This window comes from Rhizobium sp. BK312, from assembly GCF_014193605.1.
GTDB lineage: Bacteria > Pseudomonadota > Alphaproteobacteria > Rhizobiales > Rhizobiaceae > Rhizobium.
In genome coordinates, this window is the sequence record NZ_JACHZP010000009.1 from 227,408 (window position 1) to 285,078 (window position 57,671).

The 57,671-nt window shown below is 58.2% G+C and carries 46 protein-coding genes, 1 tRNA gene and 2 pseudogenes (2 of these 49 running past the window's edge); 18 read left to right on the forward strand and 31 right to left on the reverse strand.

What is annotated here, in order from left to right:
* Both FHT85_RS24260 and ilvA read right to left on the reverse strand, forming a co-directional pair.
* Window positions 1-335, reverse strand: the 5' portion of a protein-coding gene (locus FHT85_RS24260; RefSeq protein ID WP_015339645.1) for an HlyU family transcriptional regulator. It extends 4 nt beyond the left edge of the window; only the first 335 of its 339 coding nucleotides appear in the window; it begins with the start codon at window positions 333-335; its stop codon lies off the left edge, out of view.
* Window positions 336-372: 37 nt separating this feature from the next.
* Entirely contained in the window at window positions 373-1,623 is a 1,251-nt protein-coding gene (ilvA, locus tag FHT85_RS24265) for a threonine ammonia-lyase IlvA (protein ID WP_112412079.1), read from the reverse strand.
* Window positions 1,624-1,977: 354 nt separating this feature from the next.
* On the opposite strand from ilvA, the gene FHT85_RS24270 reads away from it, so the two are divergent.
* Together FHT85_RS24270 and FHT85_RS24275 are read left to right on the forward strand one after the other, a co-directional pair.
* Window positions 1,978-2,319: a hypothetical protein gene (locus tag FHT85_RS24270; RefSeq protein ID WP_112412078.1), complete on the forward strand. Its 342-nt coding sequence runs from the start codon at window positions 1,978-1,980 to the stop codon at window positions 2,317-2,319.
* A gap of 87 nt (window positions 2,320-2,406) precedes the next feature.
* A tRNA-Leu gene (locus FHT85_RS24275) sits at window positions 2,407-2,492 on the forward strand.
* 78 nt (window positions 2,493-2,570) lie between these two features.
* Here FHT85_RS24275 and wrbA read toward each other — a convergent pair.
* Entirely contained in the window at window positions 2,571-3,170 is a 600-nt protein-coding gene (gene wrbA / locus FHT85_RS24280; RefSeq protein ID WP_112412077.1) for an NAD(P)H:quinone oxidoreductase type IV, read from the reverse strand.
* Window positions 3,171-3,410: 240 nt separating this feature from the next.
* On the opposite strand from wrbA, the gene FHT85_RS24285 reads away from it, so the two are divergent.
* From FHT85_RS24285 to FHT85_RS24310, 6 genes are all read left to right on the forward strand, one after another.
* A complete protein-coding gene (locus tag FHT85_RS24285; protein ID WP_112399781.1) occupies window positions 3,411-4,184 on the forward strand; it encodes a competence/damage-inducible protein A in 774 nt (257 codons plus the stop codon).
* A 114-nt stretch (window positions 4,185-4,298) separates the two neighbouring features.
* A complete protein-coding gene (locus FHT85_RS24290; protein WP_112412076.1) occupies window positions 4,299-5,144 on the forward strand; it encodes a universal stress protein in 846 nt (281 codons plus the stop codon).
* 315 nt (window positions 5,145-5,459) lie between these two features.
* Entirely contained in the window at window positions 5,460-5,957 is a 498-nt protein-coding gene (gene gpt / locus FHT85_RS24295) for a xanthine phosphoribosyltransferase (RefSeq protein ID WP_015339639.1), read from the forward strand.
* A gap of 775 nt (window positions 5,958-6,732) precedes the next feature.
* A complete protein-coding gene (locus FHT85_RS24300) occupies window positions 6,733-10,530 on the forward strand; it encodes a vitamin B12-dependent ribonucleotide reductase (protein WP_112412075.1) in 3,798 nt (1,265 codons plus the stop codon).
* A gap of 167 nt (window positions 10,531-10,697) precedes the next feature.
* Window positions 10,698-13,805, forward strand: a complete 3,108-nt coding sequence (locus FHT85_RS24305; protein ID WP_112412074.1) for a DEAD/DEAH box helicase — start codon at window positions 10,698-10,700, stop codon at window positions 13,803-13,805.
* A gap of 8 nt (window positions 13,806-13,813) precedes the next feature.
* A complete protein-coding gene (locus FHT85_RS24310; protein ID WP_112412073.1) occupies window positions 13,814-14,464 on the forward strand; it encodes a hypothetical protein in 651 nt (216 codons plus the stop codon).
* Between the two features lie 450 nt (window positions 14,465-14,914).
* Here the strand turns inward: FHT85_RS24310 and FHT85_RS24315 are convergent, their stop codons facing one another.
* Together FHT85_RS24315 and FHT85_RS24320 are read right to left on the reverse strand one after the other, a co-directional pair.
* The gene (locus FHT85_RS24315) at window positions 14,915-16,852 is read right to left on the reverse strand and encodes a caspase family protein (protein WP_162709737.1); all 1,938 of its coding nucleotides are present in this window, start codon (window positions 16,850-16,852) and stop codon (window positions 14,915-14,917) included.
* Entirely contained in the window at window positions 16,849-17,337 is a 489-nt protein-coding gene (locus FHT85_RS24320) for a hypothetical protein (protein ID WP_162709735.1), read from the reverse strand. The genes FHT85_RS24315 and FHT85_RS24320 overlap by 4 nt, the downstream gene beginning before the upstream one ends.
* A 972-nt stretch (window positions 17,338-18,309) precedes the next feature.
* Here FHT85_RS24320 and FHT85_RS24325 point away from each other — a divergent pair.
* Window positions 18,310-19,590, forward strand: a complete 1,281-nt coding sequence (locus tag FHT85_RS24325; RefSeq protein ID WP_112412069.1) for a Shedu anti-phage system protein SduA domain-containing protein — start codon at window positions 18,310-18,312, stop codon at window positions 19,588-19,590.
* Between the two features lie 44 nt (window positions 19,591-19,634).
* On the opposite strand, the pseudogene FHT85_RS30605 reads toward FHT85_RS24325, so the two are convergent.
* The 9 genes and pseudogenes from FHT85_RS30605 to FHT85_RS24365 all read right to left on the reverse strand — a co-directional run.
* Window positions 19,635-19,781, reverse strand: a pseudogene (locus tag FHT85_RS30605) (LysR family transcriptional regulator); the annotation flags it as partial.
* Between the two features lie 344 nt (window positions 19,782-20,125).
* Window positions 20,126-22,414, reverse strand: coding sequence for an AAA family ATPase (locus FHT85_RS24330; protein ID WP_112412068.1), 2,289 nt, complete (start codon window positions 22,412-22,414; stop codon window positions 20,126-20,128).
* Between the two features lie 176 nt (window positions 22,415-22,590).
* Complete coding sequence (locus FHT85_RS24335) at window positions 22,591-28,161, reverse strand: DUF3320 domain-containing protein (protein ID WP_112412067.1); 5,571 nt, start codon at window positions 28,159-28,161, stop codon at window positions 22,591-22,593.
* A 416-nt stretch (window positions 28,162-28,577) separates the two neighbouring features.
* Window positions 28,578-29,810, reverse strand: a complete 1,233-nt coding sequence (locus FHT85_RS24340) for a hypothetical protein (RefSeq protein WP_112412066.1) — start codon at window positions 29,808-29,810, stop codon at window positions 28,578-28,580.
* Window positions 29,807-30,295, reverse strand: coding sequence for a hypothetical protein (locus FHT85_RS24345; RefSeq protein ID WP_112412065.1), 489 nt, complete (start codon window positions 30,293-30,295; stop codon window positions 29,807-29,809). The genes FHT85_RS24340 and FHT85_RS24345 overlap by 4 nt, the downstream gene beginning before the upstream one ends.
* A 19-nt stretch (window positions 30,296-30,314) precedes the next feature.
* Window positions 30,315-31,604, reverse strand: coding sequence for a trypsin-like peptidase domain-containing protein (locus FHT85_RS24350; protein ID WP_112412064.1), 1,290 nt, complete (start codon window positions 31,602-31,604; stop codon window positions 30,315-30,317).
* Between the two features lie 341 nt (window positions 31,605-31,945).
* Window positions 31,946-34,294, reverse strand: a complete 2,349-nt coding sequence (locus tag FHT85_RS24355) for a hypothetical protein (RefSeq protein ID WP_112412063.1) — start codon at window positions 34,292-34,294, stop codon at window positions 31,946-31,948.
* A 327-nt stretch (window positions 34,295-34,621) separates the two neighbouring features.
* Window positions 34,622-35,818 carry a serine hydrolase domain-containing protein gene (locus tag FHT85_RS24360; protein ID WP_112412062.1) on the reverse strand — a complete coding sequence of 399 codons (1,197 nt, stop codon included), beginning with the start codon at window positions 35,816-35,818 and terminating at the stop codon, window positions 34,622-34,624.
* A 66-nt stretch (window positions 35,819-35,884) separates the two neighbouring features.
* Entirely contained in the window at window positions 35,885-36,754 is an 870-nt protein-coding gene (locus FHT85_RS24365; RefSeq protein WP_112412061.1) for a hypothetical protein, read from the reverse strand.
* 989 nt (window positions 36,755-37,743) lie between these two features.
* Between FHT85_RS24365 and FHT85_RS24370 the strand changes: the two genes are divergently transcribed.
* The gene (locus tag FHT85_RS24370; RefSeq protein ID WP_112412060.1) at window positions 37,744-38,226 is read left to right on the forward strand and encodes a hypothetical protein; all 483 of its coding nucleotides are present in this window, start codon (window positions 37,744-37,746) and stop codon (window positions 38,224-38,226) included.
* Here FHT85_RS24370 and FHT85_RS24375 read toward each other — a convergent pair.
* Window positions 38,201-38,710 (reverse strand): ribonuclease H, encoded by a 510-nt coding sequence (locus FHT85_RS24375; RefSeq protein ID WP_112412059.1) that lies wholly within the window; start codon window positions 38,708-38,710, stop codon window positions 38,201-38,203. The two genes, FHT85_RS24370 and FHT85_RS24375, sit on opposite strands and share 26 nt — an antisense overlap.
* On the opposite strand from FHT85_RS24375, the gene FHT85_RS24380 reads away from it, so the two are divergent.
* Window positions 38,630-39,292, forward strand: a complete 663-nt coding sequence (locus FHT85_RS24380) for an alpha/beta family hydrolase (RefSeq protein WP_409527350.1) — start codon at window positions 38,630-38,632, stop codon at window positions 39,290-39,292. The two genes, FHT85_RS24375 and FHT85_RS24380, sit on opposite strands and share 81 nt — an antisense overlap.
* 38 nt (window positions 39,293-39,330) lie before the next feature.
* On the opposite strand, the gene FHT85_RS24385 is transcribed toward FHT85_RS24380, so the two are convergent.
* The 9 genes from FHT85_RS24385 to FHT85_RS24420 form a co-directional block, all read right to left on the reverse strand.
* The gene (locus FHT85_RS24385) at window positions 39,331-40,086 is read right to left on the reverse strand and encodes an SDR family NAD(P)-dependent oxidoreductase (protein ID WP_112412057.1); all 756 of its coding nucleotides are present in this window, start codon (window positions 40,084-40,086) and stop codon (window positions 39,331-39,333) included.
* Between the two features lie 115 nt (window positions 40,087-40,201).
* Entirely contained in the window at window positions 40,202-40,465 is a 264-nt protein-coding gene (locus tag FHT85_RS24390) for a hypothetical protein (RefSeq protein ID WP_112412056.1), read from the reverse strand.
* A gap of 149 nt (window positions 40,466-40,614) precedes the next feature.
* The gene (locus tag FHT85_RS24395) at window positions 40,615-41,361 is read right to left on the reverse strand and encodes a hypothetical protein (protein ID WP_281412979.1); all 747 of its coding nucleotides are present in this window, start codon (window positions 41,359-41,361) and stop codon (window positions 40,615-40,617) included.
* A 33-nt stretch (window positions 41,362-41,394) separates the two neighbouring features.
* Window positions 41,395-41,697: a DUF1330 domain-containing protein gene (locus FHT85_RS31020; RefSeq protein ID WP_112412054.1), complete on the reverse strand. Its 303-nt coding sequence runs from the start codon at window positions 41,695-41,697 to the stop codon at window positions 41,395-41,397.
* 135 nt (window positions 41,698-41,832) lie between these two features.
* Window positions 41,833-42,534: a helix-turn-helix transcriptional regulator gene (locus FHT85_RS24405; protein WP_112412053.1), complete on the reverse strand. Its 702-nt coding sequence runs from the start codon at window positions 42,532-42,534 to the stop codon at window positions 41,833-41,835.
* A 61-nt stretch (window positions 42,535-42,595) separates the two neighbouring features.
* Window positions 42,596-43,528 carry an NAD(P)-dependent alcohol dehydrogenase gene (locus tag FHT85_RS24410; RefSeq protein WP_112412052.1) on the reverse strand — a complete coding sequence of 311 codons (933 nt, stop codon included), beginning with the start codon at window positions 43,526-43,528 and terminating at the stop codon, window positions 42,596-42,598.
* The gene (locus FHT85_RS30610) at window positions 43,525-44,010 is read right to left on the reverse strand and encodes a hypothetical protein (protein ID WP_246780076.1); all 486 of its coding nucleotides are present in this window, start codon (window positions 44,008-44,010) and stop codon (window positions 43,525-43,527) included. Before FHT85_RS30610 ends, FHT85_RS24410 begins: the two co-directional genes overlap by 4 nt.
* 75 nt (window positions 44,011-44,085) lie before the next feature.
* On the reverse strand, window positions 44,086-44,400 hold the full coding sequence (locus tag FHT85_RS30615; RefSeq protein WP_246780077.1) for an NAD(P)H-binding protein: 315 nt from the start codon (window positions 44,398-44,400) through the stop codon (window positions 44,086-44,088).
* A 23-nt stretch (window positions 44,401-44,423) separates the two neighbouring features.
* Window positions 44,424-44,801 carry a nuclear transport factor 2 family protein gene (locus tag FHT85_RS24420; RefSeq protein WP_112412051.1) on the reverse strand — a complete coding sequence of 126 codons (378 nt, stop codon included), beginning with the start codon at window positions 44,799-44,801 and terminating at the stop codon, window positions 44,424-44,426.
* A gap of 620 nt (window positions 44,802-45,421) precedes the next feature.
* Here FHT85_RS24420 and FHT85_RS24430 point away from each other — a divergent pair.
* The gene (locus FHT85_RS24430) at window positions 45,422-46,771 is read left to right on the forward strand and encodes a hypothetical protein (RefSeq protein ID WP_162709729.1); all 1,350 of its coding nucleotides are present in this window, start codon (window positions 45,422-45,424) and stop codon (window positions 46,769-46,771) included.
* A gap of 142 nt (window positions 46,772-46,913) precedes the next feature.
* A complete protein-coding gene (locus tag FHT85_RS24435; protein ID WP_162709727.1) occupies window positions 46,914-48,038 on the forward strand; it encodes a hypothetical protein in 1,125 nt (374 codons plus the stop codon).
* Window positions 48,039-48,163: 125 nt separating this feature from the next.
* Here FHT85_RS24435 and FHT85_RS24440 read toward each other — a convergent pair.
* The 6 genes and pseudogenes from FHT85_RS24440 to FHT85_RS24465 all read right to left on the reverse strand — a co-directional run.
* A pseudogene (locus FHT85_RS24440) lies at window positions 48,164-48,337 on the reverse strand (IS3 family transposase); the annotation flags it as partial.
* A gap of 30 nt (window positions 48,338-48,367) precedes the next feature.
* Entirely contained in the window at window positions 48,368-48,559 is a 192-nt protein-coding gene (locus FHT85_RS24445; protein ID WP_112412048.1) for a hypothetical protein, read from the reverse strand.
* Between the two features lie 324 nt (window positions 48,560-48,883).
* Window positions 48,884-50,782 carry an AAA family ATPase gene (locus tag FHT85_RS24450; protein WP_112412047.1) on the reverse strand — a complete coding sequence of 633 codons (1,899 nt, stop codon included), beginning with the start codon at window positions 50,780-50,782 and terminating at the stop codon, window positions 48,884-48,886.
* A gap of 59 nt (window positions 50,783-50,841) precedes the next feature.
* On the reverse strand, window positions 50,842-51,099 hold the full coding sequence (locus FHT85_RS24455; RefSeq protein ID WP_112412046.1) for a hypothetical protein: 258 nt from the start codon (window positions 51,097-51,099) through the stop codon (window positions 50,842-50,844).
* A 9-nt stretch (window positions 51,100-51,108) separates the two neighbouring features.
* A complete protein-coding gene (locus tag FHT85_RS24460) occupies window positions 51,109-51,726 on the reverse strand; it encodes a hypothetical protein (RefSeq protein WP_112412045.1) in 618 nt (205 codons plus the stop codon).
* A gap of 346 nt (window positions 51,727-52,072) precedes the next feature.
* Window positions 52,073-52,273 carry a hypothetical protein gene (locus FHT85_RS24465; protein ID WP_112412044.1) on the reverse strand — a complete coding sequence of 67 codons (201 nt, stop codon included), beginning with the start codon at window positions 52,271-52,273 and terminating at the stop codon, window positions 52,073-52,075.
* Between the two features lie 291 nt (window positions 52,274-52,564).
* Between FHT85_RS24465 and FHT85_RS24470 the strand changes: the two genes are divergently transcribed.
* Window positions 52,565-52,996 carry a hypothetical protein gene (locus FHT85_RS24470; RefSeq protein ID WP_246780078.1) on the forward strand — a complete coding sequence of 144 codons (432 nt, stop codon included), beginning with the start codon at window positions 52,565-52,567 and terminating at the stop codon, window positions 52,994-52,996.
* 74 nt (window positions 52,997-53,070) lie between these two features.
* Window positions 53,071-55,209: a DNA cytosine methyltransferase gene (locus FHT85_RS24475; RefSeq protein WP_112412042.1), complete on the forward strand. Its 2,139-nt coding sequence runs from the start codon at window positions 53,071-53,073 to the stop codon at window positions 55,207-55,209.
* On the opposite strand, the gene FHT85_RS24480 is transcribed toward FHT85_RS24475, so the two are convergent.
* Window positions 55,202-55,876, reverse strand: coding sequence for a hypothetical protein (locus FHT85_RS24480; RefSeq protein ID WP_112412041.1), 675 nt, complete (start codon window positions 55,874-55,876; stop codon window positions 55,202-55,204). The two genes, FHT85_RS24475 and FHT85_RS24480, sit on opposite strands and share 8 nt — an antisense overlap.
* Before the next feature lie 724 nt (window positions 55,877-56,600).
* Here FHT85_RS24480 and FHT85_RS24485 point away from each other — a divergent pair.
* The 3 genes from FHT85_RS24485 to FHT85_RS24495 all read left to right on the forward strand — a co-directional run.
* Window positions 56,601-56,945 (forward strand): hypothetical protein, encoded by a 345-nt coding sequence (locus FHT85_RS24485; RefSeq protein WP_112412040.1) that lies wholly within the window; start codon window positions 56,601-56,603, stop codon window positions 56,943-56,945.
* Between the two features lie 67 nt (window positions 56,946-57,012).
* Entirely contained in the window at window positions 57,013-57,399 is a 387-nt protein-coding gene (locus tag FHT85_RS24490) for a hypothetical protein (protein ID WP_112412039.1), read from the forward strand.
* A 27-nt stretch (window positions 57,400-57,426) separates the two neighbouring features.
* Window positions 57,427-57,671 carry the 5' portion of a hypothetical protein gene (locus FHT85_RS24495; RefSeq protein WP_112412038.1) on the forward strand. The gene runs 70 nt beyond the window's last position, so only the first 245 of its 315 coding nucleotides appear in the window; its start codon is at window positions 57,427-57,429; its stop codon lies off the right edge, out of view.

Genomic DNA, 57,671 nt, shown 5'->3' on the forward strand with positions numbered 1-57,671 from the left:
ACTTGGCGAACCTTTTCGCCATCGCCGAAGAGCCCGGCACCGTTTTGATCGATGATCTGTTGGCCCTTGCGGAAGGTCGATTCCACAGCATCATCCGAGGATGTAAAAACATCGGCGCGGATAAAATTGCGCACCAGGATCTCGCCGTTCACATCCTTCTCAATCCGGCCCATAAGGCGGAACTGATTGCCCTCGCGCTGCGGCGTCGCATAGATCGTGCAGCCGGCATGCACCTGGGGTTCGACGCTGACTGTCGAGCCGCCGGACTTTTCAGTGCCCGCCTGCGATGCGCCACCGGTGAAAATCGAAAGGATATTTGAAAAGAACGAAGCCATGGATCGCCTTTAGCATGAAGGTTGCAGGGTCGCAAAGTCAAATGATCAGGTTTGCCAGGATCTCGTTTTCGGTGATGTCCTCGTAGCCCATGCCGGAACTTTCAAAGTTCGCGATAAGCTGTTTGAAATTATCCGGATTCTTCGTCTCGATGCCGATCAGGATGGAGCCGAAATTGCGGGCGCTCTTCTTCAGATATTCGAAGCGGGCGATATCGTCTTCCGGCCCGAGCATATTGAGGAAATCGCGAAGCGCGCCGGGACGCTGCGCGAGCCGCAGGATGAAGTATTTCTTCAAGCCCGCATAGCGCATGGCGCGTTCCTTGACGTCAGGCAGGCGCTCGAAGTCGAAATTGCCACCGGAGACCACGGCGACGATGGTCTTGCCGCGGATGCTGTCGCGATCGAGCTTTTCCAGCGCCGTGATCGCCAGCGCACCTGCCGGTTCCAATACGACGCCTTCGACATTCAGCATATCGGTGATGGTGACGCAGATGGCGTTTTCCTCGATGAGCTTGACCTGCTCAGCCGCGAAACCCTTCAGCGCAGCGAAGTTCAGCTCGCCGATACGGCCGACGGCAGCGCCATCCACGAAATTGTCGACCTTGGCGAGCGTAACCACCTGCCCCGCCTCGATACTGCGGCGCAGGCTCGGCGCGCCGGCGGGTTCGGCGAAGGTGAAGGCGTCACGGGGAAGCGTATCGGCAAAGTAACCAGTGATCCCGGCTGCAAGGCCTCCACCGCCGACGGGAAGCAGAACGTGGTCGGGGATAACGCCCTCAGGCAGCTGCTCGGCGATCTCGGCTGCGACCGTCGCCTGCCCTTCGATGATATCAGCGTGATCGAAAGGCGGCACCATGACACCATCGATCTTTTCGACGTATTCGTGCGCGGCCTGATAGCACTGGTCGAAGAAATCGCCGAAGAGCTTGATGGTGATGAACTCGCCGCCGAAGATGCGGGTCTTGTCGATTTTCTGTTGCGGGGTCGTCACGGGCATATAGACCACACCAGGTACGCCGAAATGGCGGCAGACGAAGGCAAAGCCCTGAGCGTGATTGCCGGCGGATGCGCAGACGAATGTCTTTCCCGTACCGCCCTCGGCAATCACCTTGCGGAAGAAATTGAAGGCGCCGCGGATCTTGTAGGAGCGGACCGGCGTCAGATCTTCGCGCTTCAGCCAGATATCGGCGCCATAGCGGGCAGAAAGATGCTCGTTCAGCTGCAGCGGCGTTGCAGGAAAGAGGCCACGCATGGCCTCTGTAGCTTCGAGAACAGTCTGTTGGTCCACGGTCTATCCGTCCTTATTCAATCCGCATCCGCTATGGCACAGGAAAGATGAGCAAAGAAAGCCTGTTTATCGCGCTTTCAGTTCTGTCATAGCGGTATTCGCCGCACTGACGAGTCATTAACTATTTATGCCCCTGACTGCGGAAACTCCTAAATCTGCGAGTTGACAGCCAAGCTCCCCCCGCGTCCAATATGACACAGCCATCATGATGATGGTTAGAGGCCCGCCCTAAAACCGATCCGTCGGCTCCGGCGGGCTTCGCCTATCCCTAGGCACTAACTTATACTTGCGCCCGGGATTGAGAATCGCGTGAAGGATGCTTATCCCAGTTTCATTCGAGGGGAGAACATCGTCATGCGCCTTATGCGCCCAGCTATAATCGCTTTCACTCTTGCAGTGCTTGCTTCCTGCGCCTCGCAGGAAAAAAGCTTCGAGAAGAACATCCCCATTATGAAGGAAAGCCCGACGGCACGAGCGCAGGTCATCGACAAGTGTATGTCGCAGCGCCTGCCACCGGAAACGCTCGATGAAATCGCATTCTACGTCAAATCCCAAAGGGGCGAAGCAAAGCGGCTCTTTTGTCAGCGGTTGATGAATGGTGTGGTCGCTGGAAAGATCAGCTATGCCGATTTCAAGGCCATGTTCCAGCAAAAGAAAGTAACGCCAGCGCTCGTCAGCGTTCTCAAGGGGCACTGAGCCACACACCACGCCGGCACCTATCGATCTCTTTCCTGCAAAACATTTCCTTGACTGAATCGCTCAAGTGCTTGATGGGAAAGGCACGCGGACGTGGCGAAACTGGTAGACGCAAGGGACTTAAAATCCCTCGGCCTTTGGCTGTACGGGTTCGACCCCCGTCGTCCGCACCAAGATCAAACTTTATCAAAGTCCAAACGAAAAAGGCGCAGCTTTTGCCGCGCCTCTTCGACGTTTGCAAAGCTTTCAAATCAAGCCGTGAGCTTGGCAGCAATCTTGGCGACGTGTGCGCCCTGATACTTTGCGGCTTCCAGTTCGATTTCGGAGGGCTGGCGCGAGCCGTCACCGTTGGTGATGGTGGAGGCGCCGTAGGGCGAGCCGCCCTTGACTTCTTCCGTGCCCATCTGGCCCTGGAAGGCATAAGGAAGACCGACGACGGCCATGCCGTGGTGGAGGAGCGTCGGGATGAAGCCGAGGATGGTGGACTCCTGGCCGCCGTGCTGCGTTGCCGACGAGGTGAAGACCGAGCCGACTTTGCCGACGAGCTTGCCGCCGAACCAGAGGCCGCCAGTCTGATCCCAGAAATTGCGCATCTGCGAGGCGACCGTGCCGAAGCGGGTGCCGGCGCCGACGATGATGGCGTCGTATTCTGCCAGTTCGTCCGGGGTTGCGATCGGGGCTTCCTGATCGAGCTTGAAGTACGAGGCCTTGGCGACCTCTTCAGGAACGAGTTCCGGCACGCGCTTGACGGTGACTTCGGCACCGGCCGACTTTGCGCCTTCTGCGACGGCATAGGCCATCTTCTCGATGTGACCGTAAGCGGAATAATAGAGAACCAGAACCTTAGCCATGAGTACGTCTCCCGTTTGTTGGACGCGTTGAATGTCGAGGAATGTTGTATCAGCGATGCGACAGGGGCGCAGCCCCCACGCTCAGAACGCAGTGTTCATCCTGTATAGACAGAAATTCACTTGCAACGTCTTGTGATGACCAGCGGCCCAGCAAAAGGAGCGTTTGCATTCGCTGCAAACAGCGCTACCTATCTCGGACCTTTTTGAACGCGCCGACTGCGCATTGTCCTGGATATCTTCATGTCGAACGAAACCATTGTCACAGCCGCCATGCTCGCCATCGGCGATGAATTGCTCTCCGGCCGGACCAAGGACAAGAATATCGGCCATCTTGCCGATGTGCTATTGATGGCCGGCATCGACCTCAAGGAAGTCCGCATCGTCGCTGACGATGAAGATGCCATCGTATCGGCGCTGAACGCCCTGCGCGGCCAATATGATTACGTCTTCACGTCAGGCGGCATCGGCCCGACCCATGACGACATCACCGCCGATGCCATCGCCAAGGCCTTCGGCGTGCCCTGCGAGCATGACGCCGAAGCCATGCGGATCATGGGTGAAATGTATGCCCGGCGCGAGATGGAATTCACCGAGGCTCGCCAGCGCATGGCACGCATGCCCGTGGGATCGAAGCATATCGCCAATCCGGTCTCGACCGCTCCCGGCTTCAACATCGGCAATGTCTATGTCATGGCCGGCGTGCCGCAGGTTTTCCAGGCGATGCTCGACAATGTCATCCCGACGCTGAAGACCGGCGCAAAGGTGCTATCAACAGCGATTTCCTGCCCCTATGGCGAGGGCGAGATCGGCACGCCGCTCGGCCTCATCCAGAAGGCGCATCCGGATACCAGCATCGGCTCCTACCCGCGCTATGTCGGCCAATTCTTTTCGACCGAGATCGTCGTGCGCGGGCGTTCCGCCGAACTAGTTGAAAGCGTCGCAGCCGAAGTGCGCGCGATGATCGAGGCCATCGGGCAATCGAAAGCCAAGGAAAATCAGTCGGCTGAAGCCTGAATCTCAACGAGGACGTGTACTTCCGGGGAACCCTGAGGCCATTCAGAGCATTATCTTGTAGCGGAATGCTGATATCATGATCCGATCCAACCCTTCCGCATGGGAGATCTCTTCATGTCCTACAAAACGATAGTGACCGTTCTCGACAATCCCGACAATACGCGCATCGCTGCCGCATTTTCCGCGGCGCTCGCGAAGGAGCACGGCGCCCATGTCGTCGGGCTTCATGCGGAAATCGTCTCGACCGTGCCGCTGGTGGCTCCGATGGAGATTCCAGATCCTGTTGCGGTTCAGGCGCTTCAGGACGTCGCCCATAATCAGGCGGTCGAAATCGAACGGGTGTTCCGCTCGAAGATGGAGGCCGCAGGCCTCGATTACGAGTGGCACAGCTTTGCCAGCTCGGTCGGCTACGGCACCGAACCGCTGATCGAAAGCGCGCGCAGCGCCGATCTTCTGGTGGCCGTGCAGCCCGACCCGTCGAAATATGCCGATACTCAGGTCGATGTCGAAACCTTCCTGTTCGACAGCGGTCGGCCGGTCCTGTTGATTCCCTACATTCTCAAGGAGCCGAAGCCCGTCCGCCGCGTGCTGATCGCCTGGAACGGCTCCAAGGAAGTGGCCCGCGCCATCTTTGATGCGCTGCCTTTCCTCAAGGCTGCGGATTCGGTCGAGATCCTTTCCGTCAGCACATCGGAAAAGGACCCGCATCCGTCCAAGGAAACCGGTGTGCGGATAGCCGCGGCGCTGACGCGCCATGGCGTGCGCGCCAAGTTCGAGACGGCAGCCTGCACCGGCAAATCGACGCCATCGCAGGTCATCGAAAACCGGCTGGCCGACGACAGTATCGACCTGTTGGTCATGGGCGCCTATACGCATTCCTGGCTGTGGCAGATGATCTTCGGCGGCACGACGCGCACGCTGCTGCAATCGATGACGGCGATGACGCTGCTGGCCCGCTGAATGGCTGAAAACTCAATTCCTGTGGCAGCCGGTGTGAATGTGCACCGGTTGCGCCCCCTGCAGCTATTGCCTTTTGCCAGCAAATCCAGCAGAAAGCAGCGACCGATGACAGAATTCCCGCCAGGGAACCGTTCGCGCGGTCTAAGGGGCATGATCCCGAAAAGCCCAGGCTTTTCCCGGATGAGATCCTGTTCAAGCAGATAGCAAGCGAATCGCGTTCCGGATTTGGTTCTTGGTCTGCGCCCAGCGCGGGGTCTGCTCAGGGTCGCCGGCGCTGCCGGTGCGTCACTATTCCATGCCCCGGAGCTTTCTGCCATGTCCCTGCCCGATAAAGCCTTTCCCGTATCCTGGGATCAGTTCCATCGCGATGCGCGCGCCCTTGCCTGGCGGCTTGCCGGCCTCAACCGTGAATTCAAGGCAATCGTCTGCATCACCCGCGGTGGCCTCGTGCCGGCCGCCATCATCTCTCGCGAGCTCAATATCCGGCTGATCGAGACGGTCTGTGTCGCCTCCTATCACGACTATTCCAGCCAGGGCGAAATGAACCTGCTCAAAGGCATCGCACCAGAGCTGTCGGTCAACGGCGGCGAAGGCGTCCTCGTCATCGACGATCTCACCGATACCGGCAAAACGGCCCTCGAAGTTCGCGCCCTGCTGCCGAAGGCGCATTTCGCCTGCGTCTACGCCAAGCCGACCGGCGTTCCCACGATCGACACCTTCATCACAGAGGTCAGCCAGGATACCTGGATCTACTTCCCCTGGGACATGGGCTTCACCTACCAGGAACCGATCGCCAAGGGTCATCGCGGCTGAGCTACCGGCTGCCGGCAGCGCGAATCAGGCCCGATCTGATCGCGATGCCGAAATATGATTCGAATAACGGTAATAGAGGTGGGCGCTGCGGCGCCCACTAGATTTAGTGGACGTCGCTTTGATGGGAATGCGTGGGATTCAAGGGTTTCCACGCGAATCATGATGCTCTACGGCATGATTTTGCCGTGCTGCCAATGGCATCCAGGTCACGGTCACAATTTTGTCGCTTTCGACACCGGCGGTGATAATAGTTGTAGCGCCAACGGCCGCACGAAGGGCGAGCATCCCCCCTCAAGTTCTTGAATCTCTTGCTCTACTGGCGTTTCCCCAGTTTCCACAGGCAAGCCCACAAGATATTGTGGTTAGCAATCCATTACAAACCACCCCTTGACGGAATCGGGTCTTTCAAAGTTAATGGACGACGTTGCGGCGGCGACTGGACCAGGCGGGGTTACGAGGACTGGTTCTCAATTCGAAATCGGATTTGGATTCAAGGCGTTTCACCTATGCAGGTGGCCCGCCGTGAGGGTTTTTGTGCCGGTATCGAGGCTGCCGAAAAAATATATGCGGGGACTGGCGGCAACAAGCTGTTAATACTATATTTAGTGTTTGCAGCCACCATCACCACAAGATACAGGGAAGACATCTCCGGGTGACACCTCCTGTCAAAGAGCGGATCGGAAGCTGGCTGCGCGTTGAATTCGCGATGCTGGAATGAGAATTTTTGCGCCCTGTTTTCATGCAGGCGCACACCAACGAATGAAGGATTGGGACCATGCGCATCGAACGTCGTTTTACGAAGGCCGGCCAGTCACCCTATGCGGACATCGAATTCCGCAAGGCGACGAGCGAGATCAAGAATCCTGACGGTTCGATCGTGTTCCGCCTAGAAAACATCGATGTACCCGCGCAGTTCTCGCAGGTCGCCGCCGACATTCTCGCGCAGAAGTATTTCCGCAAGGCCGGCGTGCCCGCCAAGTTGAAGAAGGTCGAGGAAAACGACGTTCCTTCCTTCCTGTGGCGTTCCGTGCCTGACGATGCCGCCATGAAGGATCTGCCCAAGGATCAGCAGAACGGCTCGGAAACCGATGCGCGCCAGGTTTTCGATCGCCTCGCCGGCACCTGGACCTATTGGGGCTGGAAGGGCGGCTACTTCTCGTCGGAGGAAGACGCCTCTGCGTTCCAGGACGAGCTCGCCTATATGCTCGCCACGCAGCGCGTCGCACCGAACTCGCCGCAGTGGTTCAACACCGGCATGCACTGGGCCTATGGCATCGATGGCCCCGGCCAGGGCCACTATTATGTCGACCCCTTCACCGGCAAGCTCACCAAGTCCAAGTCGGCCTATGAGCATCCGCAGCCGCATGCCTGCTTCATCCAGTCCGTCGAAGACGATCTCGTCAATGAGGGCGGCATCATGGACCTTTGGGTTCGCGAAGCGCGCCTATTCAAATACGGTTCGGGCACTGGCTCCAACTTCTCGATGCTGCGTGCTGAGGGCGAAAAGCTCTCCGGCGGCGGCCGCTCCTCGGGCCTGATGAGCTTCCTGAAGATCGGCGACCGCGCTGCCGGCGCCATCAAGTCGGGCGGCACGACCCGCCGCGCCGCCAAGATGGTGGTCGTCGACATCGACCATCCGGATATCGAGGAATACATCAACTGGAAGGTCAAGGAAGAGCAGAAGGTTGCCGCCCTCGTCACCGGCTCCAAGATCGTCGCCAAGCACCTGAAGGCGATCATGAAGGCGACGGTCAATTGCGAAGGCGACAATGACGATTGCTTCGACCCGGCCAAGAACCCTGCCCTGAAGCGCGAGATCCGCGCTGCCAAGAAGGATCAGGTTCCGGAAAACTACGTCCAGCGCGTTATCCAGTTCGCCCGCCAGGGCTATACGGATCTCGAATTCAAGACCTACGACACGGACTGGGATTCGGAAGCCTATCTGACGGTATCCGGGCAGAACTCCAACAACTCGGTTTCGATCAAGGATGACTTCCTGCGCGCCGTCGAGAATGATGGCGACTGGAACCTGACCGCCCGCAAAGACGGCAAGGTCGTCAAGACGCTGAAGGCCCGCGACCTCTGGGAATCCATCTCCTACGCCGCCTGGGCATCGGCCGATCCGGGCCTGCACTTCAACACGACGATGAACGACTGGCACACCAGCCCGGCTGCCGGCCCGATCCGCGCGTCCAACCCGTGCTCGGAATACATGTTCCTCGACGACACGGCCTGCAACCTCGCTTCGCTGAACCTGATGACCTTCAAGGACGCCGCGACGAAGCGCATCAACATTGCCGATTACGAACACGCCGTTCGCCTCTGGACCGTCGTTCTCGAAGTTTCCGTGATGATGGCGCAGTTCCCCTCGCGCCGTATCGCTGAACTCTCCTATGAATACCGCACGCTCGGCCTCGGCTACGCCAATATCGGCGGCCTGCTGATGTCGTCGGGCATTCCCTATGACTCGGACGAAGCCCGCGCTATTGCCGGCTCGCTGACCGCGATCATGACCGGTGTCGCCTATGCGACCTCGGCCGAAATGGCCTCCGAACTCGGAACCTTCCCGATGTTCAAACCGAACCGCGAAAACATGCTGCGCGTCATCCGCAACCATCGCCGCGCCGCCTATGGCGAGACCTCGGGCTATGAGAACCTGTCGGTCAATCCGGTGGCGCTGATCCACTCCGACAATCCGGACCAGGATCTCGTCGCCCATGCCAAGGCTGCCTGGGACAAGGCGCTGGAACTCGGCGAAAAGCACGGCTACCGCAACGCCCAGGCAACGGTGATCGCGCCGACCGGCACGATCGGTCTCGTCATGGATTGCGACACGACCGGCATCGAGCCGGACTTCGCCCTGGTGAAGTTCAAGAAGCTCGCCGGCGGCGGCTACTTCAAGATCATCAACCGCGCCGTTCCGGAAGCGCTGCGGACGCTCGGCTATTCCGAAAGCCAGATCGCCGAGATCGAGGCCTATGCTGTCGGCCACGGCAACCTGAACCAGGCTCCGGCCATCAACCCATCGACGCTGAAGGCCAAGGGCTTTACCGCTGAGAAGGTCGATGCCGTCAACGCCGCTCTCAAGAGCGCCTTCGATATCAAGTTCGTCTTCAACCAATGGACGCTCGGCGCCGACTTCCTGAAGGGCACGCTGAAGGTTTCCGACGAGCAGATGGCCGACATGAGCTTCAACCTGCTCGACCATCTCGGCTTCTCCAAGAAGGACATCGAAGCCGCCAACATCCATGTCTGCGGTGCGATGACGCTGGAAGGCGCGCCGTTCCTGAAGAACGAACATCTGGCTGTCTTCGATTGCGCCAACCCCTGCGGCAAGATCGGCAAGCGCTATCTCTCGGTCGAAAGCCACATCCGCATGATGGCGGCAGCGCAGCCGTTCATCTCGGGCGCCATCTCCAAGACGATCAACATGGCCAACGAAGCAACCGTCGAGGATTGCAAGAACGCCTACATGCTGTCCTGGAAGCTCGGCCTGAAGGCCAACGCGCTCTATCGCGACGGCTCCAAGCTCAGCCAGCCGCTGAACGCCTCGCTGATCGAAGATGACAGCGACGAGGATGCGCTGGAGGAATTCCTGCAGGCTCCGGCAGCCGCACAGGCCGTCACCATCACGGAAAAGATCGTCGAGCGCGTCATCGAGAAGGTCATCCGCACGCAGGAAAAACTGCCGAGCCGCCGCAAGGGTTACACCCAGAAGGCCAAGATCGGCGGACACACGATCTTCCTGCGCACCGGCGAATATGACGACGGCCGTCTCGGCGAAATCTTCCTTGATATGAACAAGGAAGGCTCGGCTCTGCGTGCCTTCATCAACAACTTCGCGATCTCCGTCTCGCTCGGCCTGCAGTATGGCGTGCCGCTAGAAGAATATGTCGATGCCTTCACCTTCACCAAGTTCGAGCCGGCCGGCATCGTCACTGGCAATGACGCAATCAAGAACGCGACATCGATCCTCGACTACGTGTTCCGTGAGCTGGCGATCTCCTATCTCGGCCGCCACGATCTTGCCCATGTCGACACCTCGGACTTCAACAACACGGCGCTCGGCCGCGGTGTTTCCGAAGGCAAGGCCGACGTCGTCTCCAAGGGCCTGACCCGCGGCTACAAGCCGACGCTGGTCCAGACATCGGGCGAGCGTTCGGCAGACGCCAAGGGTTCGGCAACGGCTGCCCCTGCCCGCGCCGCCTCACTCTCGACCGTTACCGCCTTTGCCGGCAACACGGTTCGCAAGCTGGAACCGGCAAGCTCCGTCGCGACCTCCGAAGTCGTCGCCTTCAAGCGCGATTATGAGGAACGTGCGAAGGAACTGGCCGAAGAGATCGCAGAGGAAGTTATCTCCGAATCCGCGACAGGCCTCTTCAGCGACAACGCGGCAAGCGAAGCTGCCAATGCCAAGACGGAAGCCAAGAAGCTGGAATCAGAACGACGCGCCCGCTCCATCATGCAGGGCTATACCGGCAACATGTGCACCGAGTGCCAGAACTTCACGATGGTCCGGAATGGAACTTGCGAGAAGTGCGACACTTGCGGCGCGACGAGCGGCTGCAGCTGAGTATTCGGCTGATCGCCTAGAATGATGTGAGAAACCGAACCAAATATTGGCCAAAAGCCGTTAGAACTGGCCATTTTGGAAGCTAAAACTGGCCAACACCACATTCGACCTTTTCCGGGCGCTGAAAAGTGCCCGGAAAAGGCCTTAAGGAACAAAGGGTGAATGCGATGGCTTTCAGGGGGTTGTTTGTTGGCATCGACCGCTACCAGTCGCCCGATATCCGTGACTTGTCGTGCGCCGCCCGCGATGCGACCGCGCTCGAAGCACTCTTCGCCGATACCCTCGGCGGCCCGACCGTTCTCCTGACTGATCAGGACGCCATCCTGTCCGAGATCGAGGCTGAACTCGAAAAGCTGTCACAGTGCGGCGCCGATGATACCGTCGTCATCGCCTTCTCCGGCCACGGTTCGGAGACGCACGAACTGATAGTCCATGATACCGGCTTCAATAACATCGAGGCCACGTCCCTGCCGCTTGACCGGCTCCAGGAATGGTTCTCGAAGATACCGGCACGCCGCGTAATCTTGTTTCTTGATTGCTGCTTCTCGGGCGGCCTCGGTGCTAAGGTTCTTCAGGTACCGGCTATTCCCCGCAGCTTGGCCTCGACTGAAGTTCGGCTTCAGAAGCTGGCTGGCAATGGCCGCTTGATCTTCACCGCATCTGCGGCATCGGAAGAGGCCTGGGAGTTCTCCAGCCACGGCCACGGGCTCCTTACCTACTACCTTCTTGAGGCGCTACGCGGACCGGCAGAAATCGTCGAGGGAGGAAGGCTTTCCGTCTTCAAGATGCTGGACTACGTAACCGCAAGGGTGAAGGCTGCAGCCCAAGGGATTGGAAAGAGCCAGAACCCGGCAATGCGTGGCCAGATCGACGGCGGCATTAGCTGGCCCGTCTTCGCCCCGGGCGCGCGCTTCCAGGCTGCCTTCCCATCTGCTCGCCCCGCAGCCGTCACCTCGGATATCGGCAGCCTCGCTGATCATGGCTTCTCCGCCGAGATCGTCACTGCATGGGGACAAGCGATCCCGTCCCTGAACGATCTCCAGGTGGAAGCGATCAATGAGTACGGGATCCTCGATGGGAAGCATCTCCTCGTCTCCGCTCCCACCTCGTCCGGCAAGACGATGGTTGGCGAGTTGGCTGCGCTCCGTCAGGTCGTGAATCGGAAGCGAGCCATCTTCCTTCTCCCGCTGAAGGCGCTCGTAGCTGACAAGCGCCGTCATTTCGAAAAGGTCTATGGCGGGTTCGGCCTTCGGGTCCTGGAGGCTACCGGCGAAACGGACGATGTGTCGCCTCTCATCCGCGGCAAGTATGACATCGCGCTGCTCACCTACGAGAAGTTCGCGGCCTTGGCGCTGGCCTATCCTCATATCCTGGCGCAGGCGGGCACAATCGTCGTCGACGAAGTCCAGATGATTGCCGACCAGTCGCGTGGCGCCAATCTCGAGTTCATCCTCACCCTGATCAGGATGCGCAGACGCGAAGGCATCGAACCGCAGATCATCGCCCTCTCTGCCGTGATTGGCGATACCGGCGGCTTGGAGACGTGGCTCGGTGGCAGGCTGCTTCGTCGGATCGAACGCCCTGTCCCTTTGCGCGAGGGCGTTCTGAGATACGATGGGTCCTTCCGGTATATTGATCCTGCCGACGGTGCCGAAAAGATCGAGCACGGCGCAGTCGTCCGGATGGGAATGAAGGAAACGGCTCAGGACTGGATCATCCCGCTTCTCAGAAAACTGACGGCAGCGGGCGAGCATGTCATCGTCTTCCGTGAAACGAAGAGCGAGTCCCGCAACGTCGGCAACTACCTGGCAGCGCAGCTCAGGCTACCGGCGGCAGACGAGGCGGTAAGACGCATGCCGCGGCTCGACCCATCGCAGGCGCATATAGATCTGATTGCTGATCTCCAGCATGGCGTTGCCTTCCACAATGCCGACCTTCAGCCTGCCGAGCGCCAGGTCATTGAAGAGGAATTCCGACGGGAGGGATCTGGCCTTCAGGTCATTTCCGCAACGACCACGCTTGCCATGGGCGTGAACACACCCGCCAATAGCGTGATCATTGCTGGGCTGGAGCATCCGGGGCCAGTTCCCGTGCCCTACACTGTTGCCGAGTACAAGAACCTGGTCGGCCGCGCGGGCCGCTTGGGTTATGCTGACATGGGTACATCCTACCTGATGGCAATCAACCCACGAGAGGAGGATTACCTCTGGCGCCGTTACGTCGTGGGGAAACCCGAAGACTTGACCTCGCGTTTCATCTCCAACGGGACGGATCCGAGGTCTCTCATTGTTCGCGTCCTTGTCGCACTCCCTCGTTCCGCAGCGTCAGGCGTATCGAGCGAAGACATAGTATCGTTCCTCGAGAGCAGCTTCGGCGCGTTTCTGGCCGGACGGAAGCAGGACGGATGGCGTTGGTCGCATGACGATCTGATGCGCGCGCTTGAAAACCTCGAACGTCATCGGCTGATCGAGAAGAGAGCCGCCGATCTCTACGCGCTCGCTCCTCTGGGACGACTTGCTGGAGAAAGCGCTACCGAGGTTGCATCGGTTGTGCGGCTTGTGGGCGCGCTTGCCAGCCTCCCTCCATCGCAAATCACCGATCCCGTACTTCTCACCGTGGTGCAGAACACCGTTGAGCTGGATGAGGTCAATTTTCCGATCAACAGAAGAAGCATTCATAAGGAACCGCACACCTGGCCTTCGCTTCTGGGGCAGCAGGGCATCCACTGGGACGTCATCGGCAATCTCAATACCGAGCCCGTCGACCAGCACAGTGCGACACTGCGAGCCAAGAAGGCGATGGCGACGCTTCTCTTCGTTTCGGGTCAGGCAATGAGCGACATCGAGGTCACGATGGGCCAGCATGGTGGTGCGTTCGGCGGGTCGGCTGGTCCGATCCGTAGCGTGTCGTCACGTGCTGCCGATTTGATCGGTGTTGCCGCAAGGGTGGCCGAGATTCTTCATCCCCAACTCGACCTGTCGGAGCGTGTTCAGAAACTCGCGGTGCGGTTGACCTACGGCGTGCCTGGCACAGTGGTCGATCTCGCGCAGGAGGCCGGAGGAAACCTTACCCGCGGGGAGTATTGCGCGCTGGTCGAAGCCCGGCTTGAAGTTGTAGCGGCTATCGAAAGTGCATCGGACGCTGATATTCTCCGTGTCCTCGATCAGGATGACGAGAAACTCGCCATTGTCCGGAAGGCCGCTCGATCGGCGGGCGAGCGCAACGCGAAGGTGGCAGCTACGCCCCTGCCAGCAATCCCTCAATTCGTAGCCTAAGGGATCAAATGAACGAACTTCTCAAGCTGCCATTTGAAATCCAGATCGTCCTGGTGGCAGGGTACCTTGGCTACAAACTCACGACGGCCACCAAGAAGCTCGAGCACAAGACAGAGGACTTCCTTTTGCAAGTCTTGGTCTTCGGGACGCTCGGACGGGTGTTCTCGTACGTGGTCGCGCGCTTGGTGATGAAACTGGGGTATTGGGCACCGACAGCGGTGGTAGACACCGACTACAAGAGTGTCGCCACTATCAGCGTGCTCGCGATCATCGGATCGGTCGGCTCCGCACTCTTGTGGCGCAAGTATCTTGAGAAATGTGTGAAGGCCGCAATGTCACACATGAAGATCTACCACGATGATCACGAGACATCGGCTTTCAGATCCATCTTATCGGCGGATGCGAGATGGAGCTTCATTCAAGTGCATCTGACCAGTGGCAAGATTCTCGAAAGCTGGTTGAAGCTGCCCGAACAGGCGGGGATCCCCACGAGGCCAGTCATCCTGAACGACGACGGGATCGCGCTCTATGTGACCGCGATCCATCCCAGCGAAGGTGAGAGTCGCGACTGCGAACAGGTGACACCGGCCGGCGACAGCATCATCACCTACATTCCGCGGTCAGAAATCAAGCAGATCGATATCGGCTGGCGAAAGTGATTATCGCCGCGGCGGTGGTGGCCTGTCGCCCGAACCAGTCGTCGCAGGCTGCACGGAGCCCTGCTGCCCCCCATGTCCACCTGTCGTCTGCGGTTGAACTTGGGTGGTTCTGGGTGTTGCACTCTTCTGGCTGTAGTCGTTTCCGTTTCCGGACATCTGTCTTCCCTCTTTCTCGACGTTTCGGCGGTTAGCGTCTTGGCGCTGGCGGGCGGTCGCCTTCGCCAGTGGTCAGAGGGTTCGCCGACGTCTCTCCCGGCGACCTTTCCGGCTGTGCCGGGGTGGTCGTGCGGGGCGTCACGCTTCTGCTTCCCTCACTGCTATCTCTTTCCGTCATCGTAGTCACCTTCGATTCGAGCGTTTGGTCATGGGGCTGGAGCCCTCAAGGAGAAGGTAGGTAGGCATGGACTGCGTCGCAAGGAAGCATATTGTTTTCCCCCAGTTTCGGTCGGATCAAGCCTGAACTGTTTCTTGGCTACTGGCCGATTCTGTCGATCGGGATCCGGCAATAAGGAACCAAGCGACCCGATCCGGTCGTAGCAGGGAAGCGAGAATACTGGCAATTCGGATCGGTGGAGAGGCTAGTGTTGCGTCGGCATTAAGACCCACTTCGATCTTCGACCATTCAGCTACGAATTCGCCGACGCGGAAGACTGTGTGCCCGATATTCAGCGAGAAGTTCGTTCCCTCCTCGATGAGAGTCGCTCCGAATGCGGTGAAATCGTCTGGGATGAAGATGTTGATGTTGATGTGATCGAATCCCCTCATCGCGCCGTCGGCGATATCAGACAGCCCGCACTTATCCATAACCAAAAGCAAAGCGGGCAACAGCGTCGTCGGGTTCGCCAGTATGCCTCGGAATTCATCGTAGCGGTCCTCAGTCACAGCAGTAAGAAATCGCAGCGCATCCTCACCGTTTAGCAGCGGATCAGCAATTCGACCGTCGCGCTGATGTAGAACCCTGATCAGAAGGCCAGAAATCGCTTCCAACTCTTCCCGGCAACCCAAGGCGTCCGCTGCCGCGGCGAACGACACGTAGAACGGAGCCATCTCGTCGGATACAGGAACAATCGAATTGCTGTAGTGCGTCATTATCAGGCGCACGAGATCGGCGGCCTTCGGAGCGATCGTTGCCTCGTTTGCACCGGAGATGGTCTGAATGTGGACAGCGGCGCCGAGCCAGCCCAGGATGCTCATCAGGCGCATCGGGAGGAAGTAGAAGTCGGCAATGCCGCCGTCCTTGGAGAGCAGCGCATAAGTGCTCTCGTTGAACTCGGCCAAGAGCTGGTCCGCCCCTTCGCCGATCGACTCTACAACCTCGTTGGACAGTTGTACGATGGTATTGGCGCAATCCATGCTGGACGCCGACATCGGCAGTAGCGCGACCGCACACGCCGACTGAAGTCGAGCCACGTCAAACCGATCGCCCGTTTCCGCGATGCGAGCGCCAAAGGTTGCAGAGAGACCCAAAACGAACGCAGCCGCGACTGCGGGTTCTGCTTCCAGCCCCTTGCAGACTGGCTGGACGACATCCAGAAATCGCTCGGGGTCGAAATCCCTCGTGAGCGACAGGTACTGCTCCCAGATTGCATCCGCCGCCGCCCGGATATGCTCGTTTCCTGCGCCGTCCGACGCCAAATCAGGGAACGTCTCGCTGATGTGTGCGCTGCCGCCGGAGAAGCGCGGGTTCTTCGCGAGTTGAGAAATGCCGAAAAGATTGATTCCCCAGCAGACCGGTGACTGATCCGCCGCCTGCATTGTCCTCGAAACGACTTGCCCCACCTCGACAAGCTCGAGAGATGGGCGCGTCGTCTGCACCAGCGTCTCTCCCTTCAGGCACGCCATGAGCGCGCTCGTGCAATGCCCCGCTCCGCCCGACTCTCCCGCATACTCGTCGGAACCCGCTGCGGCCAGGATCGAAATGGCCAGGGATCCGGCCTTGCCAATCACGTGCGGGTTCAGGAGGACACCTATGTCATGGACGACACCGCCTGCGTGGCAGGCGTCGACGATCAGATTGGAGTGATGGATTTTCGCCTCGGTTATCCACGCGAACAACTGCGTCATTGACAGGGCGTTCAGCGACATCCTGCCGATGTCTGTATCCTTCAGGCAGAGAAAATAGGTGTTGTCCTTCACGCCGCCGTGTCCGGCAAAGAAGAGCGTCAGTTCTTCGATCGGCTGGTTGGAGAAGAGTGCGTCTTCGATAGTGGATCGAAGTGTCGCCATGGTTGGCGACAGCAGCAGCTTCGACTGCGCCTTGTCGTATTCACCCCATTCGTCCGTGACGAGGTGTCCGAAGATTGTAGCGGCGTCGTTTTCCGCTCCGGAAAGTGGCTGGAGGGGTGGATTGTTGTAGGAGTCGCAACCGATGGCGATCAGCACTCTCAATGAGAATCTCCTTCCCAGGCCGGAGGGAATTTTGCAAGTCGCTCCTTTTCTCGCTCCCTAGCGCGTTCGGACTTCTCGGCGTTCACCTTGTCGACTCGCTCGGTGAACTCCGGCCCCTGCGCCTCGAGATCGGCCATGATCTTTTCAAAGCCTTCCCGACCCATGTGAAATTGAGGAAGACTAACTTCTCCGTTCTCATCTATTCCAAATTCGATCATCTCCAAGGCGGCTAGGAAAGCCTCGGCCGGAGACCTGTCCGGACCCATGACGACTGTGTTTCCCGACTTCTCGGTGGACTGGCTGATAGTTTGATAGAGCGAGGCCTGGAATTGCGCCATCAGCCCCTCGACCATTCTTGTTCTCGCCTCCACGAACTTTGCAAGGTTGTGGTTGACTACATCATCGAAGCGCGACAGGAGTTCGAAGGAATGCGCCTGCATCTCACCCGCCTCATCGCCGTGCTCAGTCGGCTTTGTCTTCCACATTCGGCCATGCGAAAATTTCTGGGCATTCCTGGGCGAGATGAGTTCATCGCGCCGCTTCTGTAGCTCGGCAGCGACTTGTCTGGTGAACGCCTCGTTGAATTCCCTGATGCGGCTGCGATACTTGAAAGGGGGCACTTTGCCGACTCGTGGTTGCATATGTTGTCACTGCGCATTTAACCACGGCGACCACGCCAGGCAACGGTATGTCGTTTCTCTCAGCTCGGCCAAGTGTGAGGGAAGTGTAGTGGGAGCCATGCCGCTAAAGCTTCTTCGCTCTCATCAGATCTATGCCCACCTGATCCGCCATACTCATGTCGCGCTGGGCAGTCTTCAGCCAAGTGCGATATCTTCTCGTGCTCGAACTGGCAGACAGCCATATCTAACAGTTCTTCGAACATCTTCCTCAACGCAGGGCCTCCTCGCGCAACGAGCGCCGCAATAAGAAGTATCCTTGGCTTGCGTCACCGGCGCAAACCGCGTCGTGCCATCGACCGGGATAGCAAGGATTCATTCCTTCCGCGATCCGGAAGCGACTTCGCGCGGCGAAGTTGACGCCCTTCCACGTTCTGATGGAAAGTCACAACCGCGCGGTCAAGGCAGCGGCTCGCAAACGAAGCGCAGCGGCGTCTGCAGGCTTTCAGTCGAAGCTGGAACTTCACTTGAAAAAGCTCGCGAGCGCAAAGGAATTGCCAGCGCTTCTTGCCTCGAAGAAGCTTCGCCGCGAGGCTTCTAGCCTGCGAGACGAGTGCCTATCCGACCGCATTCGATTGCGGAGGCAGGCCTCCACTACGGGGTGGAGGGTGTGCCCGGGCATCCTGTGAAAGCGACGGTGAAGATGGTGAAGAGTGGGGGTGTTCGACGCGATTTCAGTGTCTTCTCTGCCGAAGCAAAAAATCAACCTCTCCTCTTAACGCTCTCGCGAGGATTGCATGCCAAGTTCCGTGCAGTTCATTTTTGGCGCATCGGGCAGTTATGGTTGACGACAATATTTCAATCGCAGTTGAAGACAAATACGCGATCTTCAAGGTTCATAAGCCGTCGGGCATGCTGATGGACGGGATTGTTGAACAGCTCATACAATCCTTCGAGCCCCTCAATAAACAATATCGACCGATACTGGATCTCCAGGATCTGGATGATGTGACGTCCGATGTGTGGGAGTTTGTAGAGCACTGGAAGGACGCAGGGGCCTTGGTTGTCGCCGATGAAAGTCAGAAGGAAATCATCGAGAACTGGCCGCGGCGCCTTGGAGAGGTCGCGGTTATCAAGAATGCCCGCAGTTGGAGTTTTACCCAGGTTTCAATGGCACACCTCCGCACCGAAGATGAAATCCTGCTTTATAATCTGCAGGATGAAGTCCAAAAAATTGTAGAGATGGCAGGCCGGGCACCGCCGACAGAAGAGGAATGGTTCTACGCGAGCCAAGATCCTGCCATCAAAGACATTTTTGGCAATTTCGATCAGTTTCGAATGCACTTTGCTACGACGGCGCAAAATCCCAAATACGTCTTCGATAACATCGCAAGTCCTGCAATCGTCGGGCCTCGGTATTTAAAACGCCTGTTCACCGAGTTGGGAAGGCAGTCTTCTACGGTGCAATTGGGTCTCTTTTTCAACAACGGCTCCGCGGATGTATCGGCGTTCCATAGCAATGCTATCTTCAATGTTGATACAAATTTGGGAGCATTGCCGTTCAAGCCGTCTATCGCGGCCACGCAGACCCAGAAGCTGTTCCAGCCCGAACTGCAGCAGTTCAGTAACATGATCTCCGATCCGAACGTACAGGAACGTCACTTTCAGAAATTCTTTGAGCGAAACGACAAGTTCCTCAAGTTTCTTGGATATAGGCAAATCTCGGCGCAGGTGGTGCTCGAACGGGATAACGCTTCAAATCTGAGGCCAGATTTCATGGCACTGCCCGCCACAGGCGACTTCTGGGATATCATCGACATCAAACTTCCTCAGGTAGAGCTGTACGCGGGCGGGCAAGACCGCATGCGCTTCACGCACGACGTCGCCGATCTTTGTGCCCAGTTGCGGGAATACAGCGCGTATTTTGAAGATCCGCGGTGCCGAGAGAGGGTCAAACAGAGATACGGCATCGAGTCATATCGCCCGCGTCTGATCGGGATTATCGGAAACAAGCCGCAGGTCGATCCACTCCAAGCCAGACGGCTGCACTCTGAGGTGAATTGCGAGATTTTGACGTTCGACAGTTTGTTCAATCTTGCTTGCAAAAGCCTCTTGATTTGATCCCACTCTGCCGTCACTGCCAAAGGCGGTTCTCACGAAGAGCCTTAGACCGCAAGGATTCCCACATGCTTGCTCGCGGTCATGTTGGCAACGATCTCAAGCAACACTGCCCTAGCGGCTAGAGCGGGCTCTGACAGAGGCAAATGATCCGACACGCAAAGACAGACGGTGGCGTCGATGCCCGGACGCGTTGCACTTGGACTATGGCTGTTTGCATGTCGCGCGCCATACACCGACGAGATCATCTTGTCCGACGCTCTTCGCTCGACGGTCGGGGTAAGAGACAGAGGTATGTCCACGGCGACAAGGTCAATTCTTCCGCCGAGTTTCTCGTTCGCGGCAGCGATCAATGATGCCGCGTCCGGCGCGGATCCACGATGACGAACGATGGGATCGGCGTCTCTTCCCTCCCGCAGGAACGCGGCATATGGGGAAGCGACCTCCACCACCTGCCAGCCGTCCCCGACTTCGTGTATGAGCGAAACGCCGCTCGGTTCCCGCGCTGTCCATGCGGCGTCGATGCCGAGGACCGATCTCAAGGTGGATCCCCATGTGCAACCGGCAGCACGCCAGACGCCTCCAGCATTTCCGTCGCAATCGCAACCGTTTCAGCGGGTATTTCGTTCTCGGTTGCAGGCACAGGCCCGAGCATCATCTCGTAGTGCGCGCCATGCCCAGTCGCGTAGAAAATCCGCCTGAAGACTGAGAGGTATTTATCGACGGTTGTCTCGTCGAGGCTGACATAAAGCTCGTCGCTGAAATTGTGCGACCCGTCGTTGATCCAGGAGAACAGCGATGCGCAGATCTGCTGATCGCGGCCATCGAATTTGGCAATGATCGAGTCCTTATCCATGTTGCCCAAGATTGTGAAGTAGTGTTCCAGGATCCGACGCAGCACGTTCTGTATCGTGAGAGCTGGACGATTGGGATTCCGAACCTCTTCCCAAAGCAATTCGTACGATGTGCGAATAGGATTGTTAGGATATCCAAGGATAGCACTTCCATCTTCTGTTTTCCGGACAATCCAGAACGTCTCGTGCGAACGCTTTTCAGCCTTCCGATCGGGGTCGAAAGTGACCTCCTTATGGAAGTAGATGTTGTGGGTCAGGACAAATACCTGCTTGATCCTGCCTGTTCCGGAACACGCCTCGGCCAGCACCCGCTTTATGAGCGCACTGACGATAAATAGGACGTCACTGTCGAGACTGGAAACCGGATCATCAAATACCACTATCCGGTCGCCGCTGACTCCAGTAGCGGTCATGTTTCCGCGTATCAGATGGTAGAAATATAGAAACGAGATGAAGCTTCGCTCTCCCTCGCTCAACGTGCTCCGAGCATTCGATCCGTCGTCTCTGACGATCGCATAGGATTCGTTCCTTTCTCCGGCGGTAGCAAGTCGGAAGCTTGTGAAGCCGAATGACGCAAGGATCCCGTTGATTTCGATCACAGTGGGTTGGACGCTCGTTACGCTCGCTTCGAGGTCGGCCAGCGCTTTTTCTGCCAAAGCTAAATCCGTAGCCTTAGTCTTCAATCCATTCGATATGCCTTCGATCGCCTTGTCCAAGTTGGCTTTGTTGGAAACGAATTCATCAATCGCCGATTTGTTAGCATTACAGATATAGCGCCATATTTCAGAGCTCAGGGTGGCGCGTTCGGCAATGAGATTCTCGACCAGGCTGTTGTGCCGGGATATTTCGGCGTTGGCTTGCCCGATGATCTCTGCTACCGCACGGGCAGCTTCCCCGGCGGGCTCCAACTTCACACGTGAACTTGGCTCTCTTCGCTTCCGTTCGAGGTGAGTTTGGTTGAGGCCAATGATTGCCCTTAGCCGGTCGACGAGGGGCCGAAGCGCGTCCACGTCAATGAAGGATCCGGAATTCAGTGCTGCCTCCGACGTTTCAAGGATCGCCTGAGCCCGCGTCGCATAGGTGTCGCGAAGGCTGTCGATGGACTCTATATCGGCAATGTAAGTCTCGTCGAAGAGATCGTTCAGCTTCTGAAGGAGCTCGGCTTCCATCGTCTTCTGGCAGAACGGACAGGGCGTCTCCGCTCCCTCAACGAAATGAAGCCCCGCCCGTACCCAGTCGCTGTTTCCCAGACGGCGGATAAGTGGCGCGAGTTCTATATCTTCCTTGCCGACAACCCTCTTCTCCAAGATTGGGTCGCTTTCGAAGGAGATGAGCCTGCCACTGTCGAAACTGGCGAGCGGTGCGATTCTGGCGGCTCCATCCGCGAAAATGGATGAGGCTTTGCTGCGCAAGTCGTCCAGGGCGCGGAGGTTGGAGGCGTTGGTCGCTGCTTCGCCAAGCACTCGGTCGCAGAACTTCTCCTTCGCGTTTCTCACACCTTCGAACGCGCGCTTGAATTCTCCATCGTGCTCAGACTTGATCTGCCAACAACGCTCCTCGAAGGCTGCGCGAAGGCGCTTGAGATCCCCCAGCTTTCCGGTTCCATCGCTCGCTGTACCAAGAGTGAGCTTCAGCTTGTCGATTTGTTCCAAGTAGCCGGAAACCTTTTGACGCGCTTCCTCGATCTGTTGCAGCTTTCCTGCTTCCAACTCGCCAAGCGTGAAGATGCCGCGCAAGCGCTCGGTGAAGTTCCGTTCGACGAAATCACTGTTGTAGACGAGGGTCTCGACACTTCTGCCGCGATCCCAGATGGTGCTGCACGTTGGATAGGAAGCGGTGTCGGCAAGCACACGTGAAATAGTAGTTTTGCCAGAGCCGTTCGTTCCAAAAATGAAGTTGATCGCTTTAAGTGCATGCAATCGCTGACCAGAGTCGTACGTCGCGACCTTGGCTATGCAAACCTCCTCAATCATTACCCCTCCCAGCAGCCAATTCGGAACATTTGAGGCCCGGCACAATGCGGTACCCAGACCCTCGCTTCACTTCCGCAAGTAGCTCTTCTTCCGACTAACGCTCATGCAATAATGACCGCCGCACGGACCCGTGCAGTAAGCTCCCGGCATTCAGGCCCCAAGCCCAGATCACCTGTTCACTGGGCGGGCACCGAGGCGTTTCCGGAGACCAGCATACCGTCTCGGACCAGCAGCTCTCCCTCGGACTTCAACGCTTCGATTCGAGCCACGATCACGTCACGCAACTGGCTGCTCGTGGATTTGAACCCGAGTCCGCGCGCGACAGCGTTGACAGCTTCGTTCTCGGTTGCCCCCAAGCTAGTCGCGACAAGAGACCTCAGCCCCTGATCTATTTCCATTGGCGGGATCATCTCGATTCGGCGCAGGCTTGGCGAGACCACAGCGCTGCGATCGCGAAGGCGTACCTCTGCACCCGGCCATAGCAGGAAGTCGCCCGACCGAAGCACATGCGTCCCGCTGACCGCGATGGCGATGGCATTGCCCACGTGAGCGTCGATGCGGTTCCCTGCCCGCTGCAGCCCCCACGCTGTCCGGATTCGTGTAATCACCTCATCTCGGTGGATCGGCCCCTCGGTCTCCACCGTCTGCTTGATTAAACCGACAAGCTGGCTGATCGGCGCTTCGTGAAGCTCCGCCGCGCGGTTCGGAATGAGCGACGCCTCCTCGTAAACAGGTGTAGTGCTCTCGAACGCGACTTGCTGGAGGCCGATCTCCGTGACGTCCGCTCGCTCGATCGTGACGACTTCGACGGGAACCGCCCTCGCCGCCGCTTGTGCAACATGGTCGCCCGACAAGGCGTTGGCCTTCGCCTGTTCGATTGCCGTTATGAGACGGTCGAGTTCGGCCTTCGGACGCTGGAACCAATCGGTGCTCCAGATACGGTGGATGTTCCACCCGTGATCTTCGAGAACGGCCTGGCGCAGCCGATCACGGTCACGGGCGGAGCGGGAGTCGTGGTATGAAGCACCATCGCACTCGACACCCAGGAGATAGCGACCGGGGAACGCTTCGTCGGCAACGGCGAGATCAATGAAGAATCCTGCGATCCCCACCTGCGGATGGACCTGATACCCGCGCTCCTGAAGGGCTGCCATGACCTGTTCTTCGAAGACGCTGTCCATCTGACGATCGGTGCGCTGGTTCATCGACAGACGCCCGGTCCGCGCATAGTGTAGGAACAGCTTGAATGCGAAGATGCCCTTCCCCTTGCCGCGCTCCAGATCTATGTCGTCGTCCGTGATCGAGGCGTAGACTTCGCAGCGACGTTTTGCGCGGCTGATCAGGACGTTCAGGCGGCGCTCCCCGCCTTCGGCACCCAGCGGTCCGAAACGCATGCTCATAGGCGCTCCGCTCGGCCCCTTGGCGTATGCAACCGAGATCAGAATGACATCGCGCTCGTCCCCTTGGACGTTTTCCAGGTTCTTGATGAAGAACGGCTCGTGTGGATGCGAGTGGAAGAACTCTTCGGTCTGCGGGTTCAACCGCCGCAAAAGCTCCAACTGATCCTGGATCTCGCGTCGCTGCTTGATCGAGAACGCTGCGACACCAAGGGAAAGATCGGGGGAGTTGAGCGCATGCCGAATGACAGCTTCCGCAACGGCCTTGGCCTCTACTTTATTCACTCCGTCCTCAAACGTTCCGCCTGGAATGTGATTGAACCGCAGTCCCATCCCTGCTTCCTGGGTGTACGGGCTCGGCACGATGAACAGCTTGCTGTCGTAGAACTGCGTGTTCGAGACCGCGATCAGCGACTGGTGGCGACTGCGATAGTGCCAGCGGAGCATCTTCTCAGGCAGTCCGCGCGCGGAGAAGAGACCGAGGATGCTCTCGATATCGGAGACTTGTGCGCCTCCCTGATCATCGTCGTCATCCGTTCCCCCGGACGTCATCTTCGAGAAGAACTTGGTGGGAGGGAGCTGTCTTTCGTCTCCCACGACCACCACTTGCTTCGCGCGGGCGATAGCTCCCAGTGCGTCGACGGGCTGAATCTGACTGGCTTCGTCCATGACGAGCATGTCGAACTCCAAGACGCCGGGTGGCAGGAATTGGGCGATCGACAGCGGGCTCATCATGAAAACTGGCTTCAGCGCTTGAATGGCCAGGGAAGCTTTCTGCATGAGTTGTCGGATCGGCATGTGATTGCGGCGCCGCGCCATCTCGCCGCGCAGGATCCCGACAGGACCGAGGCCGCTAACCGTCGGAAGGTTCCGATGGTGGGCTTTCACGACTTCAAGCCGGGAAAGACGCATGCGGTTCCTATCGAGGGAGGCGAACTCGCCAACCAGTCTGCTATGAACTTCGCCATCGAACCTAGCAAGATCCGGATCCTGAGCGTGCTGATGGCGCAGAATTGCCTCGTAGAACGCCATTTCGAAATATGGAATGACGTCAGATGTTGGCACCCTGCCATCCTGGAGACGAGCTACCACTTGGGCGACGCCGAGACTTGCTGCGTCGTTGGCACGTCCGTTGTAGGCAGCATATTTCGAGAGTTGTTCATCGCTTGCGATCCAACGGACAAGCTTTTCACCGATCAACGTGAGTGAAGCTTGAGCAACGTCGCTTGTGCCGAAGAGCGCAGAAGCATCCGCCTGCAGGAATTTAAGTATGTCCTCGAATTCGGTGACAAAGCGCTGGCCCCCCGACGCCGCCGCCAGCGCTTTGGCCGCGATATTGGATCTGTCGGTGACCCTGGAAGCAAGCAACCGGATGTCGCCATTCCGCGACAGCCAATCGAAAACCGCCGCAAGCTTCATCCAGTCCGAACCCGCGCCATTCCAAAGGCCACCAAAAGCGGAGCGCCCGAGGTCTCCAGACGCATCGACTGATCGCCTACGCGTCTGAGCGGCGGCAAGCAACTCAAGCGCCGCTATCCGAGCTGCATTGTTTTCCGGAGCAGTCTTCATCAACGCCGCAACTGCTCGATCAGCGTTCGCGATTTCCGCGAGAACTGCCGAAGCCTGCGTCAACACCGCCTCGTCCGGTCCGGCGGCCGCTTGGAAAAACGGTGCCGTGCCGTCGCCAAGGTCATTCCAAAGAGAGAACATCAGCTTCCGCGCATCCTCGAGCAGTGTTCTCACTTGCTCGCACCGAGTCGCTACCGATGCCTTGTCGGTCAGCCGGCTGGCGATTTGCCTCGCCTCGGACCCTACCCCACGAAGGCTGCGCATCCACAGCACCAGGTTTTCAAGCGGCTGAGGATCCGACTTCTCTCCTCGCCAGTCGGCGCCAAACGCGCCGCGGCCCAGGCTATCGCCGTCCTTGATTGCCGCTTTAGCCGCTTTACCCTTTTGCAGGAGATCAAGCAGGCGAACCATCTCGCCAGGATTGGTTTCTGACATGACGGTGCGGAGGAGCGCCTTCGACCTGCGCCAATCGCCGCTCAAGAATTTGAGGGCGCGCTGGCCGTGTACGGCCACTGCCGTCCGCGCCGCCGTCAGATCCATATCCCAGGCCTGGTCGCCGACCTTCCCTGTCAGTTCCGCCTTCACCTGGCGATAGATCGAAACGGCCTCGGCGAGATCGCTCGCTTGATCGAGGCCACGTTCCCAGATTGCCGCGACGAACGCGTCTGGGCTTGCATCTGGTGCAGCGGCCACTCTCTCACCGATGGTCACCAGCCTGCCTATTGATCCGAGGGTCGCAGAAGCGTTTACGCCCAGCATCTGCTTGAGCGATGCCGCAGCATTCAGGAACCTCGGCAGCAAGGCATCTAGCTGCTCAATCGTCTGGTGGCCTGATTGGGAGAACGAGGAAGGCAGGCGACGGAACGTGGCCACGAGTGGTGGCGTCTCCGTTTCCCACGCGGCATCGCTAAAGTGAGCGTGCATCTGCTCGGAAGAGCGAAAGAATTCGGCACCGTCACGGATGACGCTGGCGATGTCCCGCGCGGACGTCTCCCACGCCGCATTAGCCAGAGCTTCCGAAGATATGTCAGCCGGACATGTCGCGAGGCGCTCTGCGAGAACCCGAACTTCGCCGAAGGAGGAGATAGAATCGCCAGGCTCGCGTTGGAGAGCGTCCGTCACATCCTTCATCGAGTCCATGAGGCTGGCCAGACCGCTGGAGACATCGGTCAAGCGCGCCGTCAGTCTCTCCAAATCAAGCGGAGTAATTCCCGTGAGACCGACGCCATACCACGCGTGTTTCGATGGAAGGCCGATATCGTCAATTCGCTGTCCCAGTTCCGAAAGGATGGCGACGATCCGCTCCTTTACGTCCGGACTCCAGTCAGTAGCCGCAGGAAGTTCGATATCCGATGGCGGCAGCCCCGTCCTGCGAAGACGCGTCAGGTGACCGATCACCTGGTAGGGCGAGAGATCGTATGGACGATAGATTCGATGCATCCGGTCCGGATGGGCGTTCAAGCTGTCTCTCGCCTCCAGGAGACGACGGTCGAGGGCTTCGGCGGCCTCGCCTTTCGGAGCGCCGAGCTCCCATACGTGTTGCAGCTCCGCCAGCAGCGCGCGCTTGTTTGCCTTGTTCGAGTGAAGTTCGAGGCAGGCATCGCCAACGTTTGCCTGGTCGAGGCGCCGCTTGACCACCTCGAGAGCGGCCATCTTCTCGGCAACGAAGAGAACGGTCTTCCGGTCCGCAACGGCCGCGGCAATGATGTTCGCGATCGTCTGAGACTTCCCAGTACCGGGTGGTCCCTGAATGACGAGGTCGCGTCCGCGGCGAGCCTCATGGATCGCCGCCGTCTGCGAGCTATCGGCGTCGACGATGTGGGTCATCTCTTGTGGGGAGATGTGGGCATCAATCTTGGCGTCCTCATCAAGCAGAGCGTCGCCGCGTTCAAAGCCGTTCGACACCAGCCCCGTGATTAGAGGGCGCTCGGTGAATTTTCCATCCGCTGGCCACAATGTCGGGTCGAGATCACGATACATCAGAAATTTTGCGAAGCTGAAGAAGCCGAGAACGATGTCATCGGGCTGGACGGACCAGTCGGGCTTGATGGAAATCGCCGCCGCCACCTGGGTCGCGTAGGTCTCGAATGAGAATTCGTCAGTGGCTTCGAAGTCTGGCATCCGGATTTTGTGGACTCGATCAAGAAATGCCTCGAGAGACAAGTTGGATGCGAAATCCTCGGGGCGGGCCCTGAGTTTGAATCGCTCCGCAGCGCTGCCGCGCGTAAGCGAGACGGGAACCAGTACGAGTGGCGCGTACCGAACGTTCTCTGCGTTCTGGGGATCGATCCACTTCAGGGTTCCCAGGCCCAGGAAGAGAATGTTGACGCCCTGCTCCTCTTCGAGAGTCCGGGCATCGAAGTACAGATCGAGCAGTCGTTTCTGAAGAGCGTTGGGCGTCAGCTTCGTCTGCAGCTTGGTGTCCCCGTGCCGCACGAGGCGGCCGCTTTCGTCGCGATCGTCGTCATCCGGGAGCGCCAGTTCTATCAGGTCCTCGGTTTCCTCGCCACCATCCTTAGGATCCCTTCCCTTAGCTCCAGCCAAGAAGGTCATGGCCCTTCCTTCCGTGACCAGCAGCCGGAATATCTCAGCCGACTTCTCGTCTACGATGTCGATGGTTTTGGCGCTTTTGGAAAAACGAGGAACGTTCAGCAATCTATTCCGGGCTGACAGATCGAGTAGCTCGGTTCGTGCTCGTTCGATTTTCGCCTCTACCGAGAGATTGCTTTGGAAGATCGATTGCTCGGAGTTTTCTACTAAACTTGCATTATCGTCTTGCATGAACGCACCCCATCACAATGGTTGCAATTGATGCATAAAGTCAGCGCAGTGGTCCAGTAGCGAAAAAGCAACTTCGGCGATTATTCTCGAATTATCGGACTCGCGTTCGACCGGGATCTGTTTGAAAAGGTTCGGTCACGGGTAAGGAGATGGTTTCAAGGAAAGACGATGGACAACCCACGCCTTACGGATACCACGATATCTCATTTGCAAAGAGCCAATTTTGGAAAGCGCACTCCGGATAGGATGATAGACGGCGTTTTGTGCGACATCGTCCCGCCTGGCGCACGAAATCCACACCGTCAGGCTTTCTTACCCTTCTGGCCTCACACCCGCGGCTGTCATCCTAAAGGCGGCGACAGCAGACGGCAGCAGGACCGCGGCACGAAGAACCAAGCGCGGGCGGTCGGCGCTTTTCAGTTGGTCTTCCAGTTCAGCACCTTTTCGGAAGCGAAGTATCGATCGAGGACAGTAGCGACGTCGCTGAGCTTCGTATCTGGCGGCACCAGATCGATGTCGCGAACCATGTCGTAGATCCAGTCGCCCGTTGTGAGGGAAATCATGTTCGGCGCCGTGGAGAGGGTCGTCAGATCACCCTTGCCCTCAAAGCTGGCGAACAGCTCCTCGATGGATCCGGCAGCCTTGTAGTAGGTTTTGAGGTCGGATGGACCCGGCTCGAACAGACACCAGACGAAGTTCTTTCCGTCCTCGGTTTTCGCGACGGGCAGATAGGCGACCCAGGTCTTGATCGAGCCCCGCCTGAAGGAGTGCGTCCCAAAGGCGACCTTGTCTTCTCCGTTTTCGAGAAGCCGAGATCCTTCAACGAATTCGTCGATCGTCGCCTTGGCTACGGAGAACCCGGCCATGCTGCTACGCCGCTTCAGGTGATAATAGCGGTTCACACATCCATTGACGATCATCGACCTGGTAATGCCCGGCTTATTCCGCATCTGATACGAGCGCTCTTCGTAGTCGATGCCCAGAACACGAATGCTGTCCACATCGTCGACGACGAAGAGCTCATCCTTCGTCGGCGCAAGCAGCTTTGGCAGCTCCGCGGGAACGACGTAGAGCCTGTCAGCGATCTCCACCAACCTCGATATGCCCAGCACAGCCGATCGATAGGCATCGGCTACGACCGACGCGTTGTATTCGTCATTCGGGAGAACAAGATATGGCGGATGGAATCCGAGCACAGCTTTCGGTTCAAGCGATCGGTCCGGTAGCTGACCAGGAAGCGGATCATCGTCGCTGACGGGATTCGGGTCTTTTGGCAGAGTAGTTCCACCCAGGAAGGCGATCGCGCAAGCGGAGAGACACTGATCACTCGAACGGACAACAGTGGCGAGGCCACGGCGCCGGAACGCAAGGGCGAGATCGAGACCCTCGTGGTAGGATCCACCCGGACTGTCGAGCGACACCACTATCTTTCGCCAGGGATCCTGGGCATGCGTGATCCCGGATGACTGGAGGGTCGCATCGAGCCGCTGCACGTCGCCCTGTTCGATCTCGCCATGCAATCGGAAGCGAGCTTCCGCAATCGGACCATTCCTAAGGCCCTCGAACGAGAACTCGGCCGATACGGCAGGATCGGAAACCAGGAATGCCAAGCCAGATATAGCCAGCGTCGAGATCAATCCGGGTCTCATTTGGCGATACCCGGGCAGAGCTGCTGAAAGATGGTCAGCGCGACCCCGTATCTGGAGGCCGACGAACCGTTCAGAATCTCGCCCGACTTCAGGTCGCGAATGGCGTATTCGGCCATGCTGTCGGCGGATTTCGTCGCTCCCTCGAATGCATATGATTGGCCGTACATGTCGGTCCAAGTGCCCTTTTTACAATTGCCCGTGACCCTGTCACCGACCTTGATCTCGGCCATCGTGCGCTTCACGCATGCCATCGAATTGTCCAGCTCGTAACCCACGCAATACGCCTTGGCATCCTTCGGCGTGTGCTTGACCATGATCACCGCGTTTGCTGTTCCAATGCCTGTCTTGGAGACGGTCGTCAGCGTCATACCGGCCCGCGAACCGTAATAGATCGAATGATCCTCAGCAGCGAAGACCGGGGACGCGGCAGTCGCGACGACGGCAGCGCAGAGTCCAAACGAAAGACGTCGAAACGAAGAGCTCATGATTTTCCTTTCGCGGGTTTCAGTCACAGCAGACCTTGCGAACATAGGTGTTCCCAAAGGTCACCATTGCGTCTTTCGCAATGAGGCCATGGGCCTTTAGAGCATTGGAGAGATCCTTCGCTTCCTGCTCGCCGTAGACATCGTGAAGCGTGACGGCGATCCAGCCGTTGGCAGCAAGGTGGGCGGAGAGCGGGATCGAAGATTCTTTTATGTATGACCGGGCATCGCCGAGTGTCCGGAAGCTTTTGACTTGCACGAACCGTCTGTCGCCAACTGGCTCTTCGAATTCGTTTATCCGCACCCACGAATAGTGCATATAACCGCTGGATCCCCCTGCGGTGACACGATACCAATCACCGAGCTGTTCGATGACCTCGACTGGACTTCCGTTGGCTGCCTGCCCGATTGTCTTAGCGTCGCCGTTGGCCGCCGACTTGATGGGTGCAACTCCCTTGGGATGACGTACGAATCCGCTCCGGGCGCGCGGAACCTCAAGGGAAGGTTCATTGGTCACCGCGCTCTCCGTCGGTAGGTTGACCGAACTCGACGGGGGCTGCGTTTGCACTGTGTTAGGCGCTTCGGACGGCACAGCCGCTACCCGCGCGTCAGCGCGTGGGTAGCACAGTATCTGAAAGACCGAAGGCGTGACACGATCCGCTAGATCGGCCGTCGACAAGGAGGCCATGTTTTCAGTATTGTCGGCGACCTGGTCGGCGAGGCTCTGAGATTGCATGAAGAGCTCGGCGACCGAGGCGCGGATCGCAAAATTTACATTCTGGGCAGTGATGCCGATCTCGTCCGCAGCCCTTTTAGACAGCGTGGCGGTGGTGATGCCAAGGAGGTATCCATTCCGATCGACGACCGGGCCTCCGGAGTTTCCCGGCTGGATCGGGGTCGAAATCTGGATGTATCTGGTGTCGTTGCGGATTCCGGCGAGAGCGTTCACGTTCCCTGTGGTTATCTTGACCGAATCCGCAAGCAGCGTGGCCAGAGGGTAGCCAATAGCAACGATGTCCTCGCCGAGCCTCGTCGGGGATCTTCGGAATAACAGCGGCTTCAACTGATCACTGCTGGAGATCTTCACTACCGCCAGATCATTGATTTCATCGATGCGAGGATCGGTGGCTTCCCCCTTCCCTTTCACTTCGATCCGCCCGCAATCCTTGACCACGTGGGCATTGGTCAGGATCCAGCCGTCTGGGGTCACGGCAAAACCTGTTCCCGAGGAGCTGGGCTCATCGGCGAAGCAGTGCGAAGCGACAGCCATGGACATGCCGACGGCGATGATTACGCGGTACGAGACAAACATGTGGATTCCCCAGACGCCGAAAACTAGAGCTTTAATTGCATCCGTTTCAACCTATTCTTGCGGGGCCGAGTAATTGTCAGCGTATACTGTTACCGACCTGCATCACCCGTATGGCAGCCGTCAAGAGTTCGAGCTTGCTGGCGCAGAACCCCTTACTATTGATGCTCCGCCAGACTGGGGCGCTTGCCGGGTAAAGCGTAAGCTATTCTTGTTACTCGCCCGAAAGTCGCAACTTTCTCCACAACGCCATGACATGATTGTGCGGGAGACGATCGATCAATTGCGCTTTGTCGGCGAGGCATCAGGAGGAGTCGTCCTTAATGCCTCGCACCCTAGCCTGTTTAGGCGGCTTCCCAGACCTGATTGAGAATTCGCGCGGCCAGCGCCGCCTTATCCTGCGGCAAGAAACGCCCATAATGTTTCGCAACCATAGCCGCGGTGTCCTGAATGGCGTAGCTTGCCTGCTCGTAGGACCCAGTCTGCTTAAGAATGTGGGTCGCCAAGACATCGCGGACATTATGAGGGCCATGAGGTAGCAGGCCCTTGATCGCGCCCCTGCCCGTGTACGGATTGTAGATGCCGTAGCGTTGAATAATCAGACGCCAGGCTTCGTAGAAGGTTGTGATATCATAGGCAGCGTTCGTGCTCGTGGTCTTCACCGTCTTTACGAAGAATGTCCCCGGATCTGATGCGTTGCGCAACAAGACCGCCCGATGACGCTCGACGTAGGCGTCGATGTATTTGTAGAGGTCGAGCAGATTCGGTAGAAGCAAGCGAAAAGGCTTGTCACCGAAAAATGACGAATGGGCGTTTTTGAACGCAATCGCAGGAATCAGGACTTCCCAGCCACCTTCACGATCATTCCAACGTATTTCGCCGCGCTTCGTCTTTTCTAGCAAACGTTCCGACCTTGGCATCTGGCCACGCGGGCAGAGCATCAGTTGGCGGAGGTTCTTCTGCCGAAGACCTAGATGCAGTCCAAGGCGCAGCATCAAGAAGGACCGCACCGCTTCAGCGGCCGGACGCGGATAACGATCCTCATCCGGCATCAAGCGAAGGATCTCTTCCGTGATCTTGCGATACTCACCAACAGGGCTTGCCGCCTCGAGGACCGGCATGATCGGCTCGAATGGATCTCGATGCACGCGGGCGATGCGCTGGATTTCCTTCACCCGGTGAGACGCATGCTTGTGAAAATCATCGCAGGCGCCCTGCCAGTCCTCCCGCGCGTAGTCGATTTCATTCTGGGAGACGAGGCCAGCGATCGGCTGGACGCGCTGCAGAAGCTCCGGATGCTGCCGGAGCCAACCGGTGCCCTGCTTGGTAAGGGCCAAAGAGATGCGCAACATGTCCACTTCCCACGCGGTGTAGAAGCCACGTCGGCTTTCCCGCCATTGCAGATACCAGTCCCAAATGCCGGGAAACAGAAGCAAGCCGAATGTTAGTTGGCGAAGGGGCACGCCATATCCGCGGACTTCGCCTTGCTGCGAGGCCGCGAGCGCGCCGAACATGAGTCCTAGATGTTCGATCTTCTGGGAAGCCGTATCCTCACCCCAGACGCCATTGCGCTGAAAACCGATCGAGGTGAGCGCCGAGGTCTTGAAGCGAACGAGGTCGGCCATTTCCATTGCAAGGGCCGGCGGCGCGTCGATCACGCCGGACAGAAGATCGGGATCCTCAATCCAGGTTTGCTCGTGGTCGTCAGGAACGGCAATCTTACCATCTCCCAACGCTCGTGCTCCGTAGGAGACACCTGGAAATCGGATCGCGTATCGCTGCTTTGCTGCAGCCGCCTGGAATTTCCGGTAGTCGGTCGATCCGCTGATGATTACGCGGCGAACCCAATCGATGATTTCCTCGCGTTTCTGGAACGACAACGAATTGAAGTCTTCCGGCAGATGCCATGCAATACGACGTCGCTCGGCGGGCTCAATCCCGGAAAGATCGAAACCGGATGCCGAACGTGATGGATGCGGCAGTTTCGCCTTGAAATACCCTTCCGGCAGTCGATAACGTCTCTCGATGCGACCCAGGATGTCGAAGCTGTCGGTGCTACGTGGCACGCGACGGCCTTCTATCCAGCTTAAAAGGGTGCTCTTGTCCATCGCCTCGTCGGGGCCGACGATCGCGCGATGAAGCTTCCAATATGTCTCGCCATGTCGACGTAGATGAAGTTGTAGCGCCTGTGCGAAATCGGTCGGCTCGATCCATTGATCAAACAATGGCGTAGGGAACTCCACGAATGTAACGTTTCCTGGGGCCGATCCTTCAGAAGAGGGTTTGACTATCGGCTGTCTCGATACTGGCTGCTCTCGCGCCGCGTCAGATTGGGTCGCGCGGAATGGCTTTCTCTGCGGTATCGTCTTCTCCTTCCGCGTAGCAATGGGTCTCGCTGGCACTTTGCCAGACAACGGTGTCCCTCTGATCCAGCGAGCGACTGCGTCCAAACCCGGGTCGATGAGCCGGGCATTGGTCGAGAGGAGCTCCATCTTTACGCCGCAAAACCGCGAAACTGACGACCAATCAGTCTGGCCTTGGGCGCGCGGCGGGAGACTGCGGGTCTGAATAAGCATGCGCATGTAACCCCGCAATCGGTCGAGCTCGTCGGCCGTCAGGAATGGGGCATAGCGCAGATTGCAGAACGAGTCGATTTTGCGTTGGAACGCTTTCGTAGAAAAATTATCAGTCATTTCAATTCGCATAGTTGTTGTTGTTCGATCCCGCAGTGCGGGGCGAGCTCGCTATGCGATGCAGATTAAGTTTAGGTTCGATTCCTCGTCGCCGAGCAGGAAACGAACTCGGGCGTAGCTTGCTGTCGGCAATTAGACATTTTTATCAGCCGACAAACCTGATCTGGGACCGCACGGCGATCCGCTGCTTTTGATCCATCTCATCGGGGTTCGAAGCAAGCCTTCATTGTATGGAGGAGCACGCCGATCCAAGCGGAGCCGCCCGTCCCCCGGTCAGTCATACACGCCGCCCGTCCGCGCGCTTCGCCAAGAAATCATATAGTGAGTTCATCTACCGAGCGCATCGACGAATGAATCGTGCGCCCGGAAGGACTCGCATTCGCGTCGGTCGCCATCCTTCCATCCCTGCCAATCGCTAATCTGCACGATGACGATGTCCGATTCCGGATAGATATGGATGAACTGCCCGTCGGTTCCGATCGCGGTGAAATCCGAACTCTTCTGACGCAACCACCAGAAGAACCGATAATCCATTGGACACGATGCGTTCTGCGATGGGCTTTCTTGAGGGATTGCATCGTCGGCGCCGTTCACCCGCTTCGTCGCAAGGTCGAACCAAGCCGACGGGATAATGCGTGTACCATCCGGCGCCTTCCCTTTGTTCAGTACAAACATGCCAAAACGGCCCAGATCGCCCACGGTGGCCCTGAAGCAGCAGTTGCCCAGAGCTGTCCCGGTCTTGTCCACGCCCCACTTCGAAACAGACGTCGCCCCAATCGGATTCCAGAGCCTCTGGTACGCCAGAACAGGCAATTTCCTCCCGGCCACTCGCTCCGCCGTAAGTGCCGCAACCGCCGCGTCGAGTGCTGAGTATGCGAAGGGCGATTGCGCGCTGGAGACACGAACCCGGTATTTCCTGGCAAAGTCTTCAACACTCTGCGTACCCTTCTGACGAACCTCGCTCAGCAGCCGAGCATTATCGGAAAAGTAGCCATGCCACCCCCATTCGCTCCAGCGAACAGCGGATCGCATCCGAAGCACGCGATCGAGCGGGACGTCTGCGTATGCGCTTGCCGGATCGCGAGCGAAGGCCGGAACGAAGGTCTTCACGGGATGTGCAAGAACCGAAGCGAAATCGGTAGCCGATCGGGCGTGATACCGTTCAGCCATAGCCGCGCCTAGCAAGGTTGAGGTGATCGATTTCGTGACCGATGCAATCCCGTATAACTTCCCAGGCCCATTCGGCGCCGCGCCATCATCCTTGCAATAGGTCGGGTCCTCCGCATACCGCTCAAGCCGAATGCGGCCCTTCTTGATGACAAGGAGTGCGCATACGCGAGCGTCCTTCATGAACTGCGAAATGGAGCATTTCGACCCCTTGCCCGTGCAATCGATGGCGATGGCGCCGAGACTTTCACCGTGAGCGAGAATGTATCGGTGAGCAGACCGCGGGATCGTTGAGTTTTCAGCTAACGCTTGCACGACACTTAAGCAGATCAAAATGGCGACAGCGACGAACCGCATAGCGATTTCCCTTTTTGCTCGTGGTCAACTTGGAGCGTTTAATGCAGGCGTCCCAGCGAGATGCATTCACTGGCACAGACCTTGCGACCTGCAGTCCGGGAAGCTGCGAAGAATGACACCTTGATTCTGGATCTGATCAAGCCGCTGCTGCGTGTACGGGTTGACACCACCGCCTGGCGCAACACCAGGGCTGGACGGCGTTATCGAAAGCACCTTGGGGCCGGCTCCGCCGTGGGTTTCCTGGGTGACCTTCACGATTATCGGTGTCGGCGGAGATGGCGTCTTTATCTTCGCAAAGGCTAAGCTGATCGTGTCGTCGTTGCTTAAGCTGCCGCCAATAGTCGGCGAATCCTTCGCCACCTTCAGTGTGAGGGTAGGCACTGCGCCCGCGCCCATGGTGAGCTTGAACTCGTTGGCATAGGAAAGCGCGTCCGGCTCGGCGAAGGAGTCAATCGTCTTGATCATCCTGTCGCGCCATTCTGCGATTCCTAAATTGCCTGTGAGCGGGTGACCGCCGAATGACGCGACAGCAATCGGCTTCTGGCAATCGTTCTTAAGGTTCTTCAGGTCCTTCATGTCACCGCTATAGGTGATGGTGGTGTCCCGATGGCCGTCCTGTTTGACGTCAGCCGATACTCCGACATCCCACGTATGGTTCGTGTGAGGATACTTGTGATCGTATGCAATACCCATGTCGATGTCCCCGTCCGCCTTCAAAGTCAGAGATGTCGAGACGGCCCATTTGTCGGGTTGGAACCAACTGGGTAGATCACCGGGATTCCCATAGAACGCGCTCCACATTTCGCAATCGACGTGACGAATGACATCGGCGACCGGCAACCTGGCCTGCGGAGTGAGGGGCGGGAGTCTTGCGCATCCATCGAGCGGAAGCAAGAATACGACGGCAATCAAAATTGCTAATGAATACTTCGCCATGACAAACGCCCCAGGCCTAACTTGCTTGACACAGCCTTACCGTCGTCGCTTCCTCGATAGAAACGAACGCTCTTCAGCTTAGTTTAAACATCTCAAATTTGCGTATATCTTCGCTATATTCCGGACACGCGAAGTATCCCACATACATCCCTGCTTTTTGCCATGGTTGCAGCAACTATTTAAGCAAGTAAAGTGGGTTGTAGAAATATTTATTTCATCCACCCGCCTTGCAACGCGCTTCATGGACAGAGGTAGGGGGAGTGACCGCCTCCGACTGACAATCTGTGAAAGTCGCTGGACCGCAAAAGGATGGGCGCCTGCCATTTCTGCAACGATTAGCGTCGACTGGGATAGAAGAAGGTCAACCCAGGGATTTCTCGCCATGGCCTTCGAAAAAGAAGACCATCGCTCCCGATTCGAAAAGTCCGCGACGACCTTGGAATGAATCCGGTCAACATACTGTCCCCGAATATTCCGCTACAAATGTCAGTACCGCAGTCGCAGGAAGCCGCTTTGCTGAAGCGAATGACCGTGGGAGCCAACGAAACGGTGCCCTATCACTTCTGCTCCCAAAGTGACTGATCCGACACCTATGAATCATTGGAACTCGGGACGTCAACCGCTTCCGCCAATTGATCGCCGGCTCGACAACATCCACCACCGACCAAGCGACATCGATCCAGTTTCTGAAGTCGTCATGTCCGGGAGATTGGCGACCTCTTCCGAGTCCGTCACGGCGCCGACGTTGGCGACTGGGTGGGTGTCCTCGTTGAACTTCCTTCGGCATCGAGGCTGTCGAACACGACAAGATCGGCGTCGTACTTCTCCCGGAGGAGCCCGGTCTCCCGCACTTCTTGCGCGACGAAGACGGTCGCTCCGGCATCCTAGCTCTCCTATTTTCACCGGCCTGCCCGACCGACACTGATATCTGTTGACCCCAGGTCGACGTTCGTGACTTCCTCTGACACGAGACACATCAGAGGGCTGCCATGTATCGCTTCTCCATTATTATCTTCGCCGCATGTGTATTCGGCACGTCGGTTGTCGCCGCGGACTTCAAACCGTACGAAAACGGCCGCTTCGGGTACGTGATCGACCTTCCAGCAGACTTCAAAACGGTTCAGACACCAGACAACGGCGACGGGATCGGTCTCGAGAGCGCGGATGAAACGGCGAAGCTGTCCATCTGGGGCAACTATTTGACGGAAGGCGGCTTCATCGAGGAGAGTGACCTTCGGAAGAAGTTCGAGACCGAGGACGGCTGGACGTTCACGTACGAGAAGCGCGGTACTTCATGGGCGAGCTTTTCGGGAACCAAGGGCGACCGGATCATCTACATGCGGCAGATCGCGCTCTGCGATGACGCAATGGGAAACTTCACTCTCGAATACCCCGCGGCGCAACAGAAGCGGTTCGGGCCACTGGTAGACAGGATGGTGAAGACGCTTAAGGCACCGAAGCACTGCGACTAAGGGCAGCCGGCCAAGTCTCCGCCGGGCGTGCGGTATTGCGCGCTAGGGTGTCGGCAAGTTCATTGCCGCCAACCCCAGAATGTCCTTTGCACCATTCCACGACTACATTCGGATGCTGATCGAGAAGGCGATCGAGTTGCTGCCAGATCTCCATGTCGCTGATCGGCCGTCGCCGCGCGTGCGGATTCGGAGTGATCCGCTTCCAGCCGTTGGTGCGCCATATGGCCCTCCATCGACAGCAGCCTTCGATGACGTGGACGGCGTCTGTCCAGAGCGTGACCGACCGTGCCGGAGTCTGGGCGGCGATCCAGGCCATCGCGTTCAAAACGGCGAGGACTTCGAATGTGTTGTTCGATGTGCCCATCCCCTTGCCGCAATCCGCATATAACTGGCGGTCACCTTCATAAACAACGAAGGCCCATCCTCCGGAGCGGGAGGCGGCATCGAAGGAGCCGTCGGTGTAGGTGTGGAGCGAGACAGTCATACGGAGGCCATGGTATCGAAAGGGAGGCCGCTATGGAAACGGTTCGAGGACTTTCGCGAACGGGTTCTTTCGTTCCGATGCCGCTTTCGCTTTCTCGACTATATGTCGGATGGCCGTTCCTCCGGAAAGCGGTCGCCGCCCCAACGCGCCGAACTCCTCAAACAAGAATACGAAGCCGTCATCGACGAGCTAGGTTCGCAGGGAACACTCGTGATCGCGGGAAAATCCATGGGTGGACGCGTGGCCAGCATGATTGCGGATGAACTTCGCGGTACACAAAAAATCTCCGGCCTGCTCTGCCTCTGCTACCCATTCCATCCCATCGGAAAGCCGGGCAGCCCGCGGACCGCCCATCTCGAGGAAATGACGACACCTACCCTCATCTGCCCGGGAACTCGGGACCTATTCGGATCGCGAGAGGAAGTTTCTGGCTACAAGCTTTCCGAAATAATCGAAATACTCTGGGTGGAAGATGGAGATCATGACTTCCAGCCGAGAAAGGCCGTATCCGGTCTTACGGCCGCCGAGCATGTCGCGATCATCGCCGATCACGTGGCTCAGTGGACCGCCGGGCTTAACTAGCTCCAACCGGCGCCCGGACCAGCCGCCCCGAGTCACAGCTAATTCGTTGTGAGAACCCTGTTGAAAACGGCGAACAGCGCTTCGCCCGGCTCCTTGGAGGCGTTCGACAGGCCGACGATGATCTCCTGTTCATCCGCCCCAAGGCGCGCCAGCGTCTCCGAAACGAAAGCATCAGGCGTTAGGACTGGCAAGCCTGCCGCAAGGGCGTCGCGTGCGGAATGATCGCCGAGACCCGTATCCACGGGCGGCGGCACTACTTCGACGACCCGCACGCCTTCAGGCGCCAGCTGATGGCGAAGGCTGAGCGTGACTGAGTGCAGGGCCGCCTTCGACGCGCTGTAGATCGGCATGGAGGCAACGGGGCAGTAAGCCAGGCCGGAGGAAATGTTCACAATGACCGCTTGTCCCTTCTGCCGCTTCAGGATTGGCAGGAGTTCCAGCGAAAGCATGAGTGGAGCCACGAAATTTATTTGAAGCTCGGCGGCGACGACATGCTCTGGCACTCCTTCGGCAAGATTCATCCGGGACTGGACGGCCGCGTTGTTGACGAGCCCCGACAGATCGCTGTGTTCGGACTGCAGCCAATCGATGAGGGAAGCGCGATCCTCGGGATTCGAGACGTCGCATCGTCTCGCAATCAGCGACGGCACCTGCTGGCAGGCCGTGTCGAGACTTTCCTGACTGCGGCCGCATATGACGACCTGGCTCCCGGCGTCGATGAGGCCTCTCGCCAGCGCGAGACCGATACCACCGGCACCGCCGGTCACGAGAAACTTCTGTCCCTTGAACTGCATAATGGATCCTTTCCTGAATGCATGAAGGTGTGCTGCGGATCGCCGGCACGCCCAACGCCGCTCCGCTGGGGTTTTCGGAGCGTGTTGTCGGATGGTGGCGCGTGGACGAACGGTGCTATCGCAAGGTTGAAAGCGGGCTGCTCAGCTCGATCAATGTTCGGCGCAGATACTCCAGGTAGGCGGTCGCCTCCTCCATCATCTGCAACTGAGCTTGCCATTGAACGTCGGCACTGTCGTTGGCAGCTTCCGGTGGTGAATTCGGATCATCAGCCCTGCCCGATGCGCAGCGCTGCTCGACAGTCGGAAAAGCGATGATATTCGTCACCGTGCGGTCCTCTTCTAAACCTGCATTAGATTGAAACGACGCGCACTCGATCATCGAATAGGCCTAGTGGTCTGAGTGGCACATCTTCGACTGCGAGATCCGTCGCAAGCATCTCTGCCGATGCCTGACGACCCTGCTCTGTCAAGCCGCCGCGTCCACATAGCGTTCGACCTGTCGAACAAGTTGCGACATCTCGTTGTCGTTCAGAAAATCGAGCAGGCGCTGCGGATCGAATGGCCTGTATGCCAGCGCCGCCAGCTCCAGAGGCACGGCAACCTGGTTATCCAACTGGACGAGCTGGCGGGCACGCAGAATCTGATCCCTGTGATCGTTGATTGCCAGCCGCCGCCTCGGCGGTTCAATACTGTCGGCAAACCGAAGGATGTCGTCGAGGCTTCCAAATTCCCAAAGAAGGTCCGCAGCCGACTCAGACCAACACCAGGAACACCTGGAACATTGTCAACCTTGTCACCGATCAGTGCCTGGGCATCGCACACATGTTCCGGTGCAACGCCAAATCTGGCAATCACGGCTTCCCGATCGATCTCGATCCATTTGACCGGATCGAAAAGGCCCACAGAGGGAGAAACAAGCTGCATGAGATCCTTGTCGGAGGAAAAGATCCGGGCCTGCAGGCCATTTTCTCCGCTGATGCGGGCGTAGGTCGCGATCAGGTCGTCGGCTTCCACGCCCGACGTCCGCAAGCATGGCAGCCCGAAGGCCTCGGTCGCCGCGGCGATGAGCGGTAGCTGAGACACGAGATCCTGCGGCATGCGGGGACGATTGCTCTTGTAGTTCGGATCAAGCTCCTTCCGGGAGGCGCTGCCCGCGTCATAGAAGATGCCCATGTGGGATGGCATCGCGGTCGCACTCTGCTCTTTGATCAAGCGAAACAGCATGTTGCAGAAACCGACAACCTCGAGAAACCGCTTCGGGTTCCAGCAATCCAGGTCTTCCCAAACGACGCGGCCTCAACCGATCGATCAGCTCAAAGCGCCGACGCTGTCGAGAAAAAAGGCATCGAAGCCCTTCAACATTGAGCCAAGGCTTCTGGCAAGTTCGGATCGTGAGGATCCGTACCATTCCCGAGCAATGGCAATGGTTGGAAACTCTATTGCGACGACCTGCATTTCGAGATTTTCGCCATCGGTGCGCTCGAGCTGTCCGCGAAGGGATGCGAACCTGTCTCCGTAGAATTCCACTGAGGGAGCCGCGGCCTCCGCGTAGTCTCTCAATCCTTCCAAGTTCACGGCGTTACGATTCCATATCGTATAGTAGGCAACCATCGTTCCTCGGCTGTCTTGAGAATGAGGCAATGCCCGCCTGCGCGGAGCGAGCGGAGTCGATCGGCGATGCTATCGCCATCGTTTGACAGGGAATGTCAGTATGAGGCGGTAGGCAATGCTCCTCCTCACCGACCGCTAAGGCGCCGCGGCTCTGGCTCTCTCTTCCTCGACCTGGGTCCGCCACTGCTTGACGAGCTCTCGTCGTTGGCCAGGGTAACGGTCGGCCAACAGTTCCGCCTGCTGGATTCTGTCGGTGCGGAACGCCCTGAAATCCTGGCGCAGCTCGCACCAGGCGGCAATGACGCGCATCGTCTCCGCAAAGGCGATCCCGATCGGCCAGATGACACGGTCGGTGTCGGCTCCCTTGCCGTCCCGGTAGACGATGTGCAGCTTCATCTGCTGCTGCATGGCCTTGCGCAGGATCTTGAGGTCGATCGCCTCGTCCTTCTGCAAGGGATAGTGAACGTGGAAGTCGTTGTCGTTGACCTTGTGGCGCAGTTCTGAGGGAAGAACCGCCTCGATCTTGGCCAGCGCATCCTGAGCGGCAAACGAAAGCTCGTCGTCTGTCTGGCGGCTCACCCATTGCACGCCGAGCGCTATTGCCTTGATTTCCTCTTCCGAGAACATCAGCGGCGGCAGCATGAAACTGGGCCTCAGCACATAGCCGAAACCGGGCTCGCCTTCGATCTCGGCGCCCATCGATTGCAGGAGGATGATGTCCCGATAGATCGTGCGTAGCGAAACACCCGTCTGCTCGGCGAGATAGGTCCCCGAGACCGCCTGCCGATGGCGGCGGAGAATCTGAAGGATGTCGAACAGTCGCTGGCTTTGGGACATGATCCTATCCTGAAACAAAACATGCTCCGGCCTATTTTATAGGCCGGAAGCAAGATCGGCCCTAGTCCATGCGGACGAGAACCTTTCCGTTGGCCTTGCGGCCGCTTTCCAGCGCCGTGATGGTACCGATTGCCTCGGTCAGCGGCACGATCTCGCCGATCGGAAGCCTGAGCTTGCCCTCGGCGGCCGCCTCGGCAAGACCGTCCAGAATGTCGGCTCTCGCCGAGCATACGATCGGCTTCAGCTTTCGATCGAAGATCGAGCGGATGAACTTTCCGGGGGTCGGATTGATGTCGAGAAAGACGCCACCCGATCGCAGAAGCCCGAAGGCAGCGGAAAGGGTCATGGTTCCAGCCGTGTCGTAGACTACGTCGAAACGATCGCCGATCTTCGTCAGATCCGTAGTGCGATAGTCGAAAAGCGGCTTCACGCCCAGTTCGCTGGCGTGCTGCATAGCAGCGGCACTGCACGTTCCGCCAACCGTGGCACCGAGGGACACCGCCAGTTGGACCGCCGCCTCGCCTACTGCACCAGTGCAGCCGTTGATGAACACACGCTGACCCGACGAGACTTTCGCCTTGTCCACGAGCCCATTCCAGGCCGTCACCCCGGGAGTACCGAGGCACGCCGCATCTTCGAACGAGATCGATGCAGGCTTCCGGGCGATGAAGGTTTCTGGTGTGATCGCAGCTTCGCCGAGGGCGCCGCCATCCTGGATGCGCACCGAGCCGAACACCTCGTCACCCTGCCTGAAGCGGGTGACACCGGGACCAACCGCGGTGACGACACCGGAAAAGTCGCTGCCCATCGCGCGGGGAAACTTCTTCCCCGTCACCATCTTCAGATATCCGTTCCGTACCTTCCAGTCGATCGGGTTGATCGAAGCGAAATGAACCTTCACCGCGACTTCGCCCTTACCCGGCGTGCGAAGCTCGAAGTTTTCGAGCTTCATCAGTTCCGGGCCGCCATATTGATCATATTGGATCCGCTTCATAGCAGGCCATTTCTCTTAAGAGTTGCCTCAACGACCTCGATCAGCGGCGTGCTCGGACGGCCGAGAAGCCTTGGCAGATCAACGCTGTCAGTATACCAGTCACCACGCTGGGTAGCAAAGCTGGCATCGGCGATGATGTCAGCGAAGAAAGCCGGAACTCCGGCGGCGGCAAGCGCCTGGCTGTAGCGGTCGACCGGAAGGTCTTCATAGACCAGCGGCTTGCCGGTCACCTTCGAGATCGCCTCCGCCAGATCGTCCATGGTGAATGCGGTCCCACCGAGCTCGTAGATCGCGTCGCCATCGATCGGCCCTGTCAGGACGGCGGCCGCCGCTTCAGCGAGGTCGTCACGGCTCGCACCCGAAAGCTGACCATAGGCTGCCGAACCGATCAGTTTGCCTGTAGCGAGAGCATAGCCAATGTTGCCGAGATCGCCGGCATAGACCTCGATGTAGGCCCCGTTGCGCAGGAAGACGTGCCGCAAACCCGAATGCCGGATCAGATCCTCTGTCTGCTTGTGCTCGTCGCCCAGGCGAAGAGTGCTGGCGTCGCTGTTGACTTACCCTGCGTAGGCGACCACCGGTACGCCTGCCGAAACGGCTGCCTTCACGGCACGCCTCATCTGCGGATAGCGCTGACCGAAGTCGGCCGACGGGACCAGCAGCAGCCGTTCCGCTCCGGCGAAGGCAGGCACGAGTGTTTCAGGCTTGTCGTAGTCGGCTTCACGGACCTCGACGCCCAACGCTTCAATATCCCCTGCCTTGGCGCGATCGCGGACGGCCGCTACGATGTTGTTAGCCGCGACGCCGCGGCGTAGGAGTGCTCCGATGACGAGCCGCCCGTAGCGGCCCGTTGCAGCAGTGATGATGATCATGTCGAATGCTCCCGGCGAACGGCTCAGTGCGGCTGGACGGTGGACATGTAGGCCGCATAGGGCGTGGCGTCGTAGATCACTTCCGTGGAGGCGATCTTGCCGTCCTTGACCTGGATCAGCTCGGCGACCAGCGAATGCGGAACCGGATGGGTTTCGACGGCATAGACGAGCACGGCCTGCGTCTCGTCACCGTAGGCGGCGAGAATATCGAGCTTCTTGATCATGCGGGCAAAGCCTTCCTGGAAGCCGCGGAACGCGGCCACGCCCGTGGTCTTGCCGATGGGCGAGCTGCAGACGATATTGTCTGCGGAAATCTTGACGATAGCGTCGACGTCCTTGCTGGCCATTGCCTCGCCATAGGCGCGAGCGATCTTGCCAGCCGTTGCGTTCTGTTCAGCCATGGTTCTATTCCTTTCCTGGTGATATGTGGCTGAAACGGATATAGCCCGACCTAGTGACACGATATGTCAGTAGGTCACGTTTGATGATTGAATATTAGACAATAAGCACGCATTGGTAGCGGGCGCCTCCGAAGGAAGGTTACTTAGCCCACCAGACAGAAGGCCCCGCAGGGCGCGATGCCACCAAGTTCACCCGCGACTATCGCGTCGCCTTCCACGAAGAGGAACTGAAGGCCAAGGACGGCTCCGCTTCGATCGCCGCGATGACTATACGGTATCCCGATCTCGCCGACGTCGGCTCCCTCGAACTAGGCGCCAAGCTCGCAAAGGGCGAGATGAAGTGGGTTGAATCCTCAAGCGGATCGGCCGATACCCGCATCTGATCTGCCTACGCCCAACCCTGGATCACCATCGAGATGGCGCTTTTGGTTCTTTGATTTCGAGCCAAACTCCCAATCCGGCACTCGTTTTCATCAAATCCAACGCGGCGTAGAAATCCCGAGCACAGGGACGCCAAGCCGACGATCGCCGGGATCCCAATCGCCGCTCGGCATGCATGTAATTCAGGCTGTGGCACTGCTATGGTGCGTGGATGCAGGGGTTAGGAGAAACTTCGTGCCATGAATGAACCTTTGTCCGAGGAAATCGGCTTCCTACGAACCATTGTGAAAAACCTCGAGCGGTCATTGATTCCTCTGCATCCGGAGTACCTGTCGGCTATGCGCGCCCAGGGACGGGAGCCACCAACGACGAGTCCTATGTCGAAGACTGCGATCCTCCCAGGCGGGCGTGATGCGTTCAACCGACTATGCGAGTGCTTCATGCGCCGTCCGCTGATCGCGCGAGGAGCAAGCTTCGCCAATCTCCAGAACGAGCTTTTTGCTCAGATCGAGACGTACGCCGGACGTGATCCCACAACTATTGTCGAGGCGGATGCTCGGCGATTGATCGATCACTTCGACGCATGGTTCACAGCTCTCGCCATCCCGCGCAGGATATTTGTTCCATGCGTTCTAACCCCATGGCCCGCCCCTAGCTTCAGCATCGGATCAGTGACATTCGTGCATCTCGATGAGATTTCCAAACAGGGTTCCTACACTGACGGACCGACACCGGATGCTCTAAGCAAGCAAAGCTTCAATTCACTTCTTAAGCTGATGAACGACACCCGCGCTTATTGGCTTGCTCGAGTCGAAGTCGAGGGGTGCGAGCCACAACGAGCGGAGGAAGTCGGCGAACTAAGCGTGGACCTCGCAATTGTGGCGCTCCAGCTTGCCGCGCCGAATTTCGATACGAGCGGCATGAGCCGACTTGATTCCCGCCGCGGAGCATCCCAGAAACAGGTCCTTTCCGAGGCGAATGGGCTATTTGGCGCAAGCTGGACCAGGAAGGAGCCCGGACTCGCGATCGGTCGTGGCACGCTTGCGGAAATCCTCCATCATTCGCGATCTGTCGCGGACGCGGTTGGCAACGTTGTTCGATCTTTCAGCACAGGCGCTTATCGATTGCCCAAGCTCGAAAGCGCATGGTGCGACGGCGCGTACTGGCTGCACGAGGCACTCTCGGAGCCCATCGACAATATCGCCATCGCCAAGCTTGAAACCGCCTTGGAGGTTTTGCTCGGATCGGAAAACGGATCGGGAAGCACCCAGCGACTGCTCGCAATCCTCGAATGCTTCTTTGAGCTTCAGCCTGGCGATCCCATCTCGCCTGGTTCCGCACTCACCGCGAAGCAGTTTGCAACCAATCTCGTCCGCGATCGATCCCGCATTCTTCACGGTACCTGGTCGACCCTGAACGAACGCTTGGGCCGTAGCCGCGAAGGAATGGCGGGCTTCGTCATCACAGTCATCCGTCGCGCAGTGGTGGAATTGGAGGCCTACATTCAGGAACCCTCCAACGAAGACAGCATGGACACATTCATCGAGTGGCTAAAGCAGCGCCCAACACAAGAATGCGGAAATCGATAGCAATACGCAGCACCTGACTAGTAAAACGTCAGTGTTCCCGATAGCCGTTGCCGCTATTAGAAAAATATTCCACACCCACCTAGAAGATACTACATATAGTGTTATATTACGCAGAACATCCACTACAGAAGGTGATTCGCGATTGCGGCAACAGGCTGAGAATGCCAATTGGAATGCCCGATTAGAAATATCCACACTTTGGGTCGATGTCCCGCCATCGTGTTTCGAGGTGAAGGCGATCTTCCCCGCGTACCCGACAGAAGACGTGATCCGCGAGATCAAAGACTTTTCACTTCAAACGGGACGACCCTATGAATGGCGTGGCCATACACACGCCCCTCCTCCGAAAGATGGCAAGCCGCCCATCTATATCGATCGCATCGAGATTTCGGCTGTTGCGCGCAGGCGAAAGGAATTTTCTCCGTGCCCTTGCTGCACTCCGAACCATCGAAAGTTCGGTGAAGGCCTCATTGCCTGGTTCGAAGACGAAAAGGTAATTCGTCTCATTGGCAAGGATTGCTTCGCGGCGATCAACAGATCCGGACATGAGGAAGCGTATCAGGATCTGGTCCGGCGCGAGAATGAGCGACGAGTTCTTGACCATATCCTTCGTCAGATTGGAAGAATGCCGAATTGGATACGCGCAGGCGAAGAGCTTTTGCCTATTGCCCAGGCCGCTGACGAGTTTTTCCCGCAGATCGAAAACAGAATCACAAAGTCGCAGGGCGTCTCCAACTTCTGGCGCGAGATCAGAGGCGGCGTGCTGCATCTCAATGAAACCGTCGCAAAGGTGAATGTTCGCCGCGATGGCTCCGAGGAGGAAGTCGAGGAAGGAAAAGAAGCCTTCGAGACAATCCCCGTGGCTGCATTCCCGATAATAGGCTACGCAGCGATGAATCCCGCCCGCAAGGCCTTGTACCCTTCGATTTTGGATGCAGTCACGGCATTGCGCGCAGTCGCGCCGACGACAGCAGGCGCGATCCGCGCACTGAATCCGATCCAGCGCCTTGCAGTGTCCCGCGATTTAAAACGCAGTCTCGATCTGCTCAAGAGAAAGCGGGAGGATCTCCGGGATCAGGTTCAGTTCCTTTCGCAGCTAAACATCCAGCGATTGTCGCAGTGGGCAGCCGACCCCAAGTCCCCCGTTAGCTTTTCGATTTCGCGCAAGGAAGGCAAACTGATCGTCGGCGGGCGCCGCGCAGACTACGTGTTTGACATACCAGAAGAGCTCAGGATTTCGATCATCCCAGCGATAGACGAGCCTTGAGTTCGTCTACCTGGACTTTGCCGGCGTTCCGGCAAGGATGTACAGCACAGTGCAACGATCAATGCCCGCTTGCGATCGCTGAAACAAACGTGCATCAGAACTGACCTGCTATGAAACTTTTACGAGCGGGCATTGGGCTTCGATTCAATCAGGATCGGCGCACGCCTGCAGACCGCACGCCGCCTGGCTTTCCGCTTGTGCACGGAAAGCCCTACTTCACGATAAAGCCGATAGATGCGGCTGACGCAGGGCGGCTCCCCCTCCCGTCTGAGCAGGACGAACAGCCGCCCGTAGCCGAAGGGAGCAACCCGCAATAGCGCACCGAAGCTCTACTTGTCCGCATCCTTGGAAGTCCACTTCTTCAGACTTTCCCTGCGTTTCCCTTGGGATATGATCTTGCGGCCGACCTTGGCCGGCTCGAATCCCGCCTTTGAAAGCGCGTCGCCAAGCGTTTCATTGTGGGGCGCGATCGAGCCGGTATCACCGGCTTCGTCCTCATCCTTCTTTCCATGGTGTGGCATGCCAATCTCCGACTTCGACAGTCCGCCGCGGGGATATTACGAGCTTTGGTCTACACACTAACCTACGATCAGCTCCGAAGTTAAATCTTCGATGCCTGTTCACTGACCCTGCATTTCGACAGGAAGTGGCGCCTCGCGTTCAAGCCGTTCCATGATCGACCTTTCGAAACTGTTTCGTTACGAAAGATTGAAACTCCGGGAGGACGGGTCTTTCTCCGCTGTCCCGGAGTCCTGGGCGCTCTCACGGCCGTCCGGCAGATTGCTCCGCCGACCCGGTGATCGTGATTTCATAGTTGGATTGCTTATCGACCCCGCGATCCGGAATCAAGTTCCCCGAACAAACCTGACGAGATCGCCCCCGCCATCTTCGTCGAGCGCCTCCATGACCTCCTTGCCAGGCAGCTCGCCGCGCTTTGCCAGTTCGGTCACGAGCTTCAAGCACGTCTCACGATGCCGTTCGAGGATCGCCGTCGCCCGCTCGAGCTGCTTGCGGAGAATGGCGTCGACCTGCACCGTGAGCGCCGCATCGAGGGACTTGATCTCGTTTGCGACCCTGTCGTCAACCGGGCCGTAGGATGCCAGCATATGGCCCATCCCGAATGACCTCTCCAGCGCGATGGCAGTCTTCGTCGCTTCGTGCAGGTCGGACCCCGCGCCGCCGGAAGAGCCATCGTCCCAGCACCCGAGAAGAAGCTGCTCGGCCGCCATTCCCGCCATCGTCATCGTGATGATGTCGAGATAATGTTCCCTCGTGCGTCGCGCCCAAACATTGCGCGCGAACACGGCCCGCCCAACCGACTGCACGGATTGCCCCGGTCTCAATGTCGATGCGACGGAAACGCTCGACAGCTTCATGCCTAGAACGGCGCCGACGACTGCATGACCGATCTCATGCACCGCATTCACCCGAACGACTTCGGTCGGCACGACAACGAGAGGCGGAACCTGCAGGATGACGTCCGCTGCCGTCACCGGATGCCTGCCGCGCCTCGCGCTTCTGCGGGCATTCCTGACGATTTGCTGGATGCCCGCACCCGTCATGCCATCCGTGGCTTCGGCAAAGGCGCGGTGGTCGTCGTGAGTAAGCTCTCCCCTGAGATGCATTCGGAAGATTGAAGCGCGGGCTTCGAGATCCGGTAAGGGAATGCGGATATGACGGTCGAGACGTCCAGGGCGCGTGATAGCTGCGTCGATCCAGTCCGGATGGTTGCAGGCGCCGACTACCACAACGCCTTCACGCCCTTCGAGACCATCCAACTGTTCAAGCAGTCCGTTCGTCGCCTTAATGTCGTAGGACGCGTTGCCGCCGACAACGGTGTTGCGGTCGCCGAAGGCATCGAGTTCATCGAGGAACAAGATAGCCGGAGCTTTCTTCCGGGCCTCCGCAAAGCTTGCCTGCATGGACCTGAGAAAGTCGCCCAAATGACCTTTCGCTTGCCATTTGGCGTAGGATGCGATGACAAGTTCCATGTTGCACGTCGCCGCCAGCGCTTGCGAGAAGATCGTCTTTCCGACACCCGGCGGACCGGACAACATGATCCCTCTGTCGACGTCGTCCCATGCCAGCGAACCCGAGCGCCAGTCAGCGATGTCGCGGGCGAGGTCCAGACCCCATCCCTTCGCTTCGCCGTAGCCAGCCATGTCCTCCAGCCTCGTCGACTTGTCGATGATCGGACTTCCCGGCTCAGCCTTTGGTGTGACTGTCTCCAATTTCCGAAGCGTCGCCAGAACCCGCGACATCGGTCGGCCCCGTGTGACGGCGAGCTTCAGGTGCCTCCAATTGCTGCGCGCAAGAATTTCGGCCTCCTCCGCCGTGATGTCGAGGTTATAGACCCATTTGACCACCCCTTGGATCTGCCGGGTCGAAGGTGCATCGACATGAACGATGGCATCGAACGCGAGCGCGATTTCGTCTGGGATGTCCTCCTTTGCCTTGATCAGGACGATGGTCTGCTTGTTGTTCGAGTCATCGAAAATTGCATCGTAAGTTTCCGGCTGGTCGTCGCCGACGTGGACGCGATCAGGAGGCCGAAAGTCGGTGCGAGGGTTCAAAAGCGCGGCCGCAGCCCGCATGTAGGTCCCCTTGTCCTCCCATAGTGGAAGAACGAGGGCAACAGCGAAGCGGTCAGCGCGTGCGTATGTGCGGATAGCGCGCCTGATGCCCGCGCAGGCGATGTATTCCGGCAGAGAGAATCCCTGCCGTCTTGGAGAGATGATGTTCATTGGTGAGTTCCTGGAATAGCTGAATGATGACGTTGAATCCGGCGCATCGGCGCTTCACGTCATCCGCGTATCCGGCGCACCTGCGTGTCTGGACAGATCAGGGCTCCGTCCAGATCGAACTCCATGAATCCTTGCAGGGCGAGCGCGGCCACAAACCGCATCGGCCGCCCTTCCCTGACGACCGACATACGCTCGGCTGCCGTCTCCGATACCATCTCGTCCATGGCAACAAGCAGACCAATCCCGTCACAGAGGAGCGGTCTGTAGGCATGTACCTCGAGCGTGGAAGTGTGCGCGGTGAAATTGAAGGATCTCATCGGCCGCTCCTATCTGCTGGCGAGGCGGACGACGCTGTCCGGTCCGAGCAACGAGGTGTCGAGATCGACCTCGACGTGGCCTTGGAGGATCATGGCCGCAATGGTCTGCATCGGTCGGCCATCGCGGATGGCGGCGAGGCATTCCGCAAGCGTCAGCGAACCAAGCTCGTCGAGAGCAGCAAGAAGCCTGATGCGATCGCCGAGTGGCGCGTCGTAGCCCGCATAGCGAATAAGATCTTTCGCGTTCTGCAGGCGCGGCTGCTTGCGGAGCTCAGGCATGCATACGGCCTGATAGCGATATCCGTACCGCCTCGCGGCATCTGCAACGCACGACGTGTCGTCGGGAGGGCGTTCCCAGATTTCCACAATTGCGCGGTCGTCAGTCGTCTCGACGATGAAATCGATCGTGAATTTTCGGTCGCTGCTATTGTCTCCCAGAAAAAAAGTGGCGCACTGCCAGGATGTGACGCTCGGATCGAGATCGAGCAAGCAGGCGTAGTCCCGTGCACTGCGCGACCTATAAAGAGCCGGGCCAATGCATTTGAGCGTGATGAAAGGAAAATAAGGGCGGTAGCGTGGAATCTCGCAAGCTTCATCGCCTGCAGCATGGGCATACATGGCCTTCATGACCAGCACTCCAACGAACAGCAATCTGGGCGGCGCCGGGACCGGTCCCGGAAATCCGTCAACCTATTCGAAGGGATTGTGCGAAGATGTTGCTCATGACGAGAACAATTAGTGAACAAAAAGTTATCCGTCAACTGGCAGAACGGAAAATTGTTTTCGATGATCCTGCAACATTGCGATTAGGCGGAGGCGAAAACGATGGAGATTGTCTAATTTCAAGACAAGTCAGTGAAGATTATTCTTTAAGCCGATCAGTGGCATAGCTGCGCCGCGCTTGATAAGCGCACTTATTGTCTTGTTGGGCGCCGCCTCGCCGGCTACGTTTCCGCACCAGCAGAAAACATGATCAGAGATTGAGATCGTCGTCAGAAAGCGGGCCGGGTTGTGCGAACAGCTCTGTCAACGTTTTCTTTACAGGCTCGTAGGTCACCAGAAATCTGCCGTCAGGATCAATAATTCTCTGAGTGCCGAGTTTTTTTGCCGCATCCAATACCTCTTGGATGCGGGCTTCGGCTTCTTGTCTCTGCCAGTCGGAAGTACTCTTCATCTAGGCCCCTTACGGACGAATTCAGCCCACGCATTGTAACATCGAATTGGATAGTGCCCCGGAATTTTTCAAGAATCCCATACCTGGTCACAGGATTATGCCGTGCAAGCAGAACCACTGCTTTTGATGGATACTGACATTGTCAGTCTGATGGGCCGCCGGAAGGCGCCCCCGGGACTTCGACCCTGGCTGCTCCGTGTCGGCATCCATCGTCTGGCACTCTGCTTCCCTGTCGTAACAGAATTGATGCGTGGAGCCCATCTCAGACTGAGGGACAATCCCGAAAGTGCGATGCGCATCGCAAACTGGGCCAACGAAGTCGTGAGGATGGGCTTTCCCTTTCCGGAGATGACGGTGGAGGTGGCCGCCAAATACGCGGAAATGACATCGGTACCCGGTCTTCGACACTTGTGGACCGCTCAAAAGAACCAGAAGAGCAACCGGCTTGGCCATGACTTGATGATATCGGCGGTGGCCATCGCTCACCGGACGCCGATCCTGACCGCCAATGTCGATGACTTCCTCGCGATCCACAAACTATTCCCCCTTCCCGGCGTCCATCATCCGATGAAGGCTCATTGGTTCGTTGAACCCCCGTTCGACGTGCCGCTACCGAGGTTCGACCGGGCCGAACTCGATCCTCACGAAAGGGCCTTGCCAACACTGACGAACGCAGCCGCCCTCTCTATCACTGACGTGACCGGCGAAAAACGAACGAGATAGAGAGCATTTTACTCATTCCCTTTCCGGGACAGAAGGCTTCAGCCGGTAAGACAGCCCTGAAACAGGAGCTGGCGATGGCTGTAGGTAAAGAACCAAGCGAGGATGTGGGCGTACTGAAAAAGCGCATCCTTGCAAACCGCCGTTCAGTGGCGAAGGCGCAGATCGACATGATAGCTGACATCGAACGCATTCGCGGATCGATGAGCGACGACGACCTCCGAAGCTTCCTCGTCGTCGAGTGCGGCGTCCCGCAAACAGACATCTCCGCAATTCTTTCGTTCAATGAGATCCTTGGTGACCACGCGCACATCCTTCGCAAGCGCGCCACGTCCTTCCCAGTCGTCAAGGCCATCATCACGGCAAACCCCGCCACACGGCAGGCGGCGTTGGACAGCCTTGCAGCCGGTGACGATGTAGACGTCGCGACGATTTCAGCCCTACGCCGTATCGCCACGAGGAACAGCATCGGCGAACGCGCCTACTCCGAGCGCAGTCGCCAGCGTGCCCTGCGCTCCAGCGCCAACGCCAAGACCGCATTTCTTGTCGAAGCGCTTGGAGAGGCTACCGTGACGCTGCTCGACAAGATCGACTCCTTTGTGGATCAGTACGAGCCGGAACCGTCGTACGACCCGGACGACCATGTGGTCTACGCGCCCGGGCACGATGCCGGTATCAAGGACATATCCGAGTTGGCCAAATCGGTCTTCCGACAGTTTCAGGGGCTATATGGCGATATCGTCCTTCCGGAGGCCGGTCTCGATGGTTTGAAGGCCGGTAGCAATCGCCATCGGCTCGCGGCTGCACAGGAATCCTTGAAGCGGTTTGCCAGAGGCAGGTTCGGCTTCGGAGAGCAAGGCTACGGCTTTGCGTTCGAGCGGGGCAATCTCTGGAGTTCAGAACTCCAGGAAGCACTCGAATTCCTGCTTCCATGCAAAACCGCGCCTGAGCCGGCAGCCCCCGAACAGGCAGACGAAGCTCAGCCACTGCGGTTCTTGGAGATCTGCGCGGGAGCTGGCGGACAGGCCATCGGACTTCTCGGCGCAGGATTCACGCCTGTCGCCTTGTTCGATATGAACAAGAACGCGGCCAAGACACTTCGAAAGAACTGGAACTGGACAGTTCGCAAGATCCGCATCGAAGAGGTCAAGGACGTCGATCTACGCCAGTACCATGGCATCGATCTACTTGCTGGCGGCGTCGAATGCAGGGCGTTCTCGGGGGCGGGAAAGCAAAAGGGCGAAAAGGACAACCGCAACCTCTTCGACGAGGCGGTTCGCTACGTCGATATCATCCGGCCGCGAGCATTCTTTTTCGAGAACGTCGATGGATTCACCCACGAGAAATTCATCAGGTACAGGGCCAAGGTATTCCGAAAGCTGAAGGCGCTCGGATACAAGATCGGTCTGCACAGGATGAATGCCGAAGACTTCGGACTTGCGCAATCGCGTGAGCGCGTCGTGCTCGTCGGTATTCGCGACGACCAGCCGGGTCTGTTCTCCACGCCGACGGGCGGGCAGCATACGACAATGAGGGATACTCTCGCTGAAATACTGTTCCCGCATCGGGGACGTGGCGGTGCCGTGTATGACGAATGGGCGGAAAACTGGCTCGCAAAATATGGTGGCCAGACTTCGTACACGGTCCTGTCGAGCCTTTACAAAGCCAGAGGCGAGATCGTGCAACGATGGAAGTCTGAGCTCGGGTTTGAAATAGACGCCAAGCACATCGGTGATGAACCCGCTGCCCTCGGCACCATCGCCGATACTAACGCGCTTCCCTTTCTGACCGTCGACGTGGTCAAGGCACTCCAGGGCTTTCCCAAGGCGTGGAAATTCGAAGGCGGCGCGGTTCAGCAGTTCTACCAGATCGGCAACGCCTTCCCTCCCCAGATGGCGAAGGCCGTCGGTCTTGCCATCTTTCGCGCGCTATCCGGACGACTGCCGAATTCAATCGACGCACCACCACTGGTCCCGTTCGACGAAACCCTGATTGGCATCAAGCCCGCTATAATGCCGCCACGATTGCGTCTGAACGCCATGACAAAGCAGGACGTCTACGACCTGAAGGATCGCTACGGCAAGAAATTTAAGGACGCCAAGAAGCTCCTGGCTCAGGTGAAGGCGGCGGACAAGGAACGGAAGCTCGAGATGGCGGCCTACCTCAAGCAACGCGATGCTCAGCCGGAACCGGGACCGGAGGTCGAGCCTACTTAGGCTTTCGATCCGTTCGCCTTTCGAAGTGGTGAACGAGGGCCTCGTGAATCTGCCAGGGTTCGGGAGCCCTCATCTTTGAGACCGTCTTACCGTTGACCAGAACCTGGCCGGTAACCCCCTTCTCCGTCCAAACGAAGCTGACGGACTGCCCGGCACCGTCCTCGACAGTCAGCGTTTGAACATTGCCGTCGGTCGAAAACGCGATATCGCCGTCGTCCAGCCCGAGAGTTTCCGTGAAGTCCAAGTAGGCCGCGGCGAGTTCCGGAGCCACTTTCTTCTCCAGGGCGCCGGCAGGCAGAAGCACGCACTCCTTTAGATACGCCGCGATTCCCTCCACGAAATCCGACATGACATCGCCCTCGAGGAATTCGAGCGTTTCGCTGTGTCGCGGAACGAATCCTATCCAGCCGGTGTCGCCGAGTTTCACCTTCGAATGGATATGCGCGGTCAACACGACATCTTCCCATTCCGCTCGGGCCTTGCCAGTCTCACCCTTGCCCGGCACGTACAGCTCGACCGGAAGATCCCAATCGCCCGCGCCCTTGCTCCTGAAGACGAGATTCAAATCACCGTCCCGGCGCTCCCCTCGCATCACGAGGCCTCGCTCCTTGAGGATGTGGCCATATCGCTCCTTTGCCTCGATCAGTATCTGCGTGAAGTAGCCCATGGATTCATTCTCCGTATCCGATAAGCATAGGATCGGAGGCGGGCTGGCAAGTCACAAAAGGATTTGAAGGATTCGAGGCTTCATGTCTCAAAATTGTTGACACAAGAACTTAACATGAACGCATAAACATCTGATATAATGATAGATTTTTCTGTAGACTCGGCTTGGTTAATATGTCTTAAATATGAGCACCCTGAGGTGGGAGCCAACCATGACGCGGATATACGCACATTTTATAGGTCAGGCCTGAAGCATCGCAGCGCTGGGTAGAGAGACCCCGGCGAGCATGCTCTGCCCCATGGTTCGGACGCTGAAATAATCCAACAAAAATAGCTGTTTGTACGATTGCAGCCTGTAGTCGGCTCCGCACGGTCAATTCATATCTTAGGACCGGAGTTGTAGCTGGTTATCTCAGTGGGGTTCCACGATGTACGCAGTAGACGATAGCACCTTCCTCCCTCTCGCGGCCGCAATAGTTGCAGCGATAGCCTGATCTCTTTCTGACATTTTTTTGATTTTACCCGGCGCCAACCGCTGCCGGGATCGACCACTCGTGTCCCGACGAAAGTTCTGTCCATGCTGACATTGATCCGATCCGCACGCGCCCCGCCCTGATCTGAAATCCCGCCGCGCGTGCGGCCAAACCCAAAATTCAGATTTGCCGCGAACTCGGTCACTCCGGGGATCGACGGCGCACGTCCACATGTCACCAACGGAGACCGACATGCACACTGCCAACACTGCAAGCCGCCGCACCTCGACCCGCTACTCGCGCGAGGAGATCAAGATCCACCAAGCGTACGCCACGAAGTGCTCTCGCGCAAAGCGCTTCGAGGAGATCGCATCGCGTTTCATGGCGATGAAGGCGGAATGCCAGCTCCTGGGCCTTCGTTGGTGCGCCTTTCAGGAGTTCCGCAACCTCGCCCGCCTTCGCCGTCTGGGAGTCACGCGTGGTGAAACCCGGCTGGTTACGTGGGCACCAGGTGCGGAAGATGACTTCGACGAACCCTCCGACAGCGCGCTGCTGCGCGAGCAGATTGGTCGCGCCATCCTTGGGCGCCTTCACTGATCCGGCTTGCCAAGCGGGAGGGCGCTCCGCCCTTCCGTCTCGTCTCCATTATAGAAGGAGCAGCACAATGCTGCATATCTCACACCCTTACCAGCATGCCGCCAGCGAAATCATCGAGATCCATGGAGCTCGACTTCGCGCATGGGCGGCAGACAATCCCAGCGACAAGTTCACCGACGACGAAATGAGACTGTTCCGCTCGGTCGCGCTTGCCTACGCCGATCCGAGGCGACCGAGCATGCGCGATCTCTACGGGGCGCTGTGCGCGATGATCGATTCCGACCATCGCCGCTCCGGTAGCGCAACGCAGCTTCCGTCGGCGTCGGCGTTCCATCGCCTCGTCCCGAGCCTTCCGACCGAGTTCGTGAACCAGCAGCGCTACGGGCACCGGATTAGCCCGTTCGAGATCATTCGGTCGGCGGAGCCCATCCTCGCTGCGATCGAAGTCGCCTGAAAACCCAACACCAACGGGAGCCAACACATGGACCTTGACAATTTGTCCGCCTCTTCGGACGCGCTCAGCCTGGCAGAGAATGCTGCCGGCGCCACTGCTGGAGATGCCCGTCCGGCCGACTACGCAAACTTCGAGGCCGAAACGCTGGCAGCAGCGTTCCGCGCAGCGGTGAAGGTTCCCGACCACACCTGGAGACTATGGGCCGTTATGGCGGTCCACTTCAAGGAAATGAACGCCCACTTCACATCAGCTGGTGAGCCTCAGCTCAAGGT

Bases quoted from the DNA above. Each gene is read 5' to 3' on its own strand.
- FHT85_RS24270 (WP_112412078.1), top strand. From the start codon at position 1,978: ATGCGCCTTATGCGCCCAGCTATAATCGCTTTCACTCTTGCAGTGCTT.
- wrbA (WP_112412077.1), bottom strand. From the start codon at position 3,170: ATGGCTAAGGTTCTGGTTCTCTATTATTCCGCTTACGGTCACATCGAG.
- FHT85_RS24285 (WP_112399781.1), top strand. From the start codon at position 3,411: ATGTCGAACGAAACCATTGTCACAGCCGCCATGCTCGCCATCGGCGAT.
- FHT85_RS24290 (WP_112412076.1), top strand. From the start codon at position 4,299: ATGTCCTACAAAACGATAGTGACCGTTCTCGACAATCCCGACAATACG.
- gpt (WP_015339639.1), top strand. From the start codon at position 5,460: ATGTCCCTGCCCGATAAAGCCTTTCCCGTATCCTGGGATCAGTTCCAT.
- FHT85_RS24300 (WP_112412075.1), top strand. From the start codon at position 6,733: ATGCGCATCGAACGTCGTTTTACGAAGGCCGGCCAGTCACCCTATGCG.
- FHT85_RS24305 (WP_112412074.1), top strand. From the start codon at position 10,698: ATGGCTTTCAGGGGGTTGTTTGTTGGCATCGACCGCTACCAGTCGCCC.
- FHT85_RS24310 (WP_112412073.1), top strand. From the start codon at position 13,814: ATGAACGAACTTCTCAAGCTGCCATTTGAAATCCAGATCGTCCTGGTG.
- FHT85_RS24320 (WP_162709735.1), bottom strand. From the start codon at position 17,337: ATGTGGAAGACAAAGCCGACTGAGCACGGCGATGAGGCGGGTGAGATG.
- FHT85_RS24325 (WP_112412069.1), top strand. From the start codon at position 18,310: ATGGTTGACGACAATATTTCAATCGCAGTTGAAGACAAATACGCGATC.
- FHT85_RS24330 (WP_112412068.1), bottom strand. From the start codon at position 22,414: ATGATTGAGGAGGTTTGCATAGCCAAGGTCGCGACGTACGACTCTGGT.
- FHT85_RS24335 (WP_112412067.1), bottom strand. From the start codon at position 28,161: ATGCAAGACGATAATGCAAGTTTAGTAGAAAACTCCGAGCAATCGATC.
- FHT85_RS24340 (WP_112412066.1), bottom strand. From the start codon at position 29,810: ATGAGACCCGGATTGATCTCGACGCTGGCTATATCTGGCTTGGCATTC.
- FHT85_RS24345 (WP_112412065.1), bottom strand. From the start codon at position 30,295: ATGAGCTCTTCGTTTCGACGTCTTTCGTTTGGACTCTGCGCTGCCGTC.
- FHT85_RS24350 (WP_112412064.1), bottom strand. From the start codon at position 31,604: ATGTTTGTCTCGTACCGCGTAATCATCGCCGTCGGCATGTCCATGGCT.
- FHT85_RS24355 (WP_112412063.1), bottom strand. From the start codon at position 34,294: ATGACTGATAATTTTTCTACGAAAGCGTTCCAACGCAAAATCGACTCG.
- FHT85_RS24360 (WP_112412062.1), bottom strand. From the start codon at position 35,818: ATGCGGTTCGTCGCTGTCGCCATTTTGATCTGCTTAAGTGTCGTGCAA.
- FHT85_RS24365 (WP_112412061.1), bottom strand. From the start codon at position 36,754: ATGGCGAAGTATTCATTAGCAATTTTGATTGCCGTCGTATTCTTGCTT.
- FHT85_RS24370 (WP_112412060.1), top strand. From the start codon at position 37,744: ATGTATCGCTTCTCCATTATTATCTTCGCCGCATGTGTATTCGGCACG.
- FHT85_RS24375 (WP_112412059.1), bottom strand. From the start codon at position 38,710: ATGACTGTCTCGCTCCACACCTACACCGACGGCTCCTTCGATGCCGCC.
- FHT85_RS24385 (WP_112412057.1), bottom strand. From the start codon at position 40,086: ATGCAGTTCAAGGGACAGAAGTTTCTCGTGACCGGCGGTGCCGGTGGT.
- FHT85_RS24390 (WP_112412056.1), bottom strand. From the start codon at position 40,465: ATGATCGAGTGCGCGTCGTTTCAATCTAATGCAGGTTTAGAAGAGGAC.
- FHT85_RS31020 (WP_112412054.1), bottom strand. From the start codon at position 41,697: ATGGTTGCCTACTATACGATATGGAATCGTAACGCCGTGAACTTGGAA.
- FHT85_RS24405 (WP_112412053.1), bottom strand. From the start codon at position 42,534: ATGTCCCAAAGCCAGCGACTGTTCGACATCCTTCAGATTCTCCGCCGC.
- FHT85_RS24410 (WP_112412052.1), bottom strand. From the start codon at position 43,528: ATGAAGCGGATCCAATATGATCAATATGGCGGCCCGGAACTGATGAAG.
- FHT85_RS30615 (WP_246780077.1), bottom strand. From the start codon at position 44,400: ATGATCATCATCACTGCTGCAACGGGCCGCTACGGGCGGCTCGTCATC.
- FHT85_RS24420 (WP_112412051.1), bottom strand. From the start codon at position 44,801: ATGGCTGAACAGAACGCAACGGCTGGCAAGATCGCTCGCGCCTATGGC.
- FHT85_RS24430 (WP_162709729.1), top strand. From the start codon at position 45,422: ATGAATGAACCTTTGTCCGAGGAAATCGGCTTCCTACGAACCATTGTG.
- FHT85_RS24445 (WP_112412048.1), bottom strand. From the start codon at position 48,559: ATGCCACACCATGGAAAGAAGGATGAGGACGAAGCCGGTGATACCGGC.
- FHT85_RS24450 (WP_112412047.1), bottom strand. From the start codon at position 50,782: ATGAACATCATCTCTCCAAGACGGCAGGGATTCTCTCTGCCGGAATAC.
- FHT85_RS24455 (WP_112412046.1), bottom strand. From the start codon at position 51,099: ATGAGATCCTTCAATTTCACCGCGCACACTTCCACGCTCGAGGTACAT.
- FHT85_RS24460 (WP_112412045.1), bottom strand. From the start codon at position 51,726: ATGAAGGCCATGTATGCCCATGCTGCAGGCGATGAAGCTTGCGAGATT.
- FHT85_RS24465 (WP_112412044.1), bottom strand. From the start codon at position 52,273: ATGAAGAGTACTTCCGACTGGCAGAGACAAGAAGCCGAAGCCCGCATC.
- FHT85_RS24470 (WP_246780078.1), top strand. From the start codon at position 52,565: ATGCGCATCGCAAACTGGGCCAACGAAGTCGTGAGGATGGGCTTTCCC.
- FHT85_RS24475 (WP_112412042.1), top strand. From the start codon at position 53,071: ATGGCTGTAGGTAAAGAACCAAGCGAGGATGTGGGCGTACTGAAAAAG.
- FHT85_RS24480 (WP_112412041.1), bottom strand. From the start codon at position 55,876: ATGGGCTACTTCACGCAGATACTGATCGAGGCAAAGGAGCGATATGGC.
- FHT85_RS24485 (WP_112412040.1), top strand. From the start codon at position 56,601: ATGCACACTGCCAACACTGCAAGCCGCCGCACCTCGACCCGCTACTCG.
- FHT85_RS24490 (WP_112412039.1), top strand. From the start codon at position 57,013: ATGCTGCATATCTCACACCCTTACCAGCATGCCGCCAGCGAAATCATC.